49 protein-coding genes, 1 tRNA gene and 1 pseudogene (1 of these 51 cut by a window edge) are annotated in these 56,066 nt (G+C 72.0%); 36 read left to right on the forward strand and 15 right to left on the reverse strand.

Annotated elements, in window-relative coordinates:
- Together resB and ccsB are read left to right on the forward strand one after the other, a co-directional pair.
- Positions 1-110, forward strand: partial view of a cytochrome c biogenesis protein ResB gene (gene resB, locus M8330_RS15675; RefSeq protein ID WP_250828078.1) — the final stretch only. It extends 1,591 nt beyond the left edge of the window; the window shows 110 of its 1,701 coding nt (coding positions 1,592-1,701); the start codon falls outside the window, past its left edge; the stop codon is at positions 108-110.
- Positions 107-1,210: a c-type cytochrome biogenesis protein CcsB gene (gene ccsB / locus M8330_RS15680; RefSeq protein ID WP_250828079.1), complete on the forward strand. Its 1,104-nt coding sequence runs from the start codon at positions 107-109 to the stop codon at positions 1,208-1,210. Before resB ends, ccsB begins: the two co-directional genes overlap by 4 nt.
- A 125-nt stretch (positions 1,211-1,335) precedes the next feature.
- Here ccsB and M8330_RS15685 read toward each other — a convergent pair whose 3' ends face one another.
- Positions 1,336-1,572 (reverse strand): hypothetical protein, encoded by a 237-nt coding sequence (locus M8330_RS15685; protein WP_250050916.1) that lies wholly within the window; start codon positions 1,570-1,572, stop codon positions 1,336-1,338.
- Positions 1,573-1,663: 91 nt separating this feature from the next.
- Between M8330_RS15685 and M8330_RS15690 the strand changes: the two genes are divergently transcribed.
- Both M8330_RS15690 and M8330_RS22110 read left to right on the forward strand, forming a co-directional pair.
- Positions 1,664-1,921, forward strand: a complete 258-nt coding sequence (locus M8330_RS15690) for a DUF4229 domain-containing protein (protein ID WP_250050915.1) — start codon at positions 1,664-1,666, stop codon at positions 1,919-1,921.
- A 50-nt stretch (positions 1,922-1,971) separates the two neighbouring features.
- Complete coding sequence (locus M8330_RS22110) at positions 1,972-2,106, forward strand: hypothetical protein (RefSeq protein WP_272494462.1); 135 nt, start codon at positions 1,972-1,974, stop codon at positions 2,104-2,106.
- 70 nt (positions 2,107-2,176) lie between these two features.
- On the opposite strand, the gene M8330_RS15695 is transcribed toward M8330_RS22110, so the two are convergent.
- Positions 2,177-3,052: a 1,4-dihydroxy-2-naphthoate polyprenyltransferase gene (locus M8330_RS15695; protein ID WP_250828080.1), complete on the reverse strand. Its 876-nt coding sequence runs from the start codon at positions 3,050-3,052 to the stop codon at positions 2,177-2,179.
- Between the two features lie 238 nt (positions 3,053-3,290).
- Here M8330_RS15695 and M8330_RS15700 point away from each other — a divergent pair, with 238 nt between their 5' ends.
- The 4 genes from M8330_RS15700 to M8330_RS15715 all read left to right on the forward strand — a co-directional run bounded on the left by M8330_RS15700 (position 3,291) and on the right by M8330_RS15715 (position 9,148).
- Entirely contained in the window at positions 3,291-4,466 is a 1,176-nt protein-coding gene (locus tag M8330_RS15700) for an AMP-binding protein (RefSeq protein WP_250828081.1), read from the forward strand.
- Positions 4,466-5,452: an o-succinylbenzoate synthase gene (locus M8330_RS15705; RefSeq protein WP_250050902.1), complete on the forward strand. Its 987-nt coding sequence runs from the start codon at positions 4,466-4,468 to the stop codon at positions 5,450-5,452. Before M8330_RS15700 ends, M8330_RS15705 begins: the two co-directional genes overlap by 1 nt.
- Positions 5,449-7,059 (forward strand): 2-succinyl-5-enolpyruvyl-6-hydroxy-3-cyclohexene-1-carboxylic-acid synthase, encoded by a 1,611-nt coding sequence (gene menD, locus M8330_RS15710; protein WP_250828082.1) that lies wholly within the window; start codon positions 5,449-5,451, stop codon positions 7,057-7,059. The genes M8330_RS15705 and menD overlap by 4 nt, the downstream gene beginning before the upstream one ends.
- A 211-nt stretch (positions 7,060-7,270) precedes the next feature.
- Complete coding sequence (locus tag M8330_RS15715) at positions 7,271-9,148, forward strand: cation:proton antiporter domain-containing protein (RefSeq protein WP_250828083.1); 1,878 nt, start codon at positions 7,271-7,273, stop codon at positions 9,146-9,148.
- Positions 9,149-9,169: 21 nt separating this feature from the next.
- Here M8330_RS15715 and M8330_RS15720 read toward each other — a convergent pair whose 3' ends face one another.
- The 5 genes from M8330_RS15720 to M8330_RS15740 form a co-directional block, all read right to left on the reverse strand.
- Positions 9,170-10,093: an NAD(P)H-binding protein gene (locus M8330_RS15720; RefSeq protein ID WP_250828084.1), complete on the reverse strand. Its 924-nt coding sequence runs from the start codon at positions 10,091-10,093 to the stop codon at positions 9,170-9,172.
- The gene (locus M8330_RS15725; RefSeq protein ID WP_250828085.1) at positions 10,090-10,632 is read right to left on the reverse strand and encodes a GNAT family N-acetyltransferase; all 543 of its coding nucleotides are present in this window, start codon (positions 10,630-10,632) and stop codon (positions 10,090-10,092) included. Before M8330_RS15725 ends, M8330_RS15720 begins: the two co-directional genes overlap by 4 nt.
- A complete protein-coding gene (locus M8330_RS15730; protein WP_250828086.1) occupies positions 10,629-11,237 on the reverse strand; it encodes a hypothetical protein in 609 nt (202 codons plus the stop codon). Before M8330_RS15730 ends, M8330_RS15725 begins: the two co-directional genes overlap by 4 nt.
- 61 nt (positions 11,238-11,298) lie before the next feature.
- Positions 11,299-11,919 carry a LysE family transporter gene (locus tag M8330_RS15735; RefSeq protein WP_250828087.1) on the reverse strand — a complete coding sequence of 207 codons (621 nt, stop codon included), beginning with the start codon at positions 11,917-11,919 and terminating at the stop codon, positions 11,299-11,301.
- 115 nt (positions 11,920-12,034) lie between these two features.
- Positions 12,035-12,880, reverse strand: a complete 846-nt coding sequence (locus tag M8330_RS15740) for a phosphotransferase family protein (protein WP_250828088.1) — start codon at positions 12,878-12,880, stop codon at positions 12,035-12,037.
- Positions 12,881-13,056: 176 nt separating this feature from the next.
- On the opposite strand from M8330_RS15740, the gene M8330_RS15745 reads away from it, so the two are divergent.
- The 3 genes from M8330_RS15745 (at position 13,057) to M8330_RS15755 (ending at position 17,435) form a co-directional block, all read left to right on the forward strand.
- Positions 13,057-13,728, forward strand: coding sequence for an MBL fold metallo-hydrolase (locus M8330_RS15745; RefSeq protein WP_250828089.1), 672 nt, complete (start codon positions 13,057-13,059; stop codon positions 13,726-13,728).
- Positions 13,729-13,888: 160 nt separating this feature from the next.
- Positions 13,889-15,634, forward strand: coding sequence for a methyl-accepting chemotaxis protein (locus M8330_RS15750; RefSeq protein ID WP_250828090.1), 1,746 nt, complete (start codon positions 13,889-13,891; stop codon positions 15,632-15,634).
- 4 nt (positions 15,635-15,638) lie between these two features.
- A complete protein-coding gene (locus M8330_RS15755; RefSeq protein ID WP_250828091.1) occupies positions 15,639-17,435 on the forward strand; it encodes a chemotaxis protein CheW in 1,797 nt (598 codons plus the stop codon).
- A 317-nt stretch (positions 17,436-17,752) separates the two neighbouring features.
- Here the strand turns inward: M8330_RS15755 and M8330_RS15760 are convergent, their stop codons facing one another.
- Positions 17,753-19,054, reverse strand: a complete 1,302-nt coding sequence (locus tag M8330_RS15760) for an isochorismate synthase (protein ID WP_372490236.1) — start codon at positions 19,052-19,054, stop codon at positions 17,753-17,755.
- A gap of 50 nt (positions 19,055-19,104) precedes the next feature.
- On the opposite strand from M8330_RS15760, the gene M8330_RS15765 reads away from it, so the two are divergent.
- The 16 genes from M8330_RS15765 (at position 19,105) to M8330_RS15840 (ending at position 37,144) form a co-directional block, all read left to right on the forward strand.
- The gene (locus M8330_RS15765; protein WP_372490237.1) at positions 19,105-19,833 is read left to right on the forward strand and encodes a demethylmenaquinone methyltransferase; all 729 of its coding nucleotides are present in this window, start codon (positions 19,105-19,107) and stop codon (positions 19,831-19,833) included.
- A 424-nt stretch (positions 19,834-20,257) separates the two neighbouring features.
- Positions 20,258-20,617, forward strand: a complete 360-nt coding sequence (locus M8330_RS15770) for an NADH-quinone oxidoreductase subunit A (RefSeq protein ID WP_250828092.1) — start codon at positions 20,258-20,260, stop codon at positions 20,615-20,617.
- Between the two features lie 82 nt (positions 20,618-20,699).
- The gene (locus M8330_RS15775) at positions 20,700-21,254 is read left to right on the forward strand and encodes a NuoB/complex I 20 kDa subunit family protein (protein WP_250050887.1); all 555 of its coding nucleotides are present in this window, start codon (positions 20,700-20,702) and stop codon (positions 21,252-21,254) included.
- On the forward strand, positions 21,251-21,985 hold the full coding sequence (locus M8330_RS15780; RefSeq protein ID WP_308196295.1) for an NADH-quinone oxidoreductase subunit C: 735 nt from the start codon (positions 21,251-21,253) through the stop codon (positions 21,983-21,985). The genes M8330_RS15775 and M8330_RS15780 overlap by 4 nt, the downstream gene beginning before the upstream one ends.
- The gene (locus tag M8330_RS15785) at positions 21,985-23,355 is read left to right on the forward strand and encodes an NADH-quinone oxidoreductase subunit D (protein ID WP_250828093.1); all 1,371 of its coding nucleotides are present in this window, start codon (positions 21,985-21,987) and stop codon (positions 23,353-23,355) included. Before M8330_RS15780 ends, M8330_RS15785 begins: the two co-directional genes overlap by 1 nt.
- Positions 23,352-24,152 (forward strand): NADH-quinone oxidoreductase subunit NuoE, encoded by an 801-nt coding sequence (gene nuoE, locus M8330_RS15790; RefSeq protein ID WP_250828094.1) that lies wholly within the window; start codon positions 23,352-23,354, stop codon positions 24,150-24,152. Before M8330_RS15785 ends, nuoE begins: the two co-directional genes overlap by 4 nt.
- A complete protein-coding gene (gene nuoF / locus M8330_RS15795; protein ID WP_250828095.1) occupies positions 24,145-25,476 on the forward strand; it encodes an NADH-quinone oxidoreductase subunit NuoF in 1,332 nt (443 codons plus the stop codon). Before nuoE ends, nuoF begins: the two co-directional genes overlap by 8 nt.
- Positions 25,473-27,929 (forward strand): NADH-quinone oxidoreductase subunit G, encoded by a 2,457-nt coding sequence (locus tag M8330_RS15800; protein WP_250828096.1) that lies wholly within the window; start codon positions 25,473-25,475, stop codon positions 27,927-27,929. Before nuoF ends, M8330_RS15800 begins: the two co-directional genes overlap by 4 nt.
- A gap of 53 nt (positions 27,930-27,982) precedes the next feature.
- Positions 27,983-29,275 carry an NADH-quinone oxidoreductase subunit NuoH gene (nuoH, locus tag M8330_RS15805; protein ID WP_250051560.1) on the forward strand — a complete coding sequence of 431 codons (1,293 nt, stop codon included), beginning with the start codon at positions 27,983-27,985 and terminating at the stop codon, positions 29,273-29,275.
- Position 29,276: 1 nt separating this feature from the next.
- Positions 29,277-29,864 carry an NADH-quinone oxidoreductase subunit NuoI gene (gene nuoI, locus M8330_RS15810; protein ID WP_250050878.1) on the forward strand — a complete coding sequence of 196 codons (588 nt, stop codon included), beginning with the start codon at positions 29,277-29,279 and terminating at the stop codon, positions 29,862-29,864.
- A complete protein-coding gene (locus M8330_RS15815) occupies positions 29,861-30,727 on the forward strand; it encodes an NADH-quinone oxidoreductase subunit J (RefSeq protein ID WP_250050876.1) in 867 nt (288 codons plus the stop codon). Before nuoI ends, M8330_RS15815 begins: the two co-directional genes overlap by 4 nt.
- Positions 30,724-31,026: an NADH-quinone oxidoreductase subunit NuoK gene (nuoK, locus tag M8330_RS15820; protein ID WP_250050875.1), complete on the forward strand. Its 303-nt coding sequence runs from the start codon at positions 30,724-30,726 to the stop codon at positions 31,024-31,026. The genes M8330_RS15815 and nuoK overlap by 4 nt, the downstream gene beginning before the upstream one ends.
- A 13-nt stretch (positions 31,027-31,039) precedes the next feature.
- On the forward strand, positions 31,040-32,974 hold the full coding sequence (gene nuoL / locus M8330_RS15825) for an NADH-quinone oxidoreductase subunit L (RefSeq protein ID WP_250828097.1): 1,935 nt from the start codon (positions 31,040-31,042) through the stop codon (positions 32,972-32,974).
- Positions 32,974-34,539: an NADH-quinone oxidoreductase subunit M gene (locus M8330_RS15830; RefSeq protein ID WP_250828098.1), complete on the forward strand. Its 1,566-nt coding sequence runs from the start codon at positions 32,974-32,976 to the stop codon at positions 34,537-34,539. Before nuoL ends, M8330_RS15830 begins: the two co-directional genes overlap by 1 nt.
- Positions 34,539-36,125 carry an NADH-quinone oxidoreductase subunit NuoN gene (gene nuoN / locus M8330_RS15835; protein WP_250828099.1) on the forward strand — a complete coding sequence of 529 codons (1,587 nt, stop codon included), beginning with the start codon at positions 34,539-34,541 and terminating at the stop codon, positions 36,123-36,125. The genes M8330_RS15830 and nuoN overlap by 1 nt, the downstream gene beginning before the upstream one ends.
- The gene (locus M8330_RS15840) at positions 36,122-37,144 is read left to right on the forward strand and encodes a polyprenyl synthetase family protein (RefSeq protein ID WP_250050865.1); all 1,023 of its coding nucleotides are present in this window, start codon (positions 36,122-36,124) and stop codon (positions 37,142-37,144) included. Before nuoN ends, M8330_RS15840 begins: the two co-directional genes overlap by 4 nt.
- Positions 37,145-37,247: 103 nt before the next feature.
- Here the strand turns inward: M8330_RS15840 and rarD are convergent, their stop codons facing one another.
- Positions 37,248-37,874 (reverse strand): EamA family transporter RarD, encoded by a 627-nt coding sequence (gene rarD, locus M8330_RS15845; protein ID WP_250828100.1) that lies wholly within the window; start codon positions 37,872-37,874, stop codon positions 37,248-37,250.
- 432 nt (positions 37,875-38,306) lie between these two features.
- Between rarD and M8330_RS15850 the strand changes: the two genes are divergently transcribed.
- Complete coding sequence (locus M8330_RS15850) at positions 38,307-38,735, forward strand: hypothetical protein (protein WP_250828101.1); 429 nt, start codon at positions 38,307-38,309, stop codon at positions 38,733-38,735.
- An 81-nt stretch (positions 38,736-38,816) separates the two neighbouring features.
- Here the strand turns inward: M8330_RS15850 and M8330_RS15855 are convergent, their stop codons facing one another.
- Together M8330_RS15855 and M8330_RS15860 are read right to left on the reverse strand one after the other, a co-directional pair.
- Positions 38,817-39,911, reverse strand: coding sequence for a 2-oxoacid:ferredoxin oxidoreductase subunit beta (locus tag M8330_RS15855; RefSeq protein ID WP_250050858.1), 1,095 nt, complete (start codon positions 39,909-39,911; stop codon positions 38,817-38,819).
- Positions 39,908-41,926 carry a 2-oxoacid:acceptor oxidoreductase subunit alpha gene (locus tag M8330_RS15860; protein ID WP_372490238.1) on the reverse strand — a complete coding sequence of 673 codons (2,019 nt, stop codon included), beginning with the start codon at positions 41,924-41,926 and terminating at the stop codon, positions 39,908-39,910. The genes M8330_RS15855 and M8330_RS15860 overlap by 4 nt, the downstream gene beginning before the upstream one ends.
- Before the next feature lie 142 nt (positions 41,927-42,068).
- On the opposite strand from M8330_RS15860, the gene M8330_RS15865 reads away from it, so the two are divergent.
- Positions 42,069-43,289: a geranylgeranyl reductase family protein gene (locus M8330_RS15865; protein WP_250828103.1), complete on the forward strand. Its 1,221-nt coding sequence runs from the start codon at positions 42,069-42,071 to the stop codon at positions 43,287-43,289.
- Positions 43,290-43,626: 337 nt separating this feature from the next.
- Here M8330_RS15865 and M8330_RS15870 read toward each other — a convergent pair whose 3' ends face one another.
- Both M8330_RS15870 and M8330_RS15875 read right to left on the reverse strand, forming a co-directional pair.
- Complete coding sequence (locus M8330_RS15870) at positions 43,627-44,094, reverse strand: nucleotidyltransferase domain-containing protein (protein ID WP_250828104.1); 468 nt, start codon at positions 44,092-44,094, stop codon at positions 43,627-43,629.
- A 131-nt stretch (positions 44,095-44,225) separates the two neighbouring features.
- Complete coding sequence (locus M8330_RS15875; protein ID WP_250828105.1) at positions 44,226-44,717, reverse strand: YajQ family cyclic di-GMP-binding protein; 492 nt, start codon at positions 44,715-44,717, stop codon at positions 44,226-44,228.
- A 126-nt stretch (positions 44,718-44,843) separates the two neighbouring features.
- Between M8330_RS15875 and M8330_RS15880 the strand changes: the two genes are divergently transcribed.
- Positions 44,844-44,927: transfer RNA gene (locus M8330_RS15880), tRNA-Tyr, on the forward strand.
- Positions 44,928-45,086: 159 nt separating this feature from the next.
- Here the strand turns inward: M8330_RS15880 and M8330_RS15885 are convergent.
- Together M8330_RS15885 and M8330_RS15890 are read right to left on the reverse strand one after the other, a co-directional pair.
- Positions 45,087-46,358, reverse strand: a complete 1,272-nt coding sequence (locus M8330_RS15885) for a Fic family protein (protein ID WP_250828106.1) — start codon at positions 46,356-46,358, stop codon at positions 45,087-45,089.
- Between the two features lie 110 nt (positions 46,359-46,468).
- Complete coding sequence (locus tag M8330_RS15890; protein ID WP_250828107.1) at positions 46,469-47,893, reverse strand: tyrosine-type recombinase/integrase; 1,425 nt, start codon at positions 47,891-47,893, stop codon at positions 46,469-46,471.
- A 329-nt stretch (positions 47,894-48,222) separates the two neighbouring features.
- On the opposite strand from M8330_RS15890, the gene M8330_RS15895 reads away from it, so the two are divergent.
- The 6 genes and pseudogenes from M8330_RS15895 to M8330_RS15920 all read left to right on the forward strand — a co-directional run.
- Positions 48,223-48,429, forward strand: a complete 207-nt coding sequence (locus M8330_RS15895; protein ID WP_250828108.1) for a hypothetical protein — start codon at positions 48,223-48,225, stop codon at positions 48,427-48,429.
- Between the two features lie 43 nt (positions 48,430-48,472).
- The gene (locus M8330_RS15900; protein WP_250828109.1) at positions 48,473-49,408 is read left to right on the forward strand and encodes a phosphotransferase; all 936 of its coding nucleotides are present in this window, start codon (positions 48,473-48,475) and stop codon (positions 49,406-49,408) included.
- Between the two features lie 883 nt (positions 49,409-50,291).
- Entirely contained in the window at positions 50,292-54,953 is a 4,662-nt protein-coding gene (locus M8330_RS15905; RefSeq protein ID WP_250828110.1) for a polymorphic toxin-type HINT domain-containing protein, read from the forward strand.
- A 10-nt stretch (positions 54,954-54,963) separates the two neighbouring features.
- On the forward strand, positions 54,964-55,356 hold the full coding sequence (locus M8330_RS15910; protein ID WP_250828111.1) for a hypothetical protein: 393 nt from the start codon (positions 54,964-54,966) through the stop codon (positions 55,354-55,356).
- A 56-nt stretch (positions 55,357-55,412) separates the two neighbouring features.
- Positions 55,413-55,544, forward strand: a pseudogene (locus M8330_RS15915) (IS3 family transposase); the annotation flags it as partial.
- 278 nt (positions 55,545-55,822) lie between these two features.
- A partial coding sequence (locus M8330_RS15920; protein WP_250828112.1) for a transposase occupies positions 55,823-56,066 on the forward strand: 244 nt, incomplete at its 3' end.

Here is a 56,066-nt window from a genome sequence, read left to right on the forward strand (position 1 = left end):
TGGGCACGCTCCGTGCCGACGACGACCGCGACGCACCCGCCGCCGACGCGCCGGCACCGACCACCCCCACTGCGACCGAGGACGACTCGGCCACGAAGGAGCAGGCATGACCCAGACCGCCTGGGAGTCCCTCAGCCAGCAGGCCATCGCCGCCGCCGGCGTCGTCTACTTCCTCGCGCTGCTCGCGCACCTGGCCGAGTGGGCGATGCTGCGCAAGGTGCCGGCGAGCGCCGCCGTGGCCGAGCCCGCGCTGGTCGGTGGCGGCGCCGCGGCCCCCTCGGACGCGGACGCCCCCGGCGACGCCGACGCAGCGGCGGCCACCGCCGAGCGGGACGCCGACCGGCTGGAGATCGCCGGGCGCGCCGGCGTCCTGCTGACCGCGCTGGCGGTGGCCGTGCACCTCGTGGGCCTGGTGGCCCGCGGCATGGCCGCCGAGCCGCACCGCGTGCCCTGGGGCAACATGTACGAGTTCACGCTGACCGGCACGTTCGTGGTCGCGTTCATCTACCTGGTGGCCTTCCGGAAGTTCAAGCTGCAGTGGATGGCGATCCCGGTGCTGGCCGTCGTCCTCTCGATCCTCATGGTCGCGGTGATCTGGCTCTACGCGCCGGTGCAGCCGCTGATGGAGTCGCTGCAGTCGTACTGGCTGGTCATCCACGTCGTCTCGGCCGTCATCGCCACGGGCGCGTTCACCGTGGGCGGCATCGCGTCGGCGTTCTACCTGGTGCAGGCCCGCCGCGAGGCGCGTCGGGCGGCTGCGCTCGAGGCCGTGGCCGCGCGTCGTGCGGAGGGGGAGGACGTCGAGGACGTCCCTGCGCAGAGCGGCTGGTGGGCCCGGGTGCCCGGCACGTCCCGGCTGGACCTGATCTCCTACCGGATGCACGCCTTCGCGTTCCCGGTGTGGACCTTCGCGGTGCTCATCACCGGCCCGATCTGGGCGCACGAGGCGTGGTCGCGGTACTGGAACTGGGACCCCAAGGAGGTCTGGGCGTTCATCACCTGGGTCGTCTACGCCGCCTACCTGCACGCCCGCGCGACCGCCGGCTGGCGCGGCCGCTCGGCCGCGATCCTGGCGCTGGTCGGCATGGCCACGCTCTGGTTCAACTTCATCGGCATCAACTACTTCTCCACGACGTCGATGCACTCCTACGCCGACGCGCCCACGACCTCGGTGGTGGCACCCCCGCCAGGGGCCTCGTCGGGCCTCTGAGCCGGCCGGCCCTGGAACCGGCCCTGAGACGAGGGCACACGCGCACGAGCCCCTGACCGAGTGGATCGGTCAGGGGCTCGCGTGCGGTGTGGGGCGGTGTGGGTGAGCGCGGGAGAGCCGGGCACTCAGGGGCTGTCGGGGTCGTCGCCGTGCAGGCGGCGCCGGTCGAGCTCGCGCAGGAAGTCGGGGTCGTCGTCGGGGGCGACCGTGCGCGGGGGCTCGCGCCGCACGCGGCGTGGCCGTGCCGAGCCCGACCCGGGGCGCTGCGCGCCCTGGGACAGGACGCCGCGCTTCTGCAGGGTCCGCACCACGTAGTAGGTCACGAGGGCGACCACGGCCACGAACAGCAGCAGCTTGATCACTCCTCCACTGTAGGCCGGTGGACCCAACCGTGGGCGGGTCCGAGGTCATCGGCTTTCGCTGCACCCGCGCGGCACCACCTACGCTGGGGGCGTGAAGGAGTTCGCGATCTACACCGGCCTGCGCATCCTGCTCTTCCTCGCCTCGCTGGCCATCGTCATGGGTGTCTGGGCCCTCCTGGGCACGCCGAACCTCCTGGTGGCCATGATCGCGGCCCTGCTCGTCTCCGGCATCGCCGGCTACTGGGTGCTCGACGCCCCGCGCCGCGCGCTGGCGGCCAACGTCGAGCGCCGGGCGCAGCGCGCCTCCTCCCGGTTCGAGGAGATGAAGGCGCGCGAGGACCAGGACTGAGCCGGTCCGACCCCTCGTCGGCTCACCCGCCTGCCCGTAGGCTGGTCGGCATGAAGTTCCTGCTGCTCATCGCCATCGTCGTCGCCGTCGTGGCCGCCTGGCGCATGCGCGCGGTCATCCTCGGCAAGATCCTCGGGCAGGACCCGGCGCGCATCCAGCGGCAGATCGACCGCAAGAAGCGCTGACGCCCCACCGGTGGTCGAGGAGGTCGCGCGGCCACCGTCTCGAGACCAGCACCGAAGACCAGCGCCGAGGTCAGCCGACGATCATCAGCGGCACGCCCGCCCCGAGCGACCACAGCAGCTCCGCCGCGCCGGTGGAGGCCAGCACGGGGATGAGCGCCGGGCCCTGCGCGCCGGAGAGGATCGTGTTCACCCCGCGCCGCGCGGGCAGCACGAACACCAGGGCGAGCAGCGCCCACCACGAGGTGAGGGCGGCGAGCACGACGGCGCACGCGGCGGCGCCGGCCATCATCGCCAGGAAGGTGCGCCGGGTGGCGGCGTCCCCGAGGATCACGGCCAGCGTGCGCTTGCCGGTCTCGGTGTCGGTGGGGATGTCACGCAGGTTGTTGGCCACCAGCAGGGCGCAGGCGATGAGGCCGATGCCCACGGCGGCCACCCACGCGGCGGCAGGGAACGCCTCGACCTGCACGTAGGTGGTGCCCAGCACGGCCACCAGGCCGAAGAACACGAAGACCATGACCTCGCCCAGCCCGGCGTAGCCGTAGGGGCGGGGGCCGCCGGTGTAGGTCCAGGCGGCCACCACGCAGACGAGCCCCACCAGGACCAGCCACCAGGCCGTCGTCGCGGCGAGGACGAGGCCCGCGACCCCGGCCACGCCGAAGGCGGCGAACGCGGCCGCCTTCACCTGGCCCGGGCGGGCGGCGCCGGAGCCGACCAGCCGCATCGGGCCGACGCGGACCTCGTCGGTGCCGCGCACCCCGTCGGAGTAGTCGTTGGCGTAGTTGACCGCCACCTGGAGCGCGAGCGCCACGACCGCGGCGAGCAGCGCCTTCCACCACACGGCCTCGCCGACGGCGGCGGCGACGCCGGTGCCGGCGATGACGGGGGAGACGGAGGCGGGGAGGGTGCGGGGCCGGGAGCCGGCGACCCACTGTGCTGCGGTGGCCACGATCCACGATTGAACCAGTCCGACGCCGCCGACCTGCACGGGGCCCGGGAGGACGGCCGGACCCCGTGCACGGCCGAGCCCGCGGCTCGGCCCCGGACGATCAGCTCTGGGGGGAGTGCCGACCGGCCGGGTCGCTGGCCACAACGACGGGCGCGCCCCCGGGTCACGGCGCGGGTGACGATCGGTGGCACCGGTCTGGACGAGTGCTCTGGACCGGCCCGGGAGTACGTTGCCCTACGTGGACCCCGCTGCACCGCCCGTGACGCTGCCCGCGGAGCCCGCCGAGGTCGTCGACGTCCTCGAGGCGTGGCTGTCCGCCCCGCACGAGCCGGGCCCGCTGGTCGTGCGCACCTCCGGGTCCACGGGCACGCCCAAGCGGGTGCTGCTCCCGCGGGCCTCGGTGCTCGCCTCCGCCCGGGCCAGCGCCGCCCGCGTCGGTGCCGCGGGGCCCTGGCTGCTCACGCTGCCCGCCGGCTACGTCGCCGGCGTCAACGTCGTCGCGCGCTCCCTCGTCGCCGGTCACCGCCCGGTGCTCGCCGACGACCACGGCTCCTTCGCCGAGGCAGTGGCCGCGCTGGTGGCGGCGCATCCCGAGAGCCCGCGCTTCGTCTCTCTGGTGCCCACGCAGCTGCACCGGATGCTCGGTGGTGCGGGGGCCGCCGCGGAGGGTGCCACCTCCGACGACGTCTGGGCGCTGCGCACGTTCCACACCGTGCTGCTGGGCGGAGGGCCGGTCGACGCGGCGCTGCGCGAGCGCGCCGCGGCGGCGGGCGTCCGCGTCGTGGCCACCTACGGCTCGGCCGAGACCAGCGGCGGCTGCGTCTACGACGGCCGCCCGCTCGACGGCACCCGCGTGCGGGTGGACGACGACGGGCGGGTCCTGCTCGCCGGCACCACCCTGTTCGCCGGGTACGAGGGCGAGCCCGGGCGAGTCGACCGCGACCTCACCGACGCGGCGGTCGTGGGCGGCTGGTTCCGCACCTCCGACGCCGGCCGGATCACCGAGCACGGGCGCCTCCAGGTGCTCGGCCGCCTCGACGACGTCGTGGTCACCGGCGGTCTCAACGTGCCCGCGCCGGCCGTCGCGGCGGTGCTGCGGGCGACGCCCGGGGTGGCGCAGGCCGAGGTCGTGGGGGTGCCGGACGAGGAGTGGGGCAACGTCCTGGTCGCGCTCGCCGTGCCCGCGGACGCCGACGCGCCCCCGCCCCTGGAGACGCTGCGCGACGCCGTGGCCGAGACCCGGCCGCGGGCGTGGGCGCCGCGCCGCCTCGTCCTGCTGGAGGAGCTGCCGCTGCTGGCCAACGGCAAGCCCGACCGCCTCGCCCTCCAGGCCCTCGCCGCCGCAGCGGTGGTCGAGCAGCGAGGAGCGCAGGCGACGAGCGCACGTCGAGACCCCGCCACCGAGGACCGCTGATGCAGGCACACGTCTGGTCGATCCCGCTCACGACCCGGTTCCGCGGGCTGACGGTCCGCGAGGGCGTCCTGCTGCACGACCCCGACGCGCACGACGGCGCCGGCGGCTGGGGCGAGTGGAGCCCCTTCACCGAGTACGACGACGCGGTCGCCGCGCCCTGGTTGGCCTGCGCGCGGGAGGCAGCGGCCGGGGAGTGGCCGACGCCGCTGCGCGAGCGCGTCCCGGTGAACGTGACCGTGCCTGCCGTCGGACCCGAGGAGGCCCACGCGATCGTGCTGCGCGGCGGCTGCCGCACCGCGAAGGTCAAGGTCGCCGAGCGCGGCCAGGCCGAGGGCGAGGACGAGGCCCGGCTGGAGGCCGTGCGCGCCGCGCTCACCGCGCTGCACCCCGGCGAGGAGACCCGGGTGCGCATCGACGTCAACGGCGGGTGGGACGTCGACACGGCGCTGCGCCGGCTGCCGGTGCTCGACCGCGCGGCGGGCGGCCTGGAGTACGTGGAGCAGCCGTGCGCGTCGGTCGAGGAGCTCGCGGAGGTCCGCCGACGCCAGCACGTCCCGGTGGCCGCGGACGAGTCGATCCGCCGGGCCGCCGACCCCTACCGCGTCCGCGACCTCGAGGCCGCCGACGTGGCCGTGCTCAAGGTCCAGCCGCTCGGCGGCGTGGCGGCCTGCCTGCGGATCGCCGAGGACATCGGCCTGCCCGTCGTCGTCTCCTCGGCGCTGGAGTCCTCCGTCGGGATCGCGGCCGGGGTCGCGCTCGCGGCCGCCCTGCCCGAGCTGCCGCACGCGTGCGGCCTGGCCACCGTCCAGCTCTTCACCGGCGACCCCGTCACCACCTCGCTGCTGCCGGTCGACGGGGCCCTGCCGGTGCGTCGCCCGCAGGTGGACGCCGCCGCCCTGACGCGCCTCGCGGCGCCGCCCGACCGCGCGGACTGGTGGGCCGCGCGCCTGGCCCGCACCGCCGCGGTGCTAGAGAGGTCCTCGTGACCGACCAGCCCGAGCCCGCCGCCGTCCTCGCCGCCCGGGGCGTCCTGGCCGCCCTGGTGCGCGCCGGGGTCCGGGAGGTCGTGCTCGCCCCCGGCTCCCGCAACGCCCCGCTGGCGCTGGCCCTCGTCGACGCGGACGCGGCGGGCGTGCTGCGGCTCCACACGCGGATCGACGAGCGCTCGGCCGGCTTCACCGCGCTCGGGCTCTCGCGCACCGGGGCGCCGGCTGCGGTCGTGTGCACCTCCGGCACGGCGGTGGCCAACCTGCACCCCGCCGTCCTCGAGGCCGCCCACGCCGGGGTGCGACTGGTGGCCCTCACCGCCGACCGCCCCGCGCGGCTGCGCGGCACCTCGGCCAACCAGACGACCGAGCAGGAGGGCGTCTTCGGGCCGCTGGTGCCGACGCTCGACCTCGACGCGGCGCCGGAGACCCTCACCATCGGCCCCGGCCCGCTGCACGTGAACCTGCGCCTGGACGCACCGCTCGTGCCCACCGCCGCCTGGAGCGCCGACGCCCTGGCCGAGCTGGCGGCCGTGCCGCCCTCGCCCGCGCCGCCGGTCGTGCGGGAGGGGTCCCTGCCGCTGCTCGACCCCGCCCCGCGCACCGTCGTGGTCGCCGGGGACGACGCCGGCCCGTGGCCGCGCATCCTGGCCGAGCGCGCGGGCTGGCCGCTGCTGGCGGAGCCGTCCTCGGGCGCCCGCACCGGCACGCACGCGATCCGCACCTACCGGCTGCTGCTCGCGGGCGTGCTGGGCGAGCAGGTCGAGCGGGTCGTGGTGGCCGGCAACCCCACGCTCTCCCGGCCGGTCTCGGCGCTGCTCGAGCGCCCCGGGGTGGAGGTGCTCGCGGCGCCGCTCGCCGGGGTCTGGACGAGGCGCCCCCACCCGGTCGCGGGGACGCTGGACCCGGCTCGCCCGCACCTCGACCAGCCCGCCGGAGACCCGGCGTGGCTGGAGGCCTGGCGGGCCGCCGACGCGGACGTCTCCCGCCGGCTCGACGCTCTGCTGGCGGCGGAGGAGGGCATCACCCCGCACGAGGCCGCCGGTGCGGTCGCGGCCGCCCTGCCGTCGTCCGGGCTGCTCGTGGTGGGCCCCTCGAACCCGGTGCGCGACCTGGACCTCATGGTGCCGCGCTACCGCGTCGGCGACCGGCGCAAGGTGATCGCCAACCGCGGGCTGGCCGGCATCGACGGGCTCGTCTCCACCGCCCTCGGTGCCGCCCTGGCGCGGAACTCCTCCCGGGCGCTGGCGCTCGTGGGCGACGTGACGTTCCTGCACGACACCAACGGCCTCCTGCTCGGGCCCGCCGAAGCCCGCCCCGACCTCACCATCGTGGTCGTCAACGACGACGGCGGCTCGATCTTCGCGACCCTCGAGCAGGGCGCCCCTGCCTACGCCGACGCCTTCGAGCGGGCCTTCGCCACGCCGCACGGTGCCGACCTGGCCGCCCTGTGCGCCGCCACCCGGACCCCGCACTGGCGGGTCGAGTCGCTCCCGGAGCTGCACCAGGCCCTCGCATCCCCGAACGGTGGCGTCGAGGTCGTCGAGGTCCGCGTGCGGCGCAGCGACCGCCGCGACCTGGACGCCCGCATCCGCGCCCTCGTCTGACCGCCCACCGGTGATCGAGGTGTGACGAGCGCCGGCGAGGAGCCTCGAGATCGCCGCACGTGTCTGTGGTGCTCGCGGTGGTCGGGTGCGGGGGTCTCGTGGCTCGGCCGTGGGCGGCCTCGCACCTCGACCACCGGTGAGGCCGTGGGCGGCCTCGCACCTCGGCCACCGGTGGGGCCGGGGGTGAGGGCGGTGCTGGGAGGATGGGGGCGTGGAGGTCGCGCTGCTGCTCATCTCGCTGACGCTGGTCGTCCTGGTGGTCACGGCCGTGAGCCGTCGCCTGGACGTGCCGGCGCCCCTGGTGCTGACCGTGGTCGGGGTGATCGGCTCCTACCTGCCGATCCGCGACCTCGAGCTGGAGCCGGAGATCGTGCTGCTGTGGCTGCTGCCGCCGCTGCTGTACTCGGCGGCGCTGGAGACCTCGCTGGTCGACTTCCGCGCGCAGAAGCGGCCCATCCTGCTGCTCTCGGTCGGCCTGGTGCTGTTCACCACCGCCGGCGTGGCGGTCGTGGTGCACGCGCTCGCCCCGGTCAGCTGGCCCGCGGCGTTCGCGATCGGTGCGGTGGTGGGCCCGCCGGACGCGGTGGCCGCGATCGCGATCGGTCGCCGCATCGGGCTGCCCCGCCGGATCGTGACGATCCTCGAGGGCGAGTCCCTGTTCAACGACGCGACCGCCCTGGTGGCGCTGCGCACCGCCATCGCGGCGGGCGCGGTCGGCATCTCGGCGTGGGACGTCGGCTGGGAGTTCGTGGTGGCCGCCGGCGGTGGCGCGCTGGTCGGGTTCGTCGTCTACAAGGTGGTGGCCCTCGTCCGCCTGCGCCTCGACGACTCCCCGGTGGACGTCGGGATCTCGCTGGTCATCCCGTTCACCGCCTACGTGGCGGCCGAGGAGTTCGGCGGCTCGGGCGTGATCGCGGTGGTGGTCGCGGGGCTGCTGCTCGGGCACCGCGCCCCGGTGCTCCAGACGGCGCAGTCGCGGATCGCGGAGCGGACGACCTGGGGCACCGTTGCGTTCCTGCTGGAGAACAGCGTCTTCCTGCTCATCGGCCTCCAGGCGCACGCGATCATCGGCGCGGTCGGGGAGAGCGAGCTCTCGGGCGGCACGATCGTCGCCGTCTGCGCGGCCACCCTGGCGGCCGTCATCGTGCTGCGGCTGGTCTGGGTCATGGGGACGCGGGCGGCGCTGCGCATCCCGGGCGCCGACCCGGCCGCACGCGCCCAGACGCCGTGGACGTACAGCCTCGTGCTCGGCTGGGCCGGCATGCGCGGCGTGGTCACGCTCGCGGCGGCGTTCATCATCCCGGCGAGCACCCCGCACCGCGAGGTCCTGCTGCTCGCTGCGTTCACGGTGGTGGCGGGCACGCTGCTGCTGCAGGGGCCGACCCTGCCGCTGCTGGCACGTCGCCTGCAGATCCCCTCGCCCGACCCGATGGACGACGCCCTGGCCCGCGCGACGCTGCTCCAGCAGGCCTCCAAGGCCGGCTTCGCCCGGCTCGAGCAGCTCGAGTACGACGACCGGCACGGCGTCATCGACACCATCAGCGCACGGATCGACCAGCGGAACTTCGCGGCCTGGGAGCGGCTCTCCACGATCGCCGACGCCGAGGCGCCCTCGGACCTCTACGCGCGCGCCCGGCTGGAGATGATCGACGCCGAGCGGCGCCGGGTGCTGGAGATCCGCGACGGCGGGACGGTGCCGGCCGACGTCGTCTCGGACGTGCTGGCCTCGCTGGACGTGGAGGAGTCGATGATCGACCGCGCGAACGAGCAGCGGGCCGCCGTCGTCCGCGCCCAGGCCCGCACGGTGCTCGAGGGTGGCTGCGACCACCTGGCCGAGCACCCCGCGATCCCGCCGGTGCGCAACCTGGAGAAGGAGGGGACGGGGGAGACCTGCCCCGACTGCCTGCGCGAGGGCACCACGCCGGTGGCGCTGCGCCGCTGCCTGTCGTGCGGCTACGTGGGCTGCTGCGACTCCAGCCCCGGGCAGCACTCGACCAAGCACTTCCACGAGACCGCGCACCCGGTGATGCAGTCCGCGGAGCCGGACGAGGACTGGCGCTGGTGCTACGTCCACCACCTCACGGCCTGAGTCCGCGACCACCGGCGGGAGTCACCGGCGGCGCGGGGCCTCCCAGGCGGCCGCCTCGGCCAGCGCCTCCTCGAGGGTGCGGGCGGGGTGGCCGGTGAGGGTGGCGACGGCATCGGTGACCTCGGCGCAGGAGCCGTCGGCGATGGCGGTGTAGGTCGAGACCCACGCGTCGAGCTGCCAGTCGGGGGTGCCGGGGTAGGCAGCCGCGCGGGAGGCGTAGGCCTCCTCGACGGTCTCGTCGACGAACCGCACCTCGTGGTCCAGCACGGCCGTGGCCCGCGCGGCCACCTCGGTGAGCGTGAGGGCCTCGGGGCCGGTCAGCGTGTAGGCCGCACCGCGGTGCGCGTCCGAGCCACCGGCCGTCTCGGCGAGCACGAGGGTGGCGACGTCCGCGACGTCGGCCCGCGCCACGGCCGCCACGCGACCCGAGCCCGCCGGTCCGCGCACTGCCCCGCCGGCGTCCGCGAAGAAGGGGAGCAGGTCGGCGTAGAAGTTGTCGCGCAGCAGCGTGGCGGTCATGCCGGTGCGGGCGCAGGCGTCGGCGATGGCGGCCTCCGCGTCGGCGTGGTCGCGGCCGAGGGTGAAGGTGGCGTCGGGCGCGGCGCCGGCGAACGAGGTGTAGACGAGGTGGCCCACCCCGGCGTCGGCCGCCGCGTCGACGAAGGTGCGGTGCTGGGTGCGGCGGTCGGGGTCCTCGGCCGCGGAGACCATGAGCAGCACGTCGACGCCGCGCAGTGCCTCGAGCGCGGACGCCCGGTCGGCGTAGCTGATCTTGCGGACGTCGTCGGCGTCGGGGGCCCGGGCGACGTCGCGGACCAGCAGGCGCAGGCCGAGCGAGCCGCGCTGGTCGGCCAGGGCGCCCTCGCGTCCCAGCGCCTCGTCGAGGGTGCGCGCCACCCGTCCGCCGATCGCGCCCGTCGCGCCGGTGATGCCGATGGTCGTCATGCCTGCTCCTCCTGGGTGTTCCGTGCTGCTCCGTCGCGGGGCCGGGCCTGCCGCACCATCCGCAGGTGCCGGCCCTCCGGCTCGTCCTCGCCCACGCCGTCCAGGGCGAACCCGTGGCGGGTGTAGAACGCGATGGCCCGGTCGTTGCCCTCCAGCACCCAGAGGTAGACCGCGTCGTCGGGTCGCACCCCCGCGTCGGCGAGCGCGGCCTCGAGCAGCCGTCGGCCGAGGCCGGTGCCGTGGTGGGAGGCGCGGGCGTAGATGGCGGTGAGCTCCACGGGGGCGGGCGGGTCCTCGTCGCGCGCGGGCCCGGCACTGGCGAAGCCGACCAGGTGGCCGTCGTCCTCGGCCAGCAGGACCCGCGCCCCGGACTCGAGCATCGTGCGCCGCTTGCGCACCCCCTCGTCCCTGCGGGACCGGCGGCCGGTGAGGACCTCCGGCGGCATCAGCCCGGTGTAGGCCTCCTCCCACACGACGAGGTGCAGGTCGGTCCAGGCCTCGGCGTCGCCGGGCACGGCCCGCCGGATGCTCACGCTCACACCAGCACGGTAGCCAGGGGCTGGAGCGCCAGCCAGGCGAGCAGCCCCGCTGTGACGAGACCCGTCACCCGCCGCGCGCCCTCGGTCGACACCCCTCGCCCCAGCATCGCCCCCACCCCCGCCGGCAGCAGGTGGACGCAGGCCGAGACCACGAGCACCGCCGGCACGAGCACGGCTCCGCCGGCCCTGCCGGCCCCGCCGAGGTCCGTGTAGGAGTCCAGCGCGAGGGACACGACGACCACGAGCATCATGGGCCGCACCGCGGCGCCCACGACGAGGAGCAGGTAGGCCCGTAGCGGCGTGATCCCTCGAGGCTGTTCCGCGACCGCTCCTGTCGGGGCCCACGCCGCGCGGGCCATCAGCAGCGCGACGACGAGCAGGACGACCGCCGCCGCGACGGACAGGGCGTACGCCACGAGAGCGTGGGTCGGCGACACCGGGATCACGACGAGGACGATCGCCGCGAGGAGCCCGTCGAACGTCGCTACCCCCAGCGCGCCTGCGGCAGCGACCCGCCAGCCCCGGTACGCCCCGAGGCTCACTAGCAGGAGTCCGAACACCCCCGACCGCAGCACGAGGCTCCCACCCAAGAACAGCGCTTCCATGGTGCGCATCCTGGCAAGGTGGCCCGTACGCGTGGCGGCCGGGTCCTGGTTCCGTCGAGGGTCAGAGGAGCACGGTGGCCAGGGCCCGGACGGCCAGCGCCGCGACCACCCCTGCCGCCACGAGACCCGTCAGTCGTCGGGCACGGTCGGACGAGGCCACCCGCCCCAGCAGCGCCCCCGACCCGGCCAGCACCAGCTGCCAGGAGGCCGAGGCCGCGAGGGCTGCTGCGACGAACACGGCTGCTGCCGACGTCCCGCTGACCACCGCGTCGTTGCCGAGCACGACCGCCACGAAGTAGACGACCGTCGTGGGGTTGACCGCCGTCAGCCCGAGCAGCAGCAGGTAGGCGCGCAGCGGTGACAGCAGGCGTGGCTGCGCCCGTGCCGGCCCCGCCGGCCGCAGCGCCGCCCGGGCCATCAGCAGCGCGACGGCCAGCAGGACCATCCCCGCCAGCAGGGTCAGTGCGTCCGCCACGGGGGCCAGCGCGGCTGCGGCGGCCGCGCCCGCGAGGACGGCGACCCCGGCGTAGAGGCCGTCGACCGTCGCCACGCCCAGCGCACCCGCCGCCGCGACCCGCCAGCCCTGCTGCGCCCCCAGACTCACCAGCAGGGCCCCGATCGCCCCGACCGGCAGAGCGATCGCCCAGCCGGTCACCAGCCCGGCCAGCAGCGCGCTCCCCACGCGCCCATCCTCACCAACCGCCGTTCCCGGGGCCACCGGATATCCGCCTGCACCGGACGGGCGCGGTCGTGGCACGTTCGGACGGCCGCAAGGCCCGTTCGACCGTCCAGACGTGTCACGACCCGACGACGAGGTGGTGCAGCCAGGAGTCGAGCCGGTCTCGCTCGGGTGGGTCCTCGAAGAACCCTCGTCTGCCCGGGGGAGGGAGGAACCCCACCGCGTCCATGACGAGCCAGTGGCGCTCCGGCGCGGTGCCGCTCACCGCGGCGTGCTCGCGGACGAACGAGAGCGCAGTCGGCACTCCCAGTGCGACCGCCAGGTTGGTGGCCACGTGCGCCGCGTCGAGCCAGGCGGGGCCAGTGGAGGTCTCCACCCAGTCCACGACCCCGGTGATCTCGTCACCGGTCCACAACAGGTTGTGATGGCCGAGGTCGCGGTGGAGGAAGGTCGGCTCGAAGTCAGGCGCGGGTCCGGCCAGCAGCTCGAACGCTCGCCGCCACGACCTCGGGTGCCGGGTCCAGGTGGGGACGACCCACTTCGCCTCCCAAGCCCAGGACTGGAAGGGCCGGAACGGTTGCGCGGGCCGGACGGCATGGACACCTGTCACGAGGCGAGCCAGTGCGCCGACGTGGCCGGGGCCGAGGTCGTCGCGCCGGCTCCCCGGGAGCCGCGTCATCAGATGGGCGGCGACGCCGCAGTGCTCCCCGTCCGGGTCCACGGCCAGGCTGACGGGGGCGGGCACGCCGGTCCCGGTCAGCTCCCGCTGGGCCTCGCGCTCACGGGCCACCAGATCGGGCCCGTGGGTGCGCCACGGCTCCTGCGTCATCAGCCTGAGGACCGCGGAACGACTGGCAGTGGTGAGGGCGAGCATCGTGGAGGTGCGCCCTCCGACCAGCGGCTCGACGTCCAGCACCTGCTCGCCGAGCCGGCCCTCGGCCCAGGTCGTGGCGGCTTCGTGCACGGAGGAAGTCTAGGCAAGCCTGTCGCGCAGGGCTTGGCGGCAGTGGGTGCGGGCCGCGGGCCGCGGGCCGCGGGGTTGTGTCACCGCAGGCACCGTCGGGGCGGGCGAGGAGGTGCGTGCGGTGACAGAATCCCGGCCGCGGGCCGGCCGCAGGAGACGGGGCTAGCGTGGTCGGCATGCGGATCACCAAGTTCGGCCACGCCTGCGTCCGGATCGAGCACGAGGGCGCCACGATCGTGCTGGACCCGGGCGGGTTCACCTCGCCCGAGGCGGTGGACGGGGCGGACGCGGTGCTCATCACCCACCAGCACCCCGACCACCTGGACGCCGCGAACCTGCGTCGCACGGACGCGCCGGTGCTCACGATCGGCGCGGTGGCGGCCGCGATCGCCGCGGACGCGCCCGACCTCTCCGAGCGGGTGAGCGTGGTGGCGCCGGGGGAGCGGTTCACGGCCGCCGGGGTGCAGGTCGAGGCCGTGAACGAGAAGCACGCCGTCATCCACCCCGAGTACGACCGCTTCGACAACTCCGGCTACCTGCTCACGCTCCCCGGCGCCGGGCAGAACACGGGGCAGGACGGGGCGGCGACCACGGTCTTCCACCCCGGCGACAGCCTCGACGGGCCGGGCCGCCCCGTCGACGTCCTGCTGCTGCCGGTCTCCGCACCCTGGCTGCGGATCCGCGACGCCATCGACTTCGCCCGCGACACCGCGGCGCCGCGCAACCTGGCGATCCACGACCAGGTGTACAGCGACGCGGGCCTGGCGATGGCCGACGCTCACCTGCGCACCTTCCTCGAGCCGGCCGGCCTGGAGTACGCGCGTCTCGCCGAGGGTCAGGACCTCTGAGCACGCGCACGTGCTAGTGGTCTGGACCCCAGGTGTCCTTTACCTTCACGCAAACGGTTCCCCCGTTTGCGTGAAGGTGTTGTGAGGACGAATGCCTCAGGGCCCCCGGGGCCGGGACGAAAGACCCGGTGCCCCCCCAGCCCGACGAGAGGAACCGGCCGTGACCGCGCGAACCTTCCCCTCCAGCGACACCACCGCCGCCAAGACCGCCCGCAGCACCGCGGCCCCCCACCGCCAGGCCCTCGCGGACGCCGGCGTGCGCACCGCGCTCGAGCAGAGCTGCCTCGTGCTGGAGTGCCAGCCCGACGGGGTCATCACCCACGTCAACGCGGCGCTCGCCGAGACGCTCGGCTACACGGTCGAGGAGCTGGTCGGCCAGCCGCGCGAGGTGCTGCTGCGCGACAACGCGATCCGAGAGGAGCAGCTCCTGTGGCAGCTGCTGCGCGGCGGCGGCCACCGCACCGACGTCTTCGGCCGCGTCGCCCGCGACGGCCGGGTCCGCTGGCTCCAGGGCAGCTACCTGGCGCTGGGCGACGGCCACGAGGCCGAGACCGTGCTCGCGCTGCTCACCGACGTCAGCCACGAGCGCGACACCGCCGCCGAGCACGCGGCCAACGTCTCCGCGATGCACCGCTCGCAGGCCGTCATCGAGTTCGACCTCGACGGCACCATCCGCTTCGTCAACGACAACTTCCTGCGCGCCACCGGCTACCAGCGCGGCGAGGTCGTGGGCCAGCACCACCGGATCTTCTGCGACCCGGCCTTCGCCTCGTCCTCGGACTACGTGGACTTCTGGAACACCCTCGGCCGCGGCGAGTTCGTCTCCGGGGAGTTCCAGCGCCGGCACAAGTCAGGTCGCGAGCTGTGGCTCCAGGCGACCTACAACCCGATCCTGGACGCCGAGGGCAAGGCGACCGGCGTGGTGAAGTTCGCGACCGACATCACCGACCAGAAGACCCGCAACGCCGAGTTCGTCGGCAAGGTGACCGCCATCGACGCGGCCCAGGCCGTCATCGAGTTCGACCTCGAGGGCCATGCGCTCAGCGCCAACGACAACTTCCTGCGCGCCATGGGCTACTCGCTGCGCGAGATCACCGGCCAGCACCACTCGATGTTCTGCACCGAGGAGTACGTGCGCACCGAGGAGTACCGCGACTTCTGGCTGCGGCTGAGCAAGGGCGAGTTCATCGCCGGCCGCTTCGAGCGCGTCGGCAAGTTCGGCCGCTCGGTGCACCTCCAGGCCACCTACTCGCCGATCCTGGACGGCCACGGCCGGCCGTTCAAGGTCGTCAAGTACGCCCACGACATCACCGCCCAGGTCGAGCGGGAGCGCTCGATCGCCGAGCGCACCGCCCGGATGGCCGAGGCCATGGCGTTGATGGAGAGCGGCCTGCTCGAGGTCAACCGGCACACCGAGGAGGCGGGCCGCTCGGCGGCGCAGTCCTCCGACGACGCCGCCCAGGGCGCCGAGGCGCTGGCCACCTCGCTCGAGGCGATCGTCGCCCTCCAGCGCTCGAGCCACTCGATCAGCGAGATCGTGCGGGTCATCGCCGAGATCGCCGCGCAGACCAACCTGCTGGCCTTCAACGCCTCCATCGAGGCCGCCCGGGCCGGCGAGCACGGCATCGGGTTCTCGGTGGTGGCGGGGGAGGTCCGCAAGCTGGCCGAGCGCTCCTCGGAGGCCGCGCACCAGATCGGCGGGCTCATCCTGCAGTCCACGGAGCGGATCGACACCGGCCACGACGTCGCCAAGCGCGCCGAGGCCTCGTTCGAGCGGATCGCCGGCAGCGTCACCTCCACCTCCGAGGCGATCGCCCAGATCCTCGGCTCCACCGTGACGCAGCGCGAGGCCGCGTCCGAGGTGCGGGTGCTGCTCGACGAGCTGGCCGCCGGCCGCACCGACTGACGCCATGACGCTCCACGCCCTGCCCACCCACCAGTCCACCCACCAGTCCACCGACCAGCGCCCCGTCGCGCTCGTCGGTCACCTCGACCCCGCCCACCCGGCGGCCGTGCCCACCGCCACCGGGCACGCCGCACCGGGCGGGGTGATGGGGGCCGCCCCGGTCGCAGCAGCCCAGGGAACTGCTGCGGCCGGGGGAACGGTCCCCGGTGCCGGAGAGGGTGCTGGAGATGGCGACGTGGTGCTCGGCGGCCTGGTCGTCGGGGGCGTTGAGCTGGCGCTGCCCATCGACGCGCTGCGCGAGGTCGTGCCGGTGCCGTCGTCCTTCGTCCCGCTGCCCACCCGGGCCGCGGGCCTGCGCGGCGCGATGCGCCTGCGCGAGCACATCCTCCCTGTCGTCGACGCCCGGGCCTGGTTGGGTCTGCCCAGGCAGGACGAGCCCGAGATCGTCGTCGTCGTCTCCGACGGCGACCGGATGATCGGCGTGCTCGCCGAGCGCGTCCGCTCGGTGCTCACCGTGCCGGCGGGGGAGATGGTCCACTTCGGTGCCGCGGAGGCGGTCGGGACGGGCCAGGAGGCCGCCCCGACCGGCCCGACCGCCGCGTCGCCGTCGGGGGCCGACCACGGTGACGGGCCGGGCGCTGGGAACCTCGGCCCGTCACCGCTGGTGCTGTCGTCGGACGCGGCCGAGGAGCCGGCCGCCTGCACCGCCGCCTTCGTGCACGACGCGCTGCCCGGCGGCATCGTCTCGGTGCTCGACGTGCGCGCCCTGCTGGGTCACCGCGGGTGGCCGAGCGTGCCGGTGCCCGTCGACGCGGTCGCGCCGGTGCGCAGCGGGGACGTCGCCAGCTGCACCCTGCTGCGCTGCGGCGAGGTGCTGATGGCCGTCGACATCGCGACGGGCCGCACCACGCTGCCGTCCTTCCACGCCACGCCCTCCGTGCTCGACGGCGAGCTGTGCCGCGGCACCACCGAGGTGATGGGTCGCCCCACCGCCGTCACCGACCTGCTCACGCTGCTCGGCCTCGGCGTCACCGAGCGCGAGGAGGGCGGCCCCGGCCTGGTGGTCGACGCCGGCGACGGTCACGTCGTGCTCGGCATCACCGACCTCGTCACGATGGTCGACGTCGACCTCGCCGACCTCATGCCCGTCCCGTCCTTCACCCTCCCGCACCCGCACCTGGTGCGGGGCATCACGCAGGTCGAGGGGCACGGCCGGGTGCTCGTCATCGACGGCCCCGCGCTCGCCGCCGACGACCGGGTGGCCGTGCTCGGCACGGTGATGAGCGAGGAGGCCGCCGTGCTCGACGGCACGCAGGACGCCGGCGGCGCCGATGAGTCTGAGGACGGGGCGGGTCACCTCGGCGAGGCGCACCTCGTCCTCGGGTCGGGCGGTGCGTTCGCGGCCGTCCCGCTGGAGCAGGTGCGCGAGATCCTGCCGTGGCCCGAGACGCTGCTCAGCACCCACGTGGGCGGCGGCGTCCTCGGCCTGCTCACCCACCGCGGTGCCGTCGTGCCCGTCGTCGACCTGGCGCCACAGCTGGGTCGCGTCGGGCTGGCGGCCGGGCCCCGCCGGACCGACGCCGGTCCCCTGCTCCTCGTGGACGTCGACGGCGAGCCCCTCGCCTTCGCGATCGACGAGCTGACCTCCATCGAGGCCCAGCGCTGGGCCCAGGCCGAGCCCGACCCGGACGGGGTCGAGTGGATCACCGTCGGCGCGGACGAGCGGCTGCTCGCCCGCGTGGACCTGCGCGGTCTCGCGGCGACGGTGCTGGCTGAGGGGCGCATGCTGTACGCGGTGTAGTCGGTCGCCGCGGGGGTGGTCTCGACGTGCGCTCGTCGCTGCTCGACCACCGGAGGCCGCGTTCGGGTGCGGGGATCTCGTGGCTCGTCGCCAGGGCTCCTCGCACCTCGATCACCGGTTCCGGCGGACGCCGTTGCGACGATTCGCAACTGCCTCTGGAGATAGATCTATCCGAGGCTCATGAAGCGTTCGCGCGCGCCGCCTGTTCTGCAGCGACGAGACGAGCGTGCGGGCCGTGAGCCTGCGAACGCCCGTGCCGAGTCGAGGAGTGAAGAACAGGGGTACAAGCGCGCGGACATGTCGCCGGAGGCGACCAATCAACCCAGCGCGTCCCGCATCGGCAGCAGCTTGGCCTGGGACTCGGCCAGCTCGTCGGCCGGGTCGGAGCCGGCGACGATGCCGCACCCGGCGAAGAGCCGCACGGTGCGCCCGTCGACGGCCGCGGAGCGCAGCGCGATGCCCCACTCGCCGTCGCCGGCGGCGTCGATCCAGCCGACCGGGCCGGCGTAGCGGCCGCGGTCCATCCGCTCGACCTCGGAGATGACCGCGACGGCCGCGTCGGTGGGGGTGCCCCCGACGGCGGCGGAGGGGTGCAGCGACTCGGCGAGCCGCAGCGAGGACGCGGCGGCGGGGTCGGCGACGACGCCGGCCACGTCGCTGGCCAGGTGCATGACGTTGGGCAGGTGCAGCACGAACGGGGCGTCCGGCACGTTCATCGACGAGCAGTGCGGGCCGAGCGCGTCGGCGACGGAGCGGACCGCGTACTCGTGCTCCTCGAGGTCCTTCGACGAGCGGGCCAGCGCGCCGGCGAGCTCGGCGTCGCGGCGGTCGTCGCCGGTGCGCCGGATGGTGCCGGCGAGCACCCGCGAGGTGACGAGGCCGCGCTCGCGGCGCAGCAGCATCTCGGGGGTGGCGCCGATCATCCCGTCCACGTGGAACGTCCAGGTGGTGGGGTAGCTGGTGGCGAGGCGACGCAGCGGCCAGCGCACGTCCACGTCGTGCTCGGTGGTGGCGACGAGGTCGCGCGCGAGCACGACCTTGTCGACGTCGCCGGCCTCGATCCGCGCGACGGCGTCGGCGACGGCGCTCATCCAGGACTCGCCGTCCAGGGCGCCGTCGGCGTAGGTGACCTCGCCGGGGCAGCCGGGCTCGTCGGCGGGGTGCAGCACGGAGGCGCGGTGGTCGAGGTCGTGCCCGACGGTGGTGACCCAGGCCCGGTCCCCGCGTCGTCCGACGACGACGGAGGGCACCACGAGCACGGAGTCGCCGGGGGCGTCGGCGAAGGCGAAGGAGCCGAAGGCGACGAGACCGGTGCCGGGCAGGCCCACCTCGTCGCGGACGACGGCGCGGTCGACGACCTGCGACCACCAGCTGTCGGCGTCGGCGAACCGGTGGGCGCCGGTGGTGCGGACGACGGCGGCCTGCCCCCACCCGACGAGGCCCTCGCCGCGGCGCAGCCACGTGACGGGCTGCTCGGCGGGCAGCAGACCGAGGAGGTCCGCGACGGCCCCGGGCTCGACGGCGACGGTGCGGGCGACCAGCCGCGGGGCGGGTGCGCCGCTGCCGTCCCCGGTGCGCTGGTGCGCGGCGCCGGGAAGGCCGTCGGGCTCGCTCGTCACGTGGCCGAGAGTAGCGCCGGGGCTGCACACCCCTGCCATCCGCCTACGTCGTGGCGGGTCCCGACGTGGCCCCCACTACGCTGCTCGACGTGGCACGCGCAGACCTGGACAAGCAGCCGACCGACGTCCGACGCATGTTCGACGCGGTGGCCAAGCGCTACGACGTCACCAACGACGTGCTCTCGCTGGGTCAGGACCGGCGCTGGCGCACCGCGGTGATCGCCGCGGTCGACCCGCAGCCGGGGGAGCGGGTGCTCGATCTCGCGGCCGGCACCGGCACGAGCAGCCTGCCGTTCCACGACGCCGGCGCCACCGTCGTCCCGTGCGACTTCTCGCTCGGCATGCTGCGCGTGGGCAAGCAGGCCCGCCCGCACCTGCCCTTCACCGCCGGTGACGGCACGAGCCTGCCCTTCGCGGACGCCACCTTCGACGCGGTGACGATCTCCTTCGGCCTGCGCAACATCGTCGACCCGCTGGCCGGCCTGCGGGAGCTGCGCCGGGTGACGAAGCCGGGCGGCCGGATCGTGGTGTGCGAGTTCAGCCACCCCACCTGGGCGCCGTTCCGCACCGTCTACGTGGAGTACCTGATGCGGGCGCTGCCGCCGGTGGCGCGCGCGGTCTCCTCGAGCCCGGACGCCTACGTCTACCTGGCCGAGTCGATCCGCGCGTGGCCCGACCAGGCGGGCCTGGCGGAGCTGCTGGGCGAGGCCGGCTGGGCCGACGTCGAGTGGCGCAACCTCTCGGGCGGCATCGTCGCCCTGCACCGCGGCCGCGCCTGAGCGAGCCGCGCACGACCGCTCGCCCCGGCTGGGGCCGGGCGCGTCCCGACACGCGTCGGCAAGGTCACGTCGGCCGGTGACCAAGGGCCCCCGGCCCTCCGCAGAGGTCCCGTGCGGGGCCCCTGCCGGCCTGCTGTGGGTCACCTGTGTGAATCTGCACACATACCCCCAGGTCAGGAGGGGTCCTAGGTCCCGGACGGGGTGTGTCGCCGGGCCCTGTCGCGTACCCCCGCGGGCAATTACGCAACGTTTGCGTTGATTAAATCCGCAGGTCAATGGCGGTTTCGAGGGCCACCCCCCGTTCACTAAGGTCCCCTGTCGGTGGCAGTATGGCCGCCGTACCACTCGTGATGTGTTTCACAAGCGTGCGAGGCAAGGCCGTCCACCCGCGAGGGTGAGCGGGGCCCCGTGGAGGGAGAAGCAGATGGAGCTCTACGTCTCGGTCCTGGTGCTGGGAGCCATCGCTGCCGGGTTCGCCGTCTTCTCGGTCGTGGTCAGCACGCTGACCGGCCCCAAGCGCTACAACCGCGCGAGGCTCGACTCCTACGAGTGCGGCATCGAGCCGACGCCGCAGCCCGTCGGCGGCGGCCGGTTCCCGGTGAAGTACTACACGATCGCCATGACCTTCATCGTCTTCGACGTCGAGATCATGTTCCTCGTCCCGTGGGCGGTGCACTTCGACGCGCTGGGCGGCTTCGCGCTGCTCGCGGTCTTCCTCTTCCTGCTCAACCTCACGCTCGCCTACGTCTACGAGTGGCGACGCGGCGGCCTGGACTGGGACTGAGGCCCACGATGCGCTGCTGCGCCCGCCCGCGTCCTCCTCGCTCGGGGACGACCTCCGACCACGCAACGGAAGGAACCATCTGATGGGTATCGAGGAGAAGCTCCCCAGCGGTGTCCTCCTGACCACCGTCGAGGGGGTGGCCGGCTACTTCCGCAAGGCGTCGTTCTGGCCCGCCACCTTCGGTCTCGCCTGCTGCGCGATCGAGATGATGACCTCGGGCGGCCCGAAGTACGACCTCGCCCGCTTCGGCATGGAGGTCTTCCGTGCCAGCCCGCGCCAGGCCGACCTGATGATCGTGGCCGGCCGCGTGAGCCAGAAGATGGCCCCGGTCCTGCGCCAGATCTACGACCAGATGCCCGGCCCCAAGTACGTGCTGGCCATGGGCGTGTGCGCCTCCTCGGGCGGCATGTTCAACAACTACGCGATCGTCCAGGGCGTCGACCACGTCGTGCCCGTCGACATGTACCTCCCCGGCTGCCCGCCGCGCCCGGAGATGCTCATCGACGCGATCCTCAAGCTGCACGACCAGGTGCAGCACACCAAGCTGGGCGCCCACCGCCAGGCCGAGATCGCCGAGCTCGAGACCAGCGCCCTGCAGGCCCTGCCGACCTCGGAGATGAAGGGGCTCATGCGGTGAGCGACGACGACACGAACGCCCCCGACCAGGCGGCCACCGACCAGTCGCCGGAGAACGTGCCGGCCCCCGTCGGGACGCAGCACACCGCCGGCGTCCGCACCGGCATGTTCGGCGTCCACGGCACCGGCGACACCTCGGGCTTCGGCGGTCTCACGCAGGCCGTCGACTGGCCGCGTCCCAGCCAGGCGCCCTACGGCGGCTGGTTCGACCAGGTGGTCCAGTCGCTGGTCACCGGCACCCGGGCGCAGGGCGTGGAGAGCGCCCTCGGCTCCGTCGTCGTCCACCGCGGGGAGCTGACCCTGCACGTGCGCCGCGAGGACCTGCTGGTCGTCGCCCGCGTGCTGCGCGACGACCCGGCGCTGCGCTTCGAGTTCTGCGCCGGCGTCAACGGCGTGCACTACCCCGACGACACCGGCCGCGAGCTGCACGCCGTCTACCACCTGCTCTCGATGACCTACAACCGGCGCGTGCGCGTCGAGGTCGCGGCGCCGGACTCCGACCCGCACGTGCCCTCGCTGGTGGCGGTCTACCCGACCACCGACTGGCACGAGCGCGAGGCCTTCGACATGTACGGGATCGTCTTCGAAGGCCACCCGTCGCTGACCCGCATCCTCATGCCCGACGACTGGCCGGGCCACCCGCAGCGCAAGGACTACCCGCTGGGCGGCATCCCGGTGGAGTACAAGGGCGGCACCGTCCCGCCGCCGGACCAGCGGAGGAGCTACAACTAATGGTCTCGACAAGCTCGACCACCGGAGGCTCCGTCGGAGCGGAGGACGTCTACGCCGGCTCGTCCGAGACCAGCGACGGCAAGGTCTTCACCGTCACCGGTCAGGACTGGGACTCCATCGCGGAGGGCCTCGGCGAGGCCGCCGAGGAGCGGATCGTCGTCAACATGGGTCCGCAGCACCCGTCGACGCACGGGGTGCTCCGCCTCATCCTCGAGATGGAGGGCGAGACGGTCACCGAGGCCCGCTGCGGCATCGGCTACCTGCACACCGGCATCGAGAAGAACATGGAGTTCCGCTCCTGGACGCAGGGCGTCACGTTCTGCACCCGGATGGACTACCTCTCGCCGTTCCACAACGAGGCCGCCTACGTGCTCTCCGTCGAGCGGCTGCTCGACATCGAGGAGGACGTCCCCGAGAAGGCCCAGGTCATGCGGGTGCTCCTCATGGAGCTCAACCGCATCTCCAGCCACCTCGTCGCCATCGCCACCGGCGGCATGGAGATCGGCGCCCTCACCGTCATGACGATGGGCTTCCGCGAGCGCGAGCTGGTGCTGGACCTCTTCGAGCTCATCACCGGCCTGCGGATGAACCACGCGTTCGTCCGCCCCGGCGGCGTCGCCCAGGACCTGCCCCCGGGCGCCCTGGAGGAGATCCGCTCCTTCATCGCGCTGATGAAGAAGCGGCTGCCCGAGTACGCCGCCATGTGCAACGCGAACCCGATCTTCAAGCGGCGCCTGGAGGGCGTGGGCCACCTCGACCTCGAGGGCTGCCTGGCGCTCGGCATGACCGGCCCGGTGCTGCGCTCCACCGGCTACGCGTGGGACCTGCGCAAGACCCAGCCCTACTGCGGCTACGAGGACTACGAGTTCGACGTGCAGACGTGGGACACGGCCGACTCCTACGGCCGGTTCCGGGTCCGGCTGGGCGAGATGTGGGAGTCCCTGCGGATCGTCGAGCAGGCCGCCGACCGGCTGGCCGGCCTCGAGGGCGCGCCCGTGATGGTCGCCGACAAGAAGATCGGCTGGCCCAGCCAGCTGGCCATCGGCTCCGACGGCATGGGCAACAGCCTCGACCACATCAAGCACATCATGGGCGAGTCCATGGAGGCCCTCATCCACCACTTCAAGCTGGTGACCGAGGGGTTCAAGGTGCCCGCCGGCCAGGCCTACGTCCCGATCGAGGGGCCACGAGGCGAGCTCGGCGCCCACGTCGTCTCGGACGGCGGCACGCGACCGTTCCGGGTCCACTTCCGCGACCCGTCCTTCACCAACCTGCAGGCGACCAGCGTGATGAGCGAGGGCGGCCAGGTGGCCGACGTCATCGTGGCGATCGCCTCCATCGACCCCGTGATGGGAGGCGTCGACCGATGAGCACCACGAGCGCGCTGGAGCAGACCACGCTCGACGAGCTGGCCGAGATCGCCGCCCGCTACCCCGAGAAGCGCTCGGGGCTGCTGCCGATGCTGCACCTGGTGCAGTCCGCGCAGGGCAAGGTGACGCCCGAGGGCATCCAGGCCTGCGCCGACATCCTCGACATCAGCCCCGCCGAGGTCAGCGGCGTCGCGACGTTCTACACGATGTACAAGCGCCGCGAGCCCGGCGACTTCCACGTCGGCGTCTGCACCAACACCCTGTGCGCGGTGATGGGCGGCGACGAGATCCTCGCCCGGCTCCAGGAGCACCTGGGCGTCGGCAACGACGAGACGGCGGAGAAGCGCGAGGGCGACGCCCACACCGTGAGCCTCGAGCACATCGAGTGCAACGCTGCCTGCGACTACGCGCCCGTGGCGATGGTGAACTGGGAGTTCGTCGACAACCTGACGCCCGACACCGCCGTCCAGCTCGTCGAGGACCTGCGCACCGGCAAGGAGGTCCGCTCCACGCGCGGCCCCCGGCTGTGCAGCTGGCGCGAGGTCGAGCGCGTCCTCGCCGGCTTCCCCGACGGGCGGGCGGACGAGGGGCCCAGCGCCGGGCCGTCGTCCCTGGTGGGCCGGGAGATCGCCCGCGAGCGCGGCTGGTCCGCCCCGCCGGGCGCGGCGAGCGGCACCACCGGCACCGAGGACCTGTCGGCGTCGGAGGCCGCAGCGGAGGCCGACACCTCGCGCGCCGAGTCGGAGACCGTGGAGGCGGACGTGGAGTCGACCGTGGAGGAGCCGAGCGATGACTGACACCCTGACCCCCGTCCTCACCGAGCCGTGGGGCGTCGACCGCTCCTGGACCCGCGAGGTCTACGAGTCGCGCGGCGGCTACCGCGCCCTCGACACGGCGTTCGCGATGAGCCAGGACGACGTCATCGCCGCCGTGAAGGACTCCGGCCTGCGCGGCCGAGGCGGGGCGGGCTTCCCCACCGGGATGAAGTGGTCCTTCATCCCCCAGGACGCTAGTACCGAAGCAGGGCGGAACCCGAAGTACCTCGTGGTCAACGCGGACGAGTCCGAGCCGGGCACCTGCAAGGACATCCCGCTGATGATGGCCAACCCGCACGTGCTGGTGGAGGGCGTCATCATCGCCTCCTACGCCATCCGCGCGCACAAGGCCTTCATCTACATCCGCGGCGAAGTCGTGCACGTGATCCGTCGGGTCCAGAACGCGGTGCGCGAGGCCTACGAGGCCGGCCACCTCGGCACCGACATCCACGGCTCGGGCTACGACCTTGACGTCGTCGTCCACGCCGGGGCCGGCGCCTACATCTGCGGCGAGGAGACCGCGCTGCTCGAGGGCCTGGAGGGACGCCGCGGCCAGCCGCGCCTGCGCCCGCCGTTCCCCGCGGTCGCCGGGCTCTACGCCAGCCCCACGGTGATCAACAACGTCGAGTCGATCGCCTCGGTGCCCTCCATCGTCGGCAACGGCGCGGAGTGGTTCTCCTCGATGGGCACCGAGAAGTCCAAGGGGATGGGCATCTTCTCCCTCTCCGGCCACGTGAAGCGTCCCGGCCAGTACGAGGCGCCGCTGGGCATCACCCTGCGCCAGCTGGTGGAACTCGCCGGCGGCATGCGCGACGGGCACGAGCTGAAGTTCTGGACCCCGGGCGGCTCCTCCACGCCACTGCTGACCGCCGAGCACGTCGACCTGCCGCTGGACTTCGAGGGGATGGCCGGCGCCGGCACCATGCTCGGCACCCGCGCCCTCCAGCTGTTCGACGAGACCACCTGCGTGGTGCGGGCCGTGCTGCGCTGGACGGAGTTCTACAAGCACGAGTCCTGCGGCAAGTGCACCCCGTGCCGCGAGGGCACCTGGTGGCTGGTGCAGAACCTGGCGCGGCTCGAGAAGGGCCAGGGCAGCGAGGAGGACCTCGACCTGCTGCTCGACCAGTGCGACAACATCCTGGGCCGCTCGTTCTGCGCCCTCGGTGACGGCGCCACCAGCCCCATCTCCAGCTCGATCAAGCACTTCCGCGAGGAGTACCTCGCGCACCTCACCCACGGCGGCTGCCCGTTCGACCCGGCGCGGTCGACGGCGTGGGCGTCGAGCCAGCAGGAGGTCACGGCATGACGGTCTCGACAAGCTCGACCACCGGGGGCGAGCCGCGGGCCGACCTGGTCACCGTCACCATCGACGGCGTCGAGGTCTCCGTCGAGCCCGGCACCCTGGTGATCCGGGCCGCCGAGCAGGCGGGCGTGCAGGTCCCGCGGTTCTGCGACCACCCGCTGCTGGCGCCGGTGGGCGCCTGCCGCCAGTGCCTCGTCGACGTCCCGGACGCCGGCAACGGCCGCGGCTTCCCCAAGCCCCAGGCCTCGTGCACCCTCCCGGTCGCGCCCGGCATGGTGGTCAACACCCAGGCCTCCAGCCCGGTCGCCGACAAGGCGCAGCAGGGCGTCATGGAGCTGCTGCTGGTCAACCACCCGCTGGACTGCCCCGTCTGCGACAAGGGCGGCGAGTGCCCGCTGCAGAACCAGGCGATGAGCAACGGCCGCGGCGAGTCACGGTTCGCCGCCACGAACGGCACCAAGCGCACCTTCCCCAAGCCGATCAACCTCTCGCCGCAGGTGCTGCTCGACCGCGAGCGCTGCATCGTCTGCCAGCGCTGCACCCGGTTCGCGGCCGAGATCGCCGGCGACCCGTTCATCGCGCTGGTCGAGCGCGGCGCGCAGCAGCAGATCGGCATCGCCGAGGACGCGCCCTTCTACTCCTACTTCTCCGGCAACACGATCCAGATCTGCCCGGTGGGTGCGCTGACCAGCGAGTCCTACCGCTTCCGCAGCCGTCCGTTCGACCTGGTCTCCACGCCGAGCATCGCCGAGCACGACTCCTGCGGCGCCGCGATCCGCGTCGACCACCGTCGCGGCACGGTGATGCGCCGCCTCGCCGGTGACGACCAGGACGTCAACGAGGAGTGGATCACCGACAAGGACCGCTTCGCCTTCACGTGGGCCAAGCAGGACGACCGGATCGGCTACCCGATGGTCCGCGAGGACGGAGTGCTGCGTCCCGCGTCCTGGCCCGAGGCGTTCGCCGTGGCCGCCCGCGGCCTGGCGGCGGCCAAGGACGCCGGGGGAGTCGGTCTCTTGCCCGGCGGCCGGCTCACCGCCGAGGACGCCTACGCCTGGTCCAAGCTCGCCCGCACCGGGCTGGGCACCAACGACGTCGACTTCCGCTCCCGCCCGCTCTCGGCGGAGGAGGAGTCCTTCCTCGCCGCGCACGTGGTCGGCAGCGGCGTCGAGGGCTGGAAGGACGGCGCGGTCACCTACGCCGACCTCGAGTCCGCCCGCACCGTCGTCCTCGCCGGCCTCGAGCCCGAGGACGAGGCGGGCACGATCTTCCTGCGCCTGCGCAAGGCCCACCTCGCGGGGCCGCTGCGGGTGCTGGCCATCGCGCCCTTCGAGACCCGCGGGCTCACCAAGGTCGGCGGCACGCTGCTCCCGACCGCCCCCGGTGACGAGCCGGCTGCGCTCAGCAGCCTCCTGGGCCACGCCGACCACGGCGTCGACAAGGACACGATCATCCTGGTCGGCGAGCGCCTCGGCCTCGTGCCGGGCGCCCTCAGCGCCGCCGCCGAGCTGGCCGCCAAGTCCGGCGCCCGGCTCGTCTGGGTGCCGCGTCGGGCCGGTGACCGCGGCGCGGTCGAGACCGGCGCCCTGCCCGGGCTGCTGCCCGGCGGCCGCCCGGTCGCCGACGCCGCCGCCCGCGTGGACGCCGCCGCCCACTGGGGCGTCACCTCGCTGCCCGAGGCGCCCGGCAAGGACGCCGACGCGATCGTCGCGTCCGCGGCCGCGGGCGGCCTGAGCGGCCTGCTCGTCGGTGGCGTGGACCCCGACGACACCGCCGACCCGGCCGCGTTCCGCGCGGCCCTGGCGGCCGCCGACTTCGTGGTCAGCCTCGAGGTCCGGGCCACCGACGTCACCGCCGCCGCCGACGTGGTGCTGCCCGTCGCGCCGCCGGTGGAGAAGGCCGGCTCGTACGTCACCTGGGACGGCCGGGTCCGTCCCTTCGAGGCCGTGCTGCACACGCCGGCCGCGCTGCCCGACTGCCGGGTGCTCGCCGGCATCTCCGAGGAGCTGGAGGCGCTGGGGCGCGGCCGCCGGCTGGGCTTCCGCACCGTCGACGAGGTCCGCGCCGAGCTCGGCCAGCTGGGCCCCTGGGACGGGGAGGCCCCGGCGTTCACCCCGGTCGCCCCGGTGACCGGTGGGGGCGAGGGGCTGGCGCTGGCCACCTGGAAGACGCTGCTCGACGACGGCTCGCTGCAGGACGGCGACAAGCACCTGGCGGCCACGGCCCGCCCCGCCGTCGTCCGCCTGAGCCCGGCGACCGCCGCCCAGGTCGGCGTGGCCGACGGCGCGAGCGCCGTGGTCACCGGTGACCGCGGCAGCCTCACCCTGCCCGTCGAGGTCGAGGCCTCGATGGTCGACGGCACCGCCTGGGTGCCGACCAACTCCTACGGCACCGCGGTGCTGGCCCGCCTGGCCTCGCCCGGCAGCCGGGTGAGCGTGAAGGGAGCGGACCAGTGAGTCCCCTGACGGCCCTCACGGGCATCGGCACCATCAGCCCCGGGGTGCTGCGGATCGAGGACCTCGACCTCAGCGCGTTCGGCCAGGACGTCTGGTGGATCGTCCTGGTCAAGGCCCTGCTGATCTTCGTGGTCCTGGTGCTGCTGACGCTGTTCAACATCTGGTGGGAGCGCCGGGTCGTGGCCCGGATGCAGCACCGCATCGGCCCCAACGTCCACGGACCCTTCGGCCTGCTCCAGTCCCTCGCGGACGGCGTGAAGCTGGCGCTGAAGGAGGACATCATCCCGACGGCGGCCGACAAGGCGGTGTTCCTGCTGGCCCCGGTGCTCGTCGTCATCCCGGCGTTCACCACCTTCGCGGTCATCCCGTTCGGGCCCGAGGTCAACCTGTTCGGCCAGATGACGCCGCTGCAGCTGACCGACATGCCGGTGGCCGTGCTCTTCGTGATGGCCATCGCCTCGATCGGCATCTACGGCATCGTGCTCGGCGGCTGGTCGTCGGGCTCGACGTACTCGCTGCTCGGCGGCCTGCGCTCGAGCGCCCAGATGATCTCCTACGAGATCCCGATGGGCCTCGCGCTGATCGCGGTGTTCATGTACGCGGGCTCGCTGTCGACCTCCGAGATCGTTGCGGCCCAGGACGACCTCTGGTTCGGCCTGATCCTCTTCCCGTCCTTCGTCATCTACGTGCTCTCGATGGTCGGCGAGGTCAACCGCGCCCCCTTCGACCTGCCCGAGGCCGAGGGCGAGCTGGTGGGCGGCTTCCACACCGAGTACAGCTCGCTGAAGTTCGCCCTGTTCTTCCTCGGCGAGTACATCAACATGGCGACGGTCTCGGCGATCGCGACCACGCTGTTCCTCGGCGGCTGGCACGCCCCGTTCTGGCTGGACAGCCTCTACGCCGGCTTCAACGAGGGCTACTGGCCCGTGCTGTGGTTCTTCGGCAAGGTCCTGCTGTTCATCTTCATGTTCATCTGGCTGCGCGGCACGCTGCCCCGCCTGCGCTACGACCAGTTCATGGCGCTGGGCTGGAAGGTGCTGATCCCGGTCTCGCTGGCCTGGGTCGTCCTGGTCGCCGCCATGCGCTACGCCAGCACCAGCCTCACCCTCGACACCACCGACTACCTGATCGGTGGCGGCGCGATCGTCGTCGTCATCCTGCTCGCCGGCTTCCTGCCGCTGGGCAGGCGCGAGGACGACGTCGTGGTCGACGAGGCGCCGCAGCCCACCGGCACCTACCCGGTGCCGCCGATGCCCGGCCGGGCCGTGCGCGGCGCCGCCGCCCCGCTGACCTTCCCCACCGGCCCCGACGAGACGGTGCCCGCCGGCACCACCCAGGAGAGCTGACATGGCAGACGAGAAGGGCTCCCCGAGCTTCAAGGAGCAGTTCCTCGACCCGGTGGCCGGCTTCGGCGTGACCTTCCGGACGATGTTCCGCAAGGTCGTCACCGAGCAGTACCCGTTCCAGAAGGAGCCCACGGCCCCGCGCTTCCACGGCCGGCACCAGCTCAACCGCTGGCCGGACGGCCTGGAGAAGTGCGTCGGCTGCGAGCTGTGCGCGTGGGCCTGCCCCGCGGACGCCATCTACGTCGAGGGCGCCTCGAACAGCGACGTCCCCGACGAGGACGGCGCCAGCCAGCGCTTCAGCCCCGGCGAGCGGTACGGCCGCGTCTACCAGATCAACTACCTGCGCTGCATCCTGTGCGGCCTGTGCATCGAGGCCTGCCCGACCCGGGCGCTGACGATGACCAACGAGTACGAGCTGGCCGACGACAACCGCGCCGACCTGATCTACGAGAAGTCCGACCTCCTCGCCCCGCTGCTGCCGGGCATGGAGGCGCCGCCGCACGCGATGACGCTGGGCGACGACGAGGGCGACTACTACCGCAGCGCGTACGCGGCCCCGGCCCCGTCCGCGCGGGAGGGGGAGAAGTGAGCGTCGCCTTCTGGGTGCTCGCCGTCGTGGTCACGGCCGCGGCGCTGGGCGTCCTGTTCGTCCGCAACGCCGTGCACGCGGCGCTGCTCCTGGCCGCCGTGATGATCGGCCTGGCCGGCCTGTACCTGACGCTGGAGGCACCGTTCCTCTTCGCCGTGCAGATCATCGTCTACACCGGCGCGGTGATGATGCTGTTCCTGTTCGTGGTGATGCTGGTCGGCGTCGACGCCTCCGACTCGTTGACCGAGACGATCCCCGGCCAGCGGGCGCTGTCGATCCTCGGCGGCGTGGTTCTGGGCTCGCTGCTGGTCGTGGGCACCGCCCAGATCAGCCTCGGCGCGGCCACCGGCATGGGCGCGGTGAACTCCGACGGCAACATCCAGGCGATCGCGGCGCTGCTGTTCTCCCGCTACGTCCTCGCCTTCGAGGTCACAGCCGCGCTGCTCATCACCGCCTCCCTGGGCGCGATGGTGCTGGCGCACCGCGAGCGGCTGGAGCCGCGCACGACCCAGGCTGACCTGGCCGCCCAGCGCCTGCGCGACTACGCCGAGACCGGCAAGCCGCTCGGCCCGCTGCCCTCGCCCGGCGTCTACGCCCGGCACAACGCCGTCGACACCCCGGCGCTCCTGCCCGACGGGACGCCGGCACCCACCTCGGTCTCCGCGACCCTGGTGGCGCGCGGCACGGTGCGCACCGCGTCCGTCTCCGACGTCGAGGCGACGCTGGCCGAGATCACCGGCGGCGAGTCCGCCCCCGCGGGCGGTGCCACCGGAGCGACCGACGCCTCCGCCGGCAGCGGCCACAACACCGAGAACCCCGAGGTGCACCCCAGCACCACCGACGGCGAGGGAGGTGACCGATGACCGACGTGACGCCCTACATCGTGCTCAGCTCGATCCTGTTCACCATCGGTGCGACCGGCGTGCTCGTGCGGCGCAACGCGATCGTGGTCTTCATGTGCGTCGAGCTGATGCTCAACGCCTGCAACCTCGCCCTCGTCGCGTTCGCCAAGCAGCACGGCGACCTCGAGGGCCAGATCGCGGCCTTCTTCGTGATGGTCGTGGCCGCCGCCGAGGTCGTGGTCGGCCTCGCGATCATCATGACCATCTTCCGTACCCGCCGGTCGGCCTCGGTCGACGACGCGAGCCTACTGAAGTTCTAGGAGCGCGGAGACGATGCACTACTTCACCGCGGACGGCCACGCCGCCGTCCCCGTCCTCGACCCGAGCGCCGCGGACGGCGTCACCGCCCTGCTGTGGCTCGTGGTCGCGCTGCCGCTGCTCGGCGCCGTCGTCCTGCTGCTCGGCGGCCGACGCACCGACGCGTGGGGCCACTGGCTGGCCACGGCGCTGCCGATGGGCTCGTTCGTGCTCAGCGTCCTCATGCTCGTGGACCTCATGGGCCGCGACGAGGCCGAGCGCAGCGTCACCCAGCACCTGTGGACCTGGCTCTCGGTGGGCGACCTCGACGTCGGCCTCGACCTGCTGCTGGACCCGCTCTCGGTGCTGTTCCTGCTGCTCATCACCGGCGTCGGCTCGCTGATCCACGTCTACTCGATCGGCTACATGAGCCACGACCCCCGCCGTCGTCGGTTCTTCGCCTACCTCAACCTGTTCGTCGCCGCCATGCTCACGCTGGTGCTGAGCGAGAACTACCTCGGCCTGTTCCTCGGCTGGGAGGGCGTGGGCCTCGCCTCCTACCTGCTCATCGGCTTCTGGCAGCACAAGCCCTCGGCGGCCGCGGCCGCGAAGAAGGCGTTCGTGATCAACCGCGTCGGCGACATGGGCCTGGCCCTGGCGCTCGGCCTGATGTTCGTCACCTTCGGCACCTTCAGCTTCACCGAGGTCTCCGCGCTGGCCTCGGGGGCGAGCAGCACCGTGCTGACCGCGCTGGGTCTCCTGCTCCTGCTCGGCGCCGCCGGCAAGTCGGCCCAGGTGCCCCTCCAGGCGTGGCTGCTGGACGCGATGGAGGGCCCGACCCCGGTCTCGGCCCTCATCCACGCGGCCACGATGGTGACCGCCGGCGTCTACCTGGTGGTCCGCTCGAACTTCATCTTCGAGCGTGCGCCGCACGCCCAGACCGTCGTCGTGGTCGTCGCCACCGTCACCGTCCTGTGGGGCGCCGTGATCGGTTGCGCCAAGGACGACATCAAGAAGGCGCTGGCCGGCTCCACGATGAGCCAGATCGGCTACATGATGCTGGCCGCGGGCCTCGGCGTGTACGGCTACGCGTTCGCGATCTTCCACCTGATCACGCACGGCTTCTTCAAGGCCAACATGTTCCTCGGCGCCGGCTCGGTGATGCACGGCATGGACGATGACGTGAACATGCGCCACTACGGGGCGCTGCGCAAGGCCATGCCGGTCACGTTCCTGACGTTCGCGATGGGCTACCTGGCGATCATCGGCTTCCCGCTGTTCTCGGGCTTCTGGTCGAAGGACAAGATCATCGAGACCGCGCTGGTGGAGAACCCGGTCGCCGGCGTCTGCGCGCTCGTCGGCGCGGGCGTCACCGGCTTCTACATGACCCGGCTGATGCTGATGACGTTCCTGGGCAAGCAGCGGTGGCGCGACGGCGTGCACCCGCACGAGTCGCCCTCGGTGATGACCGGGCCGCTCGTCGTCCTCGCCGCGCTGTCGGCGCTCGGCGGCGTGCTCTACCTCGGTGGCTGGATCGTCGACTGGCTGGCGCCGGTCGTCGGCGAGGCCCCCGAGCACGAGCTGCCGGTGCCCGCGATCGTCTACACCCTCGTCACCCTCGTGGTGGTCGCGGTCGGCGTTGCCGTCGCCTGGGCGATGTTCGGGCGCCGCGAGGTGCCGGACACCGCCCCGGAGAAGGTCAGCCCGTTCACCACCGCCGCGCGCCACGACCTCTACGGCGACGCGATCAACGACAGCCTGGTCGTCGGCCCCGGTCGCGGGGTGACCCGCGGGCTCGTGGCGCTGGACGAGAAGGTCGTCGACCCGACCTTCACCGACGGTGCGTCGGTGATGGGCGGCGTCGGCCAGGTGATCAAGCGGCTCCAGACCGGCTACGTCCGCTCCTACGCACTCTCCGTCCTCGCAGGCGCCGTCCTGCTCCTCGCGGCTCTCCTGGTGGTGAACCTCTGATGGACCTCCCCTGGCTCACGCTGCTCGTCGCCGTGCCCCTCGTGGGCGCGCTGGCGACCGCGCTCAGCCCCCGCAGCGGACGCCTGCCCCAGCAGGTCGCGCTCGGCTTCTCCCTGCTCACCCTGGTGCTGGCCGCGGCCGTGGCGCTCTCGTGGAACCTCGGCGAGGGCATGCAGCTCACCGAGACCTACGCGTGGATCCCCGCGCTCGGCGTGCACCTGGCCTGGGGCGTGGACGGCCTCGGCCTGCTCATGGTCGGCCTCACCGCCGTCCTGGTGCCCGTGGTGCTGCTCGCCGCCTGGCGCGACACCGAGACCGACCTGGACGGGGTCGGCCAGGGCAGCGCCGCCGGCTTCGCCGCGCTCGTGATGGCGCTCGAGGGCCTCTCGATGGCGGTCTTCCTCGCCACCGACGTGTTCCTCTTCTACCTGGTCTTCGAGGCCACGCTGATCCCCGCGTACTTCCTGGTCGGCGGCTACGGCCGCGCCGGGCGCTCGGCCGCGGCGATCAAGTTCCTGGTCTTCCAGCTCGGCGGCGGGCTCGTCATGCTCGCCGGCGTCCTGGGGCTCTACGTGGTCTCCGCGCAGGCCGGCTCCCCGAGCTACCTGCTCTCCGACCTCATGGCCCTCGACATCCCGACCGAGGCCGGACGCTGGCTGTTCGCCGCCTTCTTCGTGGCGTTCGCGGTGAAGGCGCCATTGTTCCCGGTGCACACCTGGCTGGCCGACACCACCGGCAAGGCCACCCCGGCCACCTCGGTGCTGCTCGTCTCCGTGCTCGACAAGATCGGCACCTTCGGCATGCTGCGCTTCTGCCTGGGGATCTTTCCCGAGGCCTCGCAGTGGGCCACCCCGGTCGTCGTCGCGCTCGCGCTGATCTCGATCGTCTACGGCGCGGTCCTGGCCATCGGGCAGGACGACGTGCTCCGCCTCATCGGCCTCACCTCGCTGAGCCACTTCGGCTTCATCGTGCTCGGCATCTTCGTCTTCTCCACCGCCGGTGGCTCGGGGGCGGTGCTCTACATGGTCAACCACGGCGTCGGCACGGCCGCGCTGTTCCTGGTGGCCGGCTACATCACGGCCCGCCGGGGCACCACGTCGATCCGTGAGCTCGGCGGCCAGGAGAAGGTCACCCCGGTGATGTCGGCGATGCTGCTGATCGCGGGCCTGGCCACGCTGAGCCTGCCCGGCCTGAGCCCGTTCGTCTCCGAGTTCCTGGTGCTGATCGCGGCCTTCCAGTACGCCTGGTGGGTCGGCGCCATCGCGGTCACCGCGATCGTGCTCGCCGCGATCTACATCCTCTGGATGTACCAGCGCTCCATGACCGGGCCGCCGCCGGAGCTGCCCGAGGGCAGCCCCGCCCGTCGTGACCTGGGCGTGCGCGAGGTCGTCGCGGTGCTGCCGCTGATGGTCGCGCTGGTCGGCTTCGGGTTCTTCCCGCAGCCCCTGCTGGACGCCAGCAACGACTACGTCGGTGACCTGCTCACGCACGTGGGCGTCACCGACGAGTCCCCGACCGTGTCCGCGCCGGCCGCGGACGCGAGCGCCGAGGAGGGCGAGCACTGATGTCGGAGTTCACCACGCCGTACATGGCCTACGCCGAGATCTGGCCGATCATCGTCGTGCTCGGTGCCGGCATCATCGGCCTCGCGCTCGAGGCGTTCCTGCCCCGCGGCTCGCGGTTCCTCCCGCAGGTCGCGGTGGCGGCGCTCGGCCTCGTCGCTGCGCTCGTCGGCACGGTCTACGTGGGCGCCAACCTGGACGAGGTGGCCGACCGCGACGCCCAGGGCGTCATCGGCGGCGCCGGCTCGGTCGTCGTCGACGGCCCGACCGTGTTCCTCTGGGGCCTCGTGCTGGTCTTCGCCGGGCTCGGGCTGCTGCTCTTCGCCGAGCGTCGCCTCGAGCAGGGCGTGAGCGCCTTCGCCGGCCAGGCCGCGGCCCTGCCCGGCACCGAGGCCGAGAAGCGCACCCAGGGCCTGGAGCACACCGAGATCTACCCGCTGATGATGTTCGCGGTCGGCGGCATGCTGCTGTTCCCCGCCTCCGGCGACCTGCTGACCATGTTCGTCGCGCTCGAGGTGCTGAGCCTCCCGCTGTACCTGATGACGGGCCTGGCCCGCCGACGCCGCCTGCTGAGCCAGGAGGCGGCGCTGAAGTACTTCCTGCTCGGCGCGTTCTCCTCCGGGTTCTTCCTCTACGGCATCGCCCTCACCTACGGCTTCGCCGGCTCGATGGACCTCGCGGCCATCGACGTGGCGGTGCGCAGCGACCTCGGCAACCGCGGCCTCATGCTCATGGGCCTGGCGATGCTCGCGGTCGGCCTGCTGTTCAAGGTCGGCGCCGCGCCGTTCCAGGCCTGGACCCCGGACGTGTACCAGGGCGCCCCGACCGCGGTCACCGCGTTCATGGCGGCCTGCACCAAGATCGCCGCCTTCGGCGCCCTGCTGCGGCTCTTCTACGTGGCCTTCGGCGCGGAGCGGTGGACGTGGATGCCGGTGCTGGGTGGCGTCGCCGCCCTCACCATGCTGGTCGGCGTCCTCATGGCCATCGTCCAGACCGACGTGAAGCGGATGCTCGCGTGGTCCGCGGTGGCGCACACGGGCTTCCTGCTCACCGGCGTCATCGGCGTCCAGAGCCCCACGGAGCTGGCCGACGGCCAGGTCACCTCGCTCCAGGCGGTCATGTTCTACCTGGCCACCTACGGCTTCGCCACGGTCGGCGCCTTCGCGGTGGTCATGCTGGTGCGCGACGCCTCCGGCGAGGCCACGGGCATGGACCGGTGGGTCGGCCTAGGCCGTCGCTCGCCGCTGGTGGCCGGCGTCTTCTCGCTGTTCCTGCTCTCCATGGCGGGCATCCCGCTCACCGCCGGGTTCACCGGCAAGTGGTCGGTGTTCGTGGTCGCCATGTCCGCGGGCATGTGGCCGGTGGTGCTGGTCGCGATCCTGGCGTCCGTGCTGGGCGTGTTCTTCTACGTCCGCCAGATCAAGATCATGTTCTTCTCCGCCCCCACCGAGGCCTCGGCCAGCGTCGTCACCCCGTCCCCGCTGGTGGTCACCGTCATCACGGTCGGCGTGATCGGCACCCTCGCCCTGGGCCTGGTTCCTGGGCCGGTGCTCGACCTCGCGAGCCATGCCGGACAATTCATCAGGTGAGCACCACCCCACCGCCGGCCAACCTCGCCCTCCCGGTCACCGACCCTGAGCTGGCCCACCGTCTGCAGGAGCGTCTCGACCGCGTCGAGACGCTCCTGGCGGGTCACGTCCGTGCCCACTCCAGCTACGTCACCGAGGCCGCCAGCCACCTGCTCGACGCCGGCGGCAAGCGGTTCCGGCCGCTGCTGGTGCTGCTCGCGGCCGAGGCCGGCAGCGACCCCGAGAACGACGCCGTGCTCACCAGCGCCTGCGTCGTCGAGATCACCCACCTCGGCTCGCTGTACCACGACGACGTGATGGACGAGGCGGACGTGCGGCGCGGTGCGCCCAGCGCGAACGCCCGGTGGGACAACAACACCGCCATCCTCGTCGGCGACTTCCTCTTCGGCCGCTCCTCCGAGCTGACCGCCGAGCTGGGCCCCGAGGCCGTGCTCATCCAGGCCCGCACATTCACCCGGCTCGTCGAGGGCCAGATCCTCGAGACGGTGCCCCCGGGTGCCGACGAGGACCCGCTCCAGCACTACCTCGAGGTCGTCGCCGGCAAGACCGGCTCGCTCATCGCCACCTCGGCGCGCTACGGGGCGATGTTCTCCGGCGCGCCCGCCGAGGTCGTCGAGGCGCTGGCCGCGTACGGCGAGATCGTCGGCAGCGCCTTCCAGCTCTCCGACGACATCCTCGACATCGCCTCGGAGACCGGCGAGTCCGGCAAGACGCCCGGCACCGACCTGCGCGAGGGCGTGCCCACGCTGCCGGTGCTCATGGCGCAGTCGCAGGCCGTCGGCTCCACCGACGCTGCCGACGTCCGCCTGCTCGACCTCCTCTCGCGGCCCCTCACCGAGGACGCGGACGTGGAGGAGGCGCTCACCCTGCTGCGCGCCCACCCGGCCATGGACGAGGCCCGCAGCTACGTCGTGGCGCAGGCCGAGGCCGCCAAGAAGCACCTCTCCGTGCTGCCCGCCGGCGCCGTGCGGGACGCCCTCGAGGCGTTCGCGGACGTGGTGGCGGTCCGCACCGGCTGAGTGGGATGGCCGCCTCCGGCGGCATGTCCTCGGGCGACCACCGGTGATCGAGGTGTGAGGAGCGCCAGCGACGAGCCTCGAGATCGCCGCACGTGCCTAGGACCTACGCGACCGGGGCGACGACCCTGCGTCGTGACCCGCGGATCGCCTCCACGGTGAACACGACGAGCCCCAGCCACACGAGGGCGAACCCGACCCACCGCTCGGTCGGCATCGCCTCGCCCTGGACGTAGACGCCGATGAGGAACTGGATCGTCGGGGTCAGGTACTGCAGCATCCCGATGGTCGTCAGCGACAGTCGGATCGCCGCAGCGCCGAAGCAGAGCAGCGGCACGGCGGTGACGACACCGGTGGTGGCGAACAGCAGCGCGTGGCCGGTGCCGTGGGCGCCGGCCTGTGCCTGCCCCGCAGCGCCGAGCCAGACCAGGTAGGCGAGGGCCGGGCCGGCGACGACCGCCGTCTCGACGGTCAGGGACTCCACCGCCCCGGCGGCGGCCTTCTTCTTCAGCAGCCCGTAGGTGCCGAACGAGAACGCCAGCACCAGGGCGATCCACGGCAGCCGCCCGTAGCCGATCGTGAGCACCAGGACGGCCAGCACGACGAGTCCGATGGCGACCCACTGGAGCCGCCGCAGCCGCTCGCCGAGGAACAGCACGCCGAGCAGCACCGAGACCAGCGGGTTGATGTAGTAGCCGAGCGCGGTCTCGACGACGTGCTGTGACGACGCCATAGATGTACATGCCCCAGTTGGCGGTGATGGCGAGCGCCGCCAACGCCAGGAGGCCGACCTTGCGCCGGTCGCGCAGCAGGGCGGCCAGGGAGCGGCGCTTGCGCAGCACGAGCACGACCAGCGCCATCGTGAGCAGCGACCACACGAGCCGGTGGGCGAGGATCTCCAGCGCCCCCGCGGGCTCCAGCAGCGGGAAGTACAGGGGGAACAGGCCCCACATCGCGTAGGCGGAGATGCCCAGCAGCATCCCGCGACGACCGTCGCTCACCAGCGCAGCCTAGGGGCGCGGGAGCCGCCCACGAACTCCTCAGGCGGGGTACGGTGCTGGCCGATCAGGGCGGCGGTCGGCGAGCCCCGCCCCGGCCCGTTCCCCTCAGCCCAAGGCACCCAGCCCAGGCACACCCAGCAGAGCCGTCCCACCGGGAGGACCTCGTGACCCGCACCGTCCCCACCGCCCCCTCTGACTCCGCGGCCCTCGTGGCCGCCCTCGTCTCCGCGCTGCTGGCACTGGGCGTCGTCACCGCCCCGGCCGCGCACGCCGCCCGCGCGAACCGGGAGGTCTCCATCGCGGGCAAGGAGCCGAAGGACAACCGCTTCGTCGTGGTCGGGCGGGTCAGCCCCGTGCCCGGCAGGTCCATCAACGTCCGCATCCAGGTCATGGACTGCAAGCGCGACCTGCGCTGCTCGTCCGGCTGGCGGCTCTTCGGCAAGGCCCGCACCAACGACAAGGGGCGCTACCGGATGAAGGTCCGCGGCCCCAAGGACGGCTACAACCGCGTCTACTACCGGGCACACGTCGTGCGCACCCCGAAGTGGCAGGCCGACGTCTCCCGGGAGATCTACATCCACCGCGTCAGCTGACCCCCCCCGCAACGACGCGAGCGCCGAGTCGGCAGCAACTGTCTGCCGACTCGGCGCTCGCGCACCTCGAAGGGGGACGTCTCAGACGACCGTCCAGGTGTCGCCGCCGCCGATGAGGGCGGCCAGGCGGTCGGACTGCTCGCCCGGGGCGGCCTTGCGGGCCGAGTCGACCTGGCCGCGGGCCTGGTCGTCGTAGGTCGGGCGCTCGACCTGGCGGAAGATGCCGATGGGGGAGCGGTTGAGGTAGCCCGCGTCCGTGAGCCGGCTGATCGCGAAGGCCAGGGTGGGGTCCTGCTGGTGGGCGTCGTGGACGATCACCTGCTCCAGGCTCACCTGGCCGTCGGCGTCCCCGATCTCCGCGACCTCGACGCCACCGTGGGCCGCGCGGACGAGGCCCTTCGTGCCACCGCCGAACACGATCGGCTGACCGTGCTCGAGCGGGATGATCGCGTGCTCCTTGGTGTCGCGGTCCTTGATCGCGTCGAACGCGCCGTCGTTGAAGATCGGGCAGTTCTGGTAGATCTCGACCAGGCTGGTGCCGCGGTGGGCGGCGGCGGCGGCGAGCACGGAGGTGAGGTGCTTGCGGTCGGAGTCGATGGTGCGGGCGACGAAGGAGGCCTCGGCGCCGAGGGCGAGGGAGACGGGGTTGAAGGGGTGGTCGACCGAGCCCATGGGGGTGGACTTGGTGATCTTGCCGGCCTCGGAGGTGGGGGAGTACTGGCCCTTGGTGAGGCCGTAGATGCGGTTGTTGAACAGTAGGATCGTCATGTTGACGTTGCGGCGCAGGGCGTGGATGAGGTGGTTGCCGCCGATGGAGAGGGCGTCGCCGTCGCCGGTGACGACCCAGACGGAGAGGTCTTCACGGGACGTGGCGAGGCCGGTGGCGATCGACGGCGCGCGGCCGTGGATGGAGTGCATCCCGTAGGTGTCGAGGTAGTACGGGAAGCGCGAGCTGCAGCCGATGCCGGAGACGAAGACGATGTTCTCGCGTCGCAGGCCGAGGTCGGGGAGGAAGCCTTGGACGGCCTTGAGGACGGCGTAGTCGCCGCAGCCGGGGCACCAGCGGACCTCCTGGTCGCTGGAGAAGTCCTTGCCGGTGAGCTTCTCGCCCTCGTTCAGGACGGGGACGCCCTCGGTGCCTCGCAGGCTGGGCAGGCCCAGGTCGGTGGCAGTCATCGTGCGTCCTCCTTCTCGATCTGCTCCACGAGGCCGGTGATGGCCTCGGCGAGCTCGGCGGCCTTGAGCGGCAGGCCGCGCACCTGGTTGAAGCCGACCGCGTCCACGAGGTACTTCGCGCGGATCAGCATCGAGAGCTGCCCGAGGTTCATCTCGGGGATCAGCACCTTGTCGTAGCGCTTGAGGATCTCGCCGAGGTCCTTCGGGAACGGGTTGAGGTGGCGCAGGTGCACCTGCGCGGCCTTGCCGCCCTCGTTGCGGACCCGGCGCACCGCGGCGCCGATCGGGCCGTAGGTGGAGCCCCAGCCCAGCACCAGCACGCGCGCGTCGCCGGTGGGGTCGTCCACCTCGAGCGGCGGGAGGGACTCGGCGATCCGGTCGACCTTGGCCTGGCGCAGCCGGGTCATCTTGTCGTGGTTGGCCGAGTCGTAGGAGATGTTGCCCGAGCCGTCCGCCTTCTCGAGACCACCGATGCGGTGCTCGAGGCCGGCGGTGCCCGGCGGCGCCCACGGGCGGGCCAGGGACTCGGGATCGCGGCTGTAGGGGAGGAACTCCTCCCCCTCGGCGGGAGCGGTGGCGAAGTTCGCGTCGATCTTCGGCAGGTCGGCGACCTCGGGGACGTGCCACGGCTCGGAGCCGTTGGCCAGGTAGCCGTCGGAGAGCAGCATGACCGGCGTCCGGTAGGTGACGGCGATGCGGGCGGCCTCGAGCGCGGCGGAGAAGCAGTCGCCCGGCGACTGCGGCGCCACGATCGGGACGGGCGCCTCGCCGTTGCGGCCGAACATGGCCTGGAGCAGGTCGGCCTGCTCGGTCTTGGTCGGCAGGCCGGTCGAGGGGCCGCCGCGCTGCACGTCGATGACGAGGAGGGGCAGCTCGGTCATCACGGCCAGGCCGATCGCCTCGGACTTCAGCGCGATGCCGGGGCCCGAGGTGGTCGTGACGCCCAGCGCACCGCCGTAGGCCGCACCGATCGCCGACCCGATGCCGGCGATCTCGTCCTCGGCCTGGAAGGTCGTGACGCCGAACGCCTTGTGCTTGCTCAGCTCGTGGAGGATGTCCGAGGCCGGGGTGATCGGGTACGAGCCCAGGAAGACCGGCAGGTCGGACTGCACGCCGGCGGCGACGAGGCCGTAGGCCAGCGCCAGGTTGCCGGTGATGTTGCGGTAGGTGCCGGCCGCCATGGGGGCGGGCTTCACCTCGTACTGGACGACGAAGGTCTCGGTGGTCTCACCGAAGTTCCAGCCGGCCTTGAGCGCGGTGAGGTTCGCGTCCCGGATGTCGGCCACGCGGGCGAACCTCCGGTGCAGGAACTGCTCGGTCGGCGCGATCGGGCGGCCGTAGAGCCAGGAGAGCAGGCCGAGCGCGAACATGTTCTTCGCGCGGGCGGCGTCCTTGCGGGAGAGGCCGAACTCCTTGACCGCCTCGACGGTCATGCCGGTGAGGTCGACGGGGTGCACCGAGTAGCCCGCGAGCGGGCCCTGGTCGCCGCCGTCCTCGGCGTCGAGCGCCTCGAGCGGGTTGGACTCGTAGCCGGCCTTGGTGAGGTTGCGGCCCGTGAAGTCGTGGGTGTCGACGATGATCGTCGCGCCCTTCGGCATGTCGCCGAGGTTCGCCTTCAGCGCCGCGGGGTTCATCGCGACGAGGACGTCGGGGGCGTCACCGGGGGTGAGGATGTCGTGGTCGGCGAAGTGCACCTGGAACGACGAGACACCGGGGATCGTGCCCTGGGGGGCGCGGATCTCCGCGGGGAAGTTCGGCAGGGTGACGAGGTCGTTGCCGAACGACGCCGACTCCTGCGTGAACCGGTCTCCGGTGAGCTGCATGCCGTCACCGGAGTCGCCCGCGAACCGGATGACGACCCGGTCGAGCTGCTTGACCTGCTTGGACACCTGCGTCCGCTCCTCAACATCGCTGCGCCGCGCGGGATCGTGGTCCGGGGTTGCCGGTGTGCCGGGGGTGCGCCCACGTCCCGCGAGGCGGTCCGGGGCGTCGGCTGGGCGGCGACGCTCTTCCACTGTAGACAAGAAGTGAGGCAGACCTTTCCTCCGCAGGGGTGCGTGGACAGCCCCGACGGTCGGCCGCGATCTGTGCTCCACTACGCGCAGGTCAGCCCGGGTGTCCGGGGGTGGGGATAGCCCCCTCGTAGGCTCGGCCCCTGTGAGCAGCGCATCCGAGGAGTTCGACGTCGCCGTCGTGGGCGCCGGGCCGGCCGGCTCGTCGGCGGCACGGGCCGCCGCGCAGGCCGGTGCGCGGGTCGTCCTGCTCGAGCGAGCGGCCTTCCCGCGGTACAAGACGTGTGGCGGTGGTCTCATCGGGCCGACCCTGGCGGCCCTGCCCGGCACCCCGCCCGCGCGGGCCGAGGTACTGCGGGTCTCCCTGACGTTGCGCGGTGGCGCGCCACGCGAGCGGCACAGCCCGGACGGCGGCCCCGTGCTGCGCACCGCCGCGCGGACCGAGCTCGACGCCTGGCTCGCCGACGCCGCCGCGTCCGCGGGCGCCGACGTGCGGCTGGGGGTGGGGCCGGTGACCGTGCCCGACGACGCCGCCACGTCCGCCGGGCCGATCGAGCTGCGCACCGCCGACGGCGTCGTGCGCGCGAGCACCGTGATCGGCGCCGACGGCACCTCGAGCCGCGTCGCGCGCGCCGTGGGGGTGCGGGTCGCGGAGACGGACCTCGGCCTCGAGGTCGAGCTGGACGCCGGCGGGCAGGCCGCGGCCTGGGCCGACCGGGTCCACCTGGACTGGGGGCCGCTGCCAGGCTCCTACGGCTGGGTCTTCCCGAAGGGCGACTCCCTCACCGTCGGCGTGATCGCGGCGAAGGGCCGGCCGGCCGAGACGCAGGCCTACCTGCGGGCGCTCGTGGAGCAGCAGGGGCTGGCCGGGCTGCGCGTGCTGCACGACTCCGGGCACCTCACCCGCTGCCGCACGCCCTCGTCGCCGCTGGGTCGCGGGCGGCTCCTCGTCGCCGGGGACGCCGCCGGCCTGCTCGAGCCCTGGACGCGTGAGGGCATCTCGTTCGCGGTCCGCTCGGGCCTCGCAGCCGGACGCGTCGCGGCCGACGCCGTGCTCGGTCGCGGGCCGTCGTCCCACCTCGGGTCGGTGGTCTCCGCCTACGAGGCGGCCCTCGCCGCCGACCTCCTGCCCGAGATGGAGGCAGGACGCCGCTGCCTGGCCGCGTTCGAGAAGCGCCCGTACGCCTTCCACCACCTGCTCGCCGGCCCCGGCTGGGGCTCGTTCACCCGGCTGACCCGCGGCGAGACCACCCTCGCCCGGGCCTGGGAGCACCGCACCGTGCGCACCGGCATCGCCCTCCTCGCCGCCACCGGTGGTCGAGGTGCGAGGAGCGCCAGCGACGAGCCACGAGACCCCCGCACCTGACTGCCGGCCTCCGGTGGTCGAGCAGTGACGAGCGCCAGCGAGGAACGTACGTCGAGACCTCCGCACCTGACCGCCGACCTCCGCTGGTCGAGGAAGGACGAGCCCGCGGCCGGCGGTTGAGGAAGGACGAAGTCCTGTCTCGAAACCACCGGCACCCAACCACCCCCCCCGCTGGTCGAGCAGTGACGAGCGCCAGCGAGGAACGCACGTCGAGAGGTCCGGTGTACGTGCCTCGGTGCGGCTCAGAGTGCGGACGCCGCCGCCATAGCCCGCACGTGCTCGGTGGCTGCCTCGTAGTGGGTGAGTGCTTCCTGAAGTAGCTCGGTCTCGGACCTGCTCACAGCGGAACGGCCTCAGCGAGGACGCGATCACGCAGGTCTGCTCGCAGGTCGCTGGACGACACGAGATCGACGGAGTAGCCGAGGATGTCGGCGAGAAGCCGCTCGGTGCGCGCGATCCTCAGCATGCCGACGTCGTCCGACAGGTCGATGAGCAGGTCGATGTCGGAGTCCGGCCCGTCGGTGCCCGTCGCCACGGAGCCGAACACTCGCACGCGGCCCCCGCCGATCTCGGAGATGAGAGCGAGGACCGCGGGCTTGTTGCGTCGCAGTGCTCGACCTCGGGCGCTACGCCCGTGGAAGTGCAGCAGGCGGGATACCTCGGGCTGGCTGCGTCCGATCTCGCGGGCAATCTCCGCCTGGGTCAGACCTGAGGCGTGAGCAGCGCGCACACCCGTGACCAGCTCTGCCCGGGCTCGCTGGACCGCCGCGTCCGTGCGCCGTGCAAGCTCGGCGAGGGCGGTCATGCAGCAAATATGACCACTGCTATGAGCGAGGCCTCCGGAACGCAACGGGGAGCCCCGTCGGGATCTGATCCCCGAGGAGGCTCCCCGTGTTGTTCGAGAGTCGAAGCAGAGCGCAGCCCTGTCGCGAGACCTCAGCGGTAGTTCGTGAACTGCACCGCGAAGTCGTAGTCCTGCTCCTTGACCAGGGCGATGATCGCCTGGAGGTCGTCGCGCTTCTTGGACGAGACGCGCAGCTCGTCGCCCTGGATCTGCGCCTTGACGCCCTTGGGGCCCTCGTCGCGGATGAGCTTGGAGATCTTCTTGGCGTTCTCGGAGGAGATGCCCTCCTTGAGCGCGACCGCGATCTTCGACTGCTGGCCGGACTGGCGCGGCTCGGAGGCGTCGATCGTCTTGAGGGAGACGTTGCGCTTGATCAGCTTGCCCTTGAAGACGTCGAGGACGGCGGTGGCACGGTCGTCGGCGGAGGCGCTGATCTCGATCGCCTCCTCGCCCTGCCACTCGATGGTGGCGCCGGTGCCCTTGAAGTCGTAGCGGGTGGCGATCTCGCGCGCGGTCTGGCCGAGCGCGTTGTCGACCTCCTGACGGTCGATCTTGCTGACGATGTCGAACGACGAGTCGGCCATGAGGCTGGTGTCTCTCCTGCTCGGGTGGGGTGCTGCGGGGTGGGCCGCGCGGATTCCGCACCGGCCCGGGTGCCTTGCTATTGTCTCCTCTCGTTGTGGCACCGCCCAAACGCGGCACCACGACATGGCAGATTGCCCGAGCGGCCAATGGGAGCGGACTGTAAATCCGTCGCGAAAGCTTCCCAGGTTCGAATCCTGGATCTGCCACCAGCAGGAAAAAGAGCCCCTGACCAGCGGAAACGCCGGTCAGGGGCTCTTTCGCTGTGTCCGGCTGTGCCTGACGGTGACCGGCTGTGTGCGGGGGTCTGTCCCAAATGTGTCCCAAAGTTTGGGGCGGTTCGGGGCGAGTGGACGCGGCGCCGGTGCGGCTCAGCTCCGCTCGGCGCGTGCTCGTGCGCCGATGCGGACTCCGAGGTCGTCGAGCTCGTCGAGGAGCGCGGCGGCGCCCCACACCTGGTTGCGGGTGCGCTGGGTGAGCGGTCGGAGGACCCCGCTGGTGTGGAGGCGGTCGATGGCGGCGTAGACCGAGCTCGGTGGCCCGCCAACGTTGGTGGCGATCTCGTCGGTGGTGAAGACGGGCGTCTCGAGCAGCGTGTCGAGGATTCGGCGGGCTGCGGACCCGTTGCGGGGCCGGCGCGCCGCGTCCAGCCAGGTGTCGGGCAGCTCGGCCAGTCGAGTGGCGGTGGCTGCGGACTCCTCCGCAGCCAGGGTGGAGGCGTGGGTGAAGGCGCGGATGATCGGCGCCGCGGCGCCGGCCCGATAGGCGCCAAGGGCGTCGAAGTAGTCGTCACGTCGAGCCACCAGGGCCGAGGCGAGGGGGACGACGACGCGGCTGGTGATGCCGCGTCGCCGCAGGATCGTGTTGATGAGGGCGCGTCCGATCCGGCCGTTGCCGTCGGTGAAGGGGTGGATCGACTCGAACTGCGCGTGCGTCAGTGCTGCCTGGGTGAGGACGGGTACGTCGGTCCGTCCGGCGTAGGCGAGCAGGTCGTCGAGGTGTGCGGGCACGGTCTCGGGTGGGGGCGGCACGTAGAGGGCGCCGCGGGGGGAGTGGTCCGACCCGCCGATCCAGTTCTGCATGTCCCGGAGGCGGCCCGCGTAGGCGCGCTCCTCGGGGTCGTCTGCCATGAGGATGCGGTGGGCGGACAGGATGGCCCCGAGCGTGAGGGCGCGGCCGGTGCCAGTGCTGCGGCCAGCGGTGCCCGGTGGGTGCGCGTCGGTGTTGGGTCCGACGGAGTCGATGAGGTCGGCCAGCGCCTGGGTGGAGGCCACCATCGACATCGCCGAGGCGTTCGCCTTGATCCCGTGCAGGGCGCGGGCGTAGTCGTCCGTGGACGCCTCGACCCGCTCGATCTTGGACGACGCGACGGACTCGGCTCGCAGCAGCATCGTCGCCAGGGGAGCGAGGTGCTCGCCGTGAGTGTCGTCGAGGCGGCTGATGGCCCGCAGCGCGGCGTCCATCTCCGCGCCGAGCGCGGACGGCGTCGCGAGGTCCAGGTCCGCCAGTCGAGGCGGCAGGCTCACCTCGACCTCGCGCATCGTCCGGTCCTCGCGGGTGCCTCCCCGGAACGACTGACGCCAGGGCGTGAACCGACGCTCGTGGGCAGGGATGGGCAGGGCCGCTGGGCTCGGACCAGGCATCGGGACCTCCTCCATCGTGACGTGCCCTGTAAGTCGGAACACTGCCGCGCTATTCCGAGTTAGTCTACTCTATTCCGGAATACTGCCGAGCTGTTCCGAGATGCGAGGGGTCACCGATCCGCGCGATCTCGGACGTTGCCGTGCACGTAGGCGTCGATCTGCGCTTGCGCGGTCTCGAGCTGCCCGTCGACGCAGCCGGCGTAGACGTCCAGGAGGACGCGGGTGCTGTGCCCCGCCCAGCTGGCGACCTGGGCGGGTGCGACGCCGGCGTTGAGCCAGGTGGTGAGGCAGGCGTGGCGGAGGTCGTAGGGGCGGCGTGCCAGCGGGGAGGCGCACTGCTGCTCGGTGAACGTCGCCTCGCGGGCGGTCTTCCACGCCAGTGACAGGGTCGACTCCGAGACGAGGGTCTTGTATGGCTTGGGCAGCGGGACGCCGGAGCGTCCGGTGCGGGCGGCGAAGAGGTGGCCGTCGACGTCGCACTCGAACCGGTCGAGGTGGCGGTTCAGCAGCTCGACGAGGCGTGGGTCCGCGGGTACGACCCGGTAGTCGCCGGGTGCACGGTGCTTGAGCTGACGGGTCTCGACGCCGGTGCCGTCGTTGGTCCAGGACTTGCCGGGGCGCTGCTGGGTGCGGCTGAGGGTCAGCTCGCCCCAGCCAGTGGTGGGGAGGGTCAGGTCGCCGCGTTGGAGGGTGCGGGCCTCGGCGGGGCGCAGGCCCGCGTAGAGCATGAGGCCGAAGTAGGCGGCGAGGTGCGGGGACCGTTCGGCGACGGCGCTGATGAGCGTGGCTCCCTGAGCCTGGCTCACGACGACCCGGGGGTCGATGCGGGTGACACCGGCGTAGGTGCGGTTCTTGATGCCGTGGAGCGGGTTGGTCGACAGCACCTGGGTCTCGACGGCGAACTCGAGCAGGTTGTGCAGGGTGGCTCGCCGCCGGCGCACGGTGGACGCGGCACAGGGCCGGCCGTCGATGCGGGTGCCGAGGGTGGTGAGCACCTGGCGCAGGACGAGCGGGTCGGCGATGCGTGTGGCCGGGACGTCGCCGGCGCGGAGCGCTGACAGTGCGGTCGGGTCGTAGGTGGCTGCGGTGGCGCCTCGGGCGCAGATCCCGTAGCTGACGGCCGAGGTCAGGTCCGTGCGCGTGTGACGCCCGAGTCGGCTGGCGTCACCCAGGACGCCGAGCGTTGCCAGCGAGAGGGCCTCGGCGATGCCCTTGCGGTGGCGTGGTGAGGCGAAACCCCACTTGGCCTGGCAGTACGTCTCGACCAGCCCGAGCCAGGTCATGGTGCGGGCGGGGATCGCGGCTCGCACGGTCGACATCGGGAGCCCGCTGGTGAGGTCGAACGCCTCGCCGGCGCGCACGGCTGCGAGCAGCTGACCGCGGAAGACATCGGCCTGCTTCTTGGTGGGGAAGGTGGTGCCGTGCCGCCGGCCTTCGACGGCCCATCGGACGCGGTAGCTGGTGCCCCGGCGCCCCTCGTACTTCTCCAGGTCCCAGACCCGGACCCTCAGGGATGAGTCGGTGTCGTCGTGCATGGTCGGCCTCTCGTCGTGGATGTGCCCACGACGGTGGCTCCGTTGCAGATCGCCCGCTCCGAGGCGGACTTCTTCTGTGGAGAGGGGCGCGTTCTCCACAGGCCGGGGCCGTGGTGAGACCTGTGGTGAGGGCTCACCACCACGCTCGCGTCATGACGGACGAACCTCCGGCACCCGCGCGTGCCGGCGCCTGCCCGCGGTGCGGTGACCTGTTGCCGCGCTCGGACCGTGGACGTCCTCGTGTCTGGTGTTCCCAGCGGTGTCGGCGGGCGGCCTACGAGGAGCGCCGCGCCGCTGCTGCGGGTGCGATCGCGGTGGAGGTGCGGCAGGTGGCCGCGAGCCATGCCCTGGAGCAGTGCGTCGCCGCGGTCGCCTCGTCACCGGCTGCCGTGCGGCGCCTGCTCGACGCGCTGACCGAGCAGGCGAGCGCCGTCGCCGACGAGCCACGGTGGGAGCCGACCTTGCGGGCGCTGGAGCGACTCGTGCGCGAGCTGAACCAAGGGAATGCGTCGGGCCGGTACCGCGGGCGACGCTGATATCTCGGATGCCTCGACGCGAGCCGGATGCCACAGTGGCGGCGTGGCCGTTGACGAGCAAGCTGCGATCAGCGTCCTGCGGGCTGCCGGCCTGACCTCCGTCGGCGTCCTCGGTCGGGGCGTGGAGGGCGTCGTCCTCGACCTGGGCGACGGCACCGCGGCCAAGGTCTGGTCGAGCCGCTCCCGCGCGGACCTCGACCTGCTGCGGACCTTCTACGAAGGCATCGAGGCAGGACGCCTCGCCGACTCCTCGGTGATGCTCCCGCTCATCGTGGACGTGCTGGAGGTCGAGGGGCACCTGGTCTCCATCGAGCGTCGCCTCGACGGCGAGCCGGTCTGGCAGGCCGACGGGTCGTCGCCGGACCTGTCGACCACCGACATCGACGTCATGACCGAGGCCCTCGCCGCGCTGGCCGCGATCCCCGCGCAGCCGGCGTTTCTCGCGCTCCCGATGCTGCCGGGTGAACCGGCCTTCGGTCCTGGCGCCGCGTTCGAGACGCAGCTCGCCGACCTGGTGGCACGCCGGGTGACGCGGTTCGAGCAGGCGCTGGCCGCGGCGCATCCGCGGGTGGCGGACACCGCGGCGAGCACGATCGCTGCGCTGCGCTCCCTGGAGACAGCGCCTCCGACGTTGGTGCACGGCGATCTGATCGCTGCCAACGTCCTGCGGACGGGAGGCCGGGCCACCGCCGTCCTCGACTTCGGCTTCCTCAGCACCGCCGGCGACCCGGCCTTCGACGCTGCGATCGCCGCCAGCGTCTACGACATGTGGGGCCCTCGCGCACGGGACGTGGAGCGGACCCTGGACGACGCCTGGTGCGCGGCCTTCGGCTACTCGCGCGAACGACTGCTCGTCTACCGAGCGGCCTACGCGCTCATCACCGCGTGCTGCTTCGGGGAGGACGGCTCGGACGGCCACTTCGCCTGGTGCATCGCGATGCTCGATCGACGAGACGTGCAGGACGCTATCCGCGGCTGAGCTGGCGGCTCGGTGGCATCCGAGCCACGTCTCGTGGTGCGAGGCGCTGGCCCGTGGGCTGCCTGTGGGGTGAGGCCGCGGTGCCGAGCCGATGATGGGCTGTTCTCCGCTGCCAACTACCCAGGAGACGTGCGTTGCGTCGGAACTATGAGTGGACGCTCGAGTCCGCTGTCCACGGCACGATCCCTTCGGGTCCGCATGTCGGCCAGGACTGCCCTTGAGGCGCTGGAGAAGCTGGCTGGCAGTCGTGGTGGCAGTTGGCTGGGGAGTCCTGGCTGTGCGCCAGGTAGTCGGCATTGCCAGCGGGGTGGATGAGCCGGGCGCATATGTTGCTGCCTTCGTGTGGGCGGTGGGGGCGTGCGCCTTTCTTACGCTTGGATTGAAGCGGAAACCTGACAGCCGCCGCTGACGGGACGGATCTGCTGCGGCACGGTGCGGCGTCATCGGTCCGCCTTCTGCCAACTCGCCTGAGCGGAACCGCTAGTCGATCTCCCGGATCTCCGTTATGCCCATGAGCTTCGGCCACTCTCTATCCCGGCTCCACGGGAGGTGCCGCCTCGGTCGCCGACCGACGCGCCCCACTCAGTTGCCGCTTTCGCGCCCACCAGGCACTAGCCGGTGACTGGCTGCGTCGTAGGTGAGGAGGGACGAGGAATCGCGGACGAAGGAAGAGATAGAGCAGTCCTGCCAGGGGCCAGCAGGCGAACCCCGCCACCAGCACCCACCACAAGATCCACGTCACGGTTTCCGAGTTGCCGTTCGCGCCGTTGAGCACCATGCCCCAGAAGACGACTCCACCGCCCTGCGACCCGCGGACCGTAATTGGGACCAGTGGCGCGGGTTTGGGCGTGTGGTGGCCACAGTTGGCACCAGCGTGAACGCGGTGGTCACCGAGACCCGCTACTACCGAGGGCTTTTCGAGGACCGCGACAGCGACGGTGAACGTCGAGAGACACAAGTCACCACGAGCGACGGGACCGCATTCAACGACTACCGCGGGCTGGCTGGCGCCACCTTGGAGACCCGGAGCTTCAACGGCCCGGTCAGCGCCGCGAACGAACTCTCCTCGACGGTCAACGAGTACGTCAGCAGCGATACATCGACTCCGCAGGAGGACGGCGACTATCAGCCGCAGATGCAGCTGATCACGGCGACCGAGACCCGCACCCCGGAAACCGCCGGCAAGGAACAGGTCGTCCGGATCAACTACACCTACGACGACCGCGGACGCGCCATCGCGGTCAACGACCGGGCCTGGGACAACGTGACCGTGGGAGCAGCTGGCTCTACCGGCGATCTCGTCGACCGCACGTGCACCGTCACCAAGTACACCGAGGACCCGGCTAAGTGGATTCTCCAGACCGCGCGCAACCAGACGGTGTACGCAGGGCTTTGTCCCAGCGATCTGTACTCCCCGACGACGACTGAGGCTGACCGTCGGTTGTCGGCGGTCAGGTACGCCTACGACAACGGCGACCTGTCCACCTCGCCTACGGTCGGTTATGTCACCGAGACACAGGTGTTGGACGGTGCGCGTGGCGACGCTTCCTCGATGGCTTTCCAGACCGCCTCGAAGACGACGTATGACCGCTTCGGGCGGGCAACGAAGCAGACGGACGCCGACGGCGTCTCGACCCACATCGCTTACACCGCCGCTCCTGGCGCGCCGGAGGGCGCGTACGCGACGACCATCTCCGAGACCGGCCCCGACCCAGACGGCAACGGGCCTGGACAGGCGCTGACCTCGACGACCACCTTTGACCCCGACCGGGGGCTCCCGGTCGAGGTTCAGGGCAGCGACGGGGCCGTGACCGTGGCTGAGTACAACGAGATCGGGCGCCTGTCCAAGGTGTGGCTGCCGGGGCAGGACGCCGACGACACCCCCAGTCTGAGCTACTACTACGGTCTGTTCCAGACCAACAGCAGCGGCGTCGTCACCTCCCCCAACCGGATTCGTACCGACACGCTGCTCCCCAATGGTCAGACCTCGACGGCCTTTGAGTTCTTCGACGGCCTCGCCCGGACGGTCCAGACGCAGACCCCCACGTTGCGCGAGAGCGACGACACGATCGGCAGCATCGTGTCCACGACCGACTACAACGGGCGAGGGCAGGTCCTGCGGACTCGGAGTGATGCATTCGTCGCGGACGAGCCGACCAACGACATGCTGGCGATCTCCAGCCAGTACCCGATCGAGACCTCCTTCACCTACGACGGTGCCGGACGCTCCACGCAAACCTCGACCGACTACAAGGGCCACGCCGACCCGGTCGTGGTGACCACCGCCTACCCCGGCAACACGGTCAAGTTGAATCCCGGCGATGGTTCGGTGCTGAGCAGCACCAGCACCGACGCACGTGGACGCACCATCTCCAGTGTCGAGTACAACGGGAACACCTTCACCGCCCCCGACATCGAGACCACCTACGCCTACACCCCGGCCGGCGAACTAGCCTCGATGACAGACCAGGCCGGCAACGAGTGGACCTACACCTACGACCTGAAGGGTCAACTGGTCGAGTCCACCGACCCCGACACCGGGACCACCACCAACAGCTACACCGCTGTGGGGCTGCCCGAGACCACCACCGATGCCCTGGGCACCGAGATCACCACGGTCTACGACAAGCTCGGACGGGCCACCACGCTGCTCGACACCACCAGTGCCGGCGACCCGATCACGTTGGCGCAGTGGACGTTCGACTCGGCCACGGGCCGCGCCGACAGCTCCATCACCTATGACCAGGGTCTGCAGGTCCACTCCGAGACCATCACTGGTTACACCGACGCCGGGCAGGTCTCTGGTGTCGAGACCACCATCGGTGACCCGGACGCCTCGGGCGATGCAGCCACAGCCGGTGGCCTGATCCCGCAGGCCATGGTCGGTAGCTACAACACCAGCTTCGGGTACAACCCTGACGGCTCCTTGAAGTGGACCGACTACGAGAACAGCGACGACCTCGACATCGGGCTCCCACAGGAGCGGGTGCAGGTCGACTACGACTCCGTCGGTCGGCCGACCTCGTTGGCTGGATCGCTGGGTACCTACGTGCCCGAAGCGAAGTGGTCGGTCCGCGGGCAGCTCGACCAGCTGGCCCTGGGCAACACCTACGGCAACCTCTTCTGGCAGTCGTTCAAGTACGACTCCGGCACCGGCCGGCTGCTGTCGAGCCAGGTCGACCGCCAGACAGAGTCCTACTACGACGAACGCACCACCTACACCTACGACACCGCAGGAAACCTGACCAGCAGCACCATTGACGCTGCGGACACCAACAGCGGCGACGCCGTCCACGTCGAGACCCAGTGCTACCGCTACGACGCGCTCGTCCAGCTCACCGACGCCTGGACGCTGACGGCTCAGAACGGGTGGGAGGCCGGGGACGACCTGTGCTCCGCGGCCCCGAACGTGGGCAACCTGGTCGCTGACGACTCCTCGTACTGGAACAGTTGGACGTTTAGCCAGGCCACCGGTAACCGCAAGGCGGTCACCCTCCGCGGCCACGACGGCAACGAGGTCGTGGCCGTTGAAGACACCTACGCCTACGCGGACTCCGCCCACGCCCACGGCGTCACCAGCGTCACCGACGAGGTGACCGACGGGGCGGCGACCGGAGTCACGGACGCAGGTATCGAATCTGCCTCCGGCAACTACGCCTACGACGCTGCCGGCCGCATGACCCAGCGACGCAACCAGACACTCACCTGGGACACCCAGGGCCGGCTCCGCACCATCACCGCCCCAGCGGTCGGCGCGCAAGGGGGCTCGGAGCAGACCAACCTCTACACCTCCTCAGGAACCCGGTTCCTGCGGGTCGTGCAGTCCACCGACACCACCGGAAACACCGGTGACCCCCAGGTGACGCTGTACCTCAGCGACGGCACCGAGGTCTCTACCGACGACGACGGTCAGAGTGTCGAGGCGTTGAGGTACTACTCCTTCGCGGGGAACTCAGTCGCCGTCCGATCCGGCCCCAACCGCTCCGACGTTGACACACTGCTCAACGACCCCCACGGCACCGCGTCCTACTCCCTGACCAATGGGGACGTCGACAGCGACACCACCGGGGTTCTGTCCAGCAGACGCACCAGTCCCTACGGGCAGATCAGATCCACCAACGGCACCTGGACCGGCGACCAAGGCTTCATCGGCGGCACCATCGATGCTGACGCCGGGCTCATGAGCATCGGTGCTCGCCCCTACGACACCGCCCTCGGCTCGTTCCTCACCGCCGACCCCGTCGTGCAGGCCACGAACTCGCGGCAGATCAACGGATACGTCTACGGCAACAACAACCCCCTGACCTACGTCGACGCCAGCGGCATGCTCGCCATGAAGTGGACCGTGGGGCTCATCGACCACAACGCAGTACCCGTCCAACCACCAGCCCCCGAGCCAGAGCCGAGCGTCTTCGAGAGGATCGGTAGCGCCGTTGGTGGCGGTCTGTCTGCGGCGGCAGACTTCGTTGAGGACAACAAGGCCGCGATCACAGGAATTGCTACGGGCATCGTGGTCACGGCCGGATGCACAGTCGCCACCGGTGGAGTAGGGGTCGTTGGATGCGCCGTCGCCGGCGGCATGGCCGGAGCCGCTGTCGAGAACGCACTCGATCCCACCGCCGACCACAGTTTCGGCGGCTACGCAGAAGCCATCGCCATCGGCGGAGCAACAGGACTCCTCGGCGGAGGCGCAGGCAAGGTCGCTGGCGTCATCGGGAAGAAGGCCCTCTCAGGCCTTGGTCGTAAGGCCGAGAGCCTCGCCGTCCGCAGCGCTAAATCGAAGAGCCTCGCAGCCCGATCTGCAGCCGACACCAGCGCCGCAAAGAGCGGATGTCGATCTGGCACTTGCGGCATTCCAGGGAAGACGTGCTTCGTTGCTGGAACACTGATCCGGACCGAGGGCGGACTCAGGCGGATCGAGGACATCCAAGTCGGCGACAAGGTCTGGGCGCGGAACTTCGAGACCGGTGAGGACGAGTTGCGCCGCGTGGACCGGACGTACGTGCGTCACGTGGAGTCGCTGCTCACGTTGACCGTCGGCGGAGGAACGCTGACTACCACGGCTGATCACCCGTTCTGGGTCGTCGGCTCCGGATGGAAGCGAGCTGGCGACCTCGTTGTCGGCGACACGCTCGCGACGCCGGAGGGCGTCGCCGTCTTGCAGGCGCGTGAGATCGAGGAGCGGTCGGAGACCGTATACAACTTCAGGGTCCCTGGGGATCACAACTACTACGCAGTCGCGGGCGATACGCCGATCCTGGTCCACAACGCGAACTACTCACTGAGCCCTCGGACTGAGTCTGCCGGTGACCTCGCGCGCTACACGGAGAGCCAGGCAACGCGGGACGCGTTCCCGCACTACGAGCACATGACCAACGACGAGCTGCTCGGCTCGATCAATCGCGCAGCCGAGGGCGAAGGGATTATCGTCTCGCGAGGCGGGCAGATTCTGGACGGGCATCATCGCTGGGACGAGCTGCTTCGCCGCATCGACGACGGTTCGATCTCCCCAGATACGCCCATCCAAATCTGGGGCTTGGAGTAGGCGCGGCGCCATGACCCTCATTCAAACTTCCGATCCCGACTTCAGAATCTGTGAACTGGACTTTGAGACCCTGATCGAACTTCAGCAGGAGGCCGAAGAACGCGGCTGGGGAACGAGGTGGACCTCAGCGGAAGCGCTGCGTGGCCAAGTGAGCCACGACGAGGTAGCGCTGCTGCAGCCGTTTCTGCGACAGCGGCGGGGACGGGATCTGCATGTGTTTCGATGCTTCATCCTGTTCTCGAGCCTGGGGAGCGACCAGCGGGGAGCAATCACAACGATGGATGTCGCTGCCGAGCGCGTTGGCGGGATGCGCCGGGTTGATCGCGATCCCGACGTACGTAATGCGCTGTCGCTGGTGTTCAAGTTGGCATCGAGCGGCATCGGCATGGTCCCGAAGGCTTGATCTGAGTCGCCCTGGGTTGGTTGGAGTCTCCTTCGTTTGGAAACGAGGATGTACTCATGCCGAAGGACAGCAGCCCGGGGAAGCCGACCACGCGTCGCTACAGCCCTGAGGAGAAGGCCGCCGCGGTGCGGATGGTCAGGACTCTGCGTGCCGAGCTGGGCACCGAGCACGGCACCGTTCAGCGCGTCGGGGACTGCTGCACGATGAGGGGACTTCTCGTCTGCTGCCTCCAGCCGAGCTCTTGCGGCTCGAACGCCGCTGGGGGTGAAAGGATACCGAGAGGCTTCCGTGGGCACGATGGCGAAACCTCCCCACGTATTCCGCACAGATGCCCGCTGACCGCCCTCGTCAGTGGCCATGAGTCGGACAGGGGACTGCTGAAGGTGTGGTTGTCACTCTGACCTGCCCTACGGGTTGGTTTCCAGATCGGGTGATGAGTCTCGGGCCTGACTGAAAGGCTCTGAGAGTGCCCCGTCCCTATCCGCCCGAGTTTCGTGCCCGCGCCGTCGCGCTGGTCCGATCGGGCAAGCAGGTCAAGCAGACCGCCTACGAGCTAGGCATCAGCGCAGGCTGTCTCCACGGCTGGGTGCGCCAGGATCAGATCGACCGGGGCGAGCGTCCGGGCATCAGTACCGGCGAATCCGCCGACCTCCGCGCAGCACGCAAGCGAATCAGGGAACTCGAGACCGAGTTGGCGATCGTCCGGCAGG

Origin of the sequence: Nocardioides bruguierae (genome assembly GCF_023656415.1) — a bacterium.
Classification (GTDB): Bacteria; Actinomycetota; Actinomycetes; order Propionibacteriales; family Nocardioidaceae; genus Nocardioides; species Nocardioides bruguierae.

Excerpts from the sequence above, each read along its gene's own strand:
- ccsB (WP_250828079.1), top strand. The coding sequence starts at position 107 with ATGACCCAGACCGCCTGGGAGTCCCTCAGCCAGCAGGCCATCGCCGCC.
- M8330_RS22110 (WP_272494462.1), top strand. The coding sequence starts at position 1,972 with ATGAAGTTCCTGCTGCTCATCGCCATCGTCGTCGCCGTCGTGGCCGCC.
- M8330_RS15705 (WP_250050902.1), top strand. The coding sequence starts at position 4,466 with ATGCAGGCACACGTCTGGTCGATCCCGCTCACGACCCGGTTCCGCGGG.
- M8330_RS15720 (WP_250828084.1), bottom strand. The coding sequence starts at position 10,093 with ATGACGACCATCGGCATCACCGGCGCGACGGGCGCGATCGGCGGACGG.
- M8330_RS15730 (WP_250828086.1), bottom strand. The coding sequence starts at position 11,237 with ATGGAAGCGCTGTTCTTGGGTGGGAGCCTCGTGCTGCGGTCGGGGGTG.
- M8330_RS15745 (WP_250828089.1), top strand. The coding sequence starts at position 13,057 with ATGCGGATCACCAAGTTCGGCCACGCCTGCGTCCGGATCGAGCACGAG.
- M8330_RS15755 (WP_250828091.1), top strand. The coding sequence starts at position 15,639 with ATGACGCTCCACGCCCTGCCCACCCACCAGTCCACCCACCAGTCCACC.
- M8330_RS15770 (WP_250828092.1), top strand. The coding sequence starts at position 20,258 with ATGGAGCTCTACGTCTCGGTCCTGGTGCTGGGAGCCATCGCTGCCGGG.
- M8330_RS15775 (WP_250050887.1), top strand. The coding sequence starts at position 20,700 with ATGGGTATCGAGGAGAAGCTCCCCAGCGGTGTCCTCCTGACCACCGTC.
- M8330_RS15785 (WP_250828093.1), top strand. The coding sequence starts at position 21,985 with ATGGTCTCGACAAGCTCGACCACCGGAGGCTCCGTCGGAGCGGAGGAC.
- nuoE (WP_250828094.1), top strand. The coding sequence starts at position 23,352 with ATGAGCACCACGAGCGCGCTGGAGCAGACCACGCTCGACGAGCTGGCC.
- nuoF (WP_250828095.1), top strand. The coding sequence starts at position 24,145 with ATGACTGACACCCTGACCCCCGTCCTCACCGAGCCGTGGGGCGTCGAC.
- M8330_RS15800 (WP_250828096.1), top strand. The coding sequence starts at position 25,473 with ATGACGGTCTCGACAAGCTCGACCACCGGGGGCGAGCCGCGGGCCGAC.
- nuoI (WP_250050878.1), top strand. The coding sequence starts at position 29,277 with ATGGCAGACGAGAAGGGCTCCCCGAGCTTCAAGGAGCAGTTCCTCGAC.
- nuoK (WP_250050875.1), top strand. The coding sequence starts at position 30,724 with ATGACCGACGTGACGCCCTACATCGTGCTCAGCTCGATCCTGTTCACC.
- nuoL (WP_250828097.1), top strand. The coding sequence starts at position 31,040 with ATGCACTACTTCACCGCGGACGGCCACGCCGCCGTCCCCGTCCTCGAC.
- M8330_RS15830 (WP_250828098.1), top strand. The coding sequence starts at position 32,974 with ATGGACCTCCCCTGGCTCACGCTGCTCGTCGCCGTGCCCCTCGTGGGC.
- nuoN (WP_250828099.1), top strand. The coding sequence starts at position 34,539 with ATGTCGGAGTTCACCACGCCGTACATGGCCTACGCCGAGATCTGGCCG.
- rarD (WP_250828100.1), bottom strand. The coding sequence starts at position 37,874 with ATGGCGTCGTCACAGCACGTCGTCGAGACCGCGCTCGGCTACTACATC.
- M8330_RS15855 (WP_250050858.1), bottom strand. The coding sequence starts at position 39,911 with ATGACTGCCACCGACCTGGGCCTGCCCAGCCTGCGAGGCACCGAGGGC.
- M8330_RS15870 (WP_250828104.1), bottom strand. The coding sequence starts at position 44,094 with ATGACCGCCCTCGCCGAGCTTGCACGGCGCACGGACGCGGCGGTCCAG.
- M8330_RS15875 (WP_250828105.1), bottom strand. The coding sequence starts at position 44,717 with ATGGCCGACTCGTCGTTCGACATCGTCAGCAAGATCGACCGTCAGGAG.
- M8330_RS15885 (WP_250828106.1), bottom strand. The coding sequence starts at position 46,358 with ATGCCTGGTCCGAGCCCAGCGGCCCTGCCCATCCCTGCCCACGAGCGT.
- M8330_RS15890 (WP_250828107.1), bottom strand. The coding sequence starts at position 47,893 with ATGCACGACGACACCGACTCATCCCTGAGGGTCCGGGTCTGGGACCTG.
- M8330_RS15910 (WP_250828111.1), top strand. The coding sequence starts at position 54,964 with ATGACCCTCATTCAAACTTCCGATCCCGACTTCAGAATCTGTGAACTG.